Genomic DNA, 57,671 nt, shown 5'->3' with positions numbered 1-57,671 from the left:
GATAAAGCTTTTTCAGACAATATTTCAAAGAAAGACGAAAGATATTTTAACACTAAAATTGTTATTGCTTTATTAGTTGAACTTGGGGAGTTTGCTAATGAAGTTAAGGCATTTAAATATTGAAAAAAAGATAAAAGAATAAATTGAACTAAAATGTTAGAAGAATTTGCAGATGGAATACATTTTATTACTAGTATCTCTTATCCTTTAGGTGTAGAACCAAATTTAAACCCTTTTATTAAGCATAAAAATTTTAGCCTTCAATTAGCATATACATATAAACTATTTACTAGACTATTAACACAAAAGAATCAAACAAGTGCATTAAAAGCCTATGAAGCATATCTTGGTCTTGGAAAACTTGTTAATATTAATGAAGAAGATATTATTAATTCATATCGCGAAAAAAACAAGAAAAATTACGAAAGAATAGAAAATAAATATTAAAAAATTAACCCCAAATAAAAAGAGGTTAATTTTTATTTAAATTATTCTTATTTTGCCATTTGTTCAGCAACTTCAGCTGCGAAGTCAACAGTCTTTTTTTCGATTCCTTCGCCAACTTCAAATCTTTTAGCATTAATTAATTTTAATTTTGAATCTTCTAAGTATTGCGCTACAGTTTTGCTGTCATCCATTACAAATGGTTGGTATAGTAAAACACCTTTTTCGTTTAATTCTTTTCTTAATAAACCAGCTTTAATTGATTGTTGAATTTTTTCTGGTTTATTTGCTAATGCTGGAGAAGCATCTAATCTGTCGTGAATTTCTTTTAATTCAACTTCACATAAGCATGATTCAAATAAATGTGATGGGTTTAAAGCAGTAATATGCATTGAAATATTTCTTAATGCTTCTTGGTTTGAACCTTCACCAATGATAATTGTTGCTACTCTATTATTTGCGTGTGTATATGCCGCAACAATTTCGCCTTCTTTAGCAACATATTTTAATGCTCTTCTTAAAGTGATTTTTTCACCAATTTTTGCTGTTAATAAACTTGTATGATCTTCGATTGAAATACCATCAATTTTAATAGCTAATAATTCTTCATTTGTTGAAAAATCATTAGAAAATAAAGCTTCACCAATTTTATTTGCAAGTTCGATAAATAATTCGTTTTTTGAAACAAAGTCTGTTTCAGAATTAAGTTCGAAAATAACAGCTACGTTATCTTTAACTAATGCTCTTACAATACCTTCAGCAGCAATTCTTCCAGCTTTTTTAGCAGCCTTTAAAATTCCTTTTTCTTGTAATCAATCGATTGATTTTTCCACATCGTTATCATTAGCTTCTAAAGCTTTTTTAACATCTAGGAAGCCTAAGTTTGTTCTTTCTCTTAATTCTTTAATTTTATTTAAATCTACTGACATAATTTACCTCTTTTTTTTAGATAACTTTATTTATTTTCTTGTGTTTTTGATTCAACTGGTCTACTAAATTTTCTTTCTTTTGTTTCAGCTGATCTTGGGTCTTCTGGTAAAACAATTTCTTCGTTTGATTTATAAGCGAATAATTGTGCTTCACCTCTAGCGGCAGCAATAGCATCTGCTAAGATGGTAATAATTAAAGTTAATGATTTTGCTGAATCATCATTTGCTGGGATTACAAAATCAACTAAATCTGGATTTGAGTTTGTATCGTGAATAGCAAAAACTTTTAATCCTTTTCTTTTTGCTTCTCTAATAGCTATTTCATCTTCAATTGGAGATGCAACGATCATAACTTGAGGCATTTGAGCTTTGTTAGCTAATTTTCTAATACCACCTAAGTTCTTTTGTAGCTTAGCAATTTTCTTGTCATTTAAAAGACCTTCTTTTTTGGTGTAACCTTTGTAACCATTTTTTTGTAGTTCTTCTAATCTTTCCAATTCTTTAACACTTTTAAAAATTGTTTGTGAGTTTGTTAAAGTTCCACCTAATCAACGTTCTGAAACATAAACTGAGTTTGTTCTTGATGCTGCTGCTTCAATAGCTGATTTAGCTTGTTTTTTTGTACCTACTCAAATAAATGAAATTGGTTTTTGAGCCATTTTATTTAGTAGTTTGTAAGCATATTCTAATGTTTTTTGAGTTTTAGCAATATCAATAATATGAATACCAGCTCTTTTTCCATAAATGTATTGTTTCATTTTTGGGTTTCAACGGCTAACTCTGTGTCCAAAGTATGTTCCAGCTTCTAATAATTTTTCTCTTGAAACAATAACTGGTTCTGTTGAAACTGTTGTTTTTTGTTCAACTTGTTTTTGTTCTGACATATTTTTTCCTTTGTTATAAAATTGTTTGTTTTTTAGCTTCCTATTATTTCTAACAATTAACACCATTTTTTTTATTGGCACATGCAATTGAATCCATAATAGTGTTTGATAAATTAATTTTAATTGAATAATTTATCGATACTTTTTTATATATAAAAAGTACTCTAATATTTTAACATAATTTTATTTTTTAGAAGACTGTTCTTTAGAATTTTTTATATCATAAAAATAATCATTTATTAACTTTATTAATCCATATTCCATTTAAACAGGAAATATAATATATTTTATAATGAACCCCAAAATTTGGACCAAATAATTTGAAAAAACTTTTGATGTTCATTATATAATTTAACTTTTTTATTTTCCATACATTTTCCTTTTATTTATTATTTTACATACATTATTATTTTTTGAAATAATATTAAAAAATATCCCCAGCAAGTGCTGGAGATTTTTAATATATAAAATTAAATAATTTTATAGTAATTTACTATCACTTAACATCTTTACGTGATAAAGGCATTGACATACAACGAGCGTTACCCATACCTAATGATAATTGGTTACCGTGGAATGGAAGAACTTTAATGCCTGCAGCTTCTAGAGCAGCGTTTGTTTTTTCGTTACGTGAGTAACCAATTACAACACCTGGTCTAATTGCTAAGTAGTTTGTACCATCGAAGTGTGTTTCTCTTTCGATTTCCATTTGTGAAGCACCTTCACCTGCGATAGGAATTAAAACTGGTTTTTTGTTAATGATTGATTGTAATAATCCTTCTAGAGGTAATCCGTTTTCAACTGGTTGTGGTTCTGCTCCACCGTTTACTAAGTCATAATCTCAGAATTTAAATACGTCATTAGCGATTGGTGAGTATAGGAATTTGTCCTTGTCTAACATTGTTAGTCATGTGTCTAAGTGCATTAAGTTTGTTCATTTTGGAACGTTAATTGCAACAATACGTTTGAATTCACATTCTTTATTAGCAACAATGTTTTTAGCTAATAAAGTAACTGTTTGTAAGTCAGTTCTTTCAGAAACACCAACTACTAATGTGTCATTGTTGTAGATAAATACGTCCCCACCTTCGATTGATAATTTTAGTGAAGGGTCGTAGTATCATGGAGTGTTAATTAGTTTAGGGTGATTTGAGAATACAAATCTTGAGAATAATGTTTCACGTTGTCTAACTTTGTAACGCATGTAGTGGATTGTTACACCATTACCTACTGATGCAAATGGGTCACGTGTGAAGTATAGGTTTGGCATTGGGTCAACGATTAATTCGTGATCTGCTTCGATACCTAAATCGTATTTTGTGATCCCTGCCATCATGATTTCTACTAATTCTCTTGATGTTTTTTTAGCTTTTAAGAAGTTTCTTACAACTACTTTGTGTTCTTCTGATAGAACTGGTTCTGAGTCTTCTAAAAATTCTTCGATTAATTTGTCTTTAGCTTCTTGTGATGCTAAATCATATGTTTCAGCAACTAAATCAATTAATTCAACAACATTGATGTCGTTTGCTTTTAATTCTGCTACGAATTGTTTGTGTTCTTTTCTAGCATCGTGGCTTTCTAAGATAGCTGAGAATAATAATTCATCTAGTCTAGCTGGTGTAATATAGTCAATTTCGCGTCCTGGTTCGTGAACTAGAACTGATTCTAATTCACCAATTTCTGAATAAACGTGAATTCCTTTAAATTTACTGTCAAATACAGACATTGGGTTTTCCTTTCAAATAAATGATGTTATTTATGTATAAATAAGCTAGTTCCTTATTTAGATAAATCGCTTAATTTATACAGTTATATTATACTATTATATTATACTATTTTTTTATTTTTTCTACTTTTAGTCCTATTTTTAAAAGAAAAAATGTGTTTTTTGTTATTTTTAAAAATTATTATTTTTCTTTTTTTCTATTCTTAAATTATTTTTTACCTAATTATTAGTTGAAATTTATATTTTTCAAAAATTACAAACTATATTTTCGCTAATTTATTTTATAATTATTAAATATTAGTTTTTATAGTTATAATATACAGATATAATATAATAAATAAAAATCACTAATTCATTATATAAAGAGGGATTATGGCTGAAAAAGAACAATACAAAACATTACTTGATGTCGCTGAAGAAATTTTACAAGAAAAACAAAATTTAGACTTCTATACATTATTTAACTCAATTCAACAAGTATTATTTGAAAGATGAAGAAACGAAAATGATGAAAATGTTTCTGATGAACAAATATTATTAAGAAAACGTGGCGAGTTCTACCGTTTATTAACAGTCGACGGTAGATTCTTTCACAATATTGATGGTACTTGAACAACAATAAGACCTGATTTTAAAAACTAGTCTTTTTTTACTGACTAGTTTTTTTATTTTTTTATGTTAGTTAGTGCTAAAGAAATTTTAAAAAAGGCCTACGAAAATAAAAAAGTTGTTTTTCACATCAATATAAATAATTTAGAATGAACTAAACAAGTTTTACTTGCTGCAAATGATTCTAATAAACCTATCATTTTAGGAGTTAGCCCTTCAGCCGCTAAATATTTTGGCGGCTATAATGTTTGTTATGCAGTAGTTACTTCATTAATCAAAGATTTAAATATTACTACCGATGTCTGTTTACATTTAGATCACGGAAGTTATGAAGATTGTCTTAAAGCACTTGAAGCTAACTTCACTTCACTTATGTTTGACGGCAGCAAAATGCCTTTTGAAAAGAATCTAGAATTATCAAAAAAAGTGTTGCAATTATGTAAAGAAAAAAATGTATCTTTAGAATGTGAAACCGGAAGAATTGGTGGTATTGAAGATAAAATAGTTTGCGAAGTTGTTTACACTAAAATTAGTGAAGCTGTTGCTTTTAAGGAAATTGGTATTGATATGCTCGCAATTGGAATTGGCAATATCCATGGTGAATATCCGAGCGATTGAAAAGGAATTAATTTTAATTTGTTAAAAGAAATTAATGATGCCGTTAAAATGCCTCTAGTTTTGCATGGTGGATCAGGTATAAGTGAAGAAGATATAAGGAAATGTATATCTTGTGGCATTACTAAGATAAATATCAATACCGAACTTCAAATTGAAAATGCAAGAGCGATAAATGAATTTATTATTAATAATAATATTATGGAAGACAAAAATTATAATCCAAGAAAGCTATATAAAAAAGCAAATGAAGCTCTATATAACAAAGCAAAAGAGCTGTTAAATAAATTTTAATTACGAGGAAAAATTTATGAAGAAAAGAACTAAACTAATACTATCAGGATTGGCTACATCATTTGTTCCACTATCTGCTATTGCCTTAATTTCATGTAGCAATAAAGAAGAAAATGAAATAAAAGAAATTCAAGAAAAAATAAAAAGTTTGGATAAGGAAAATCCAAATATTATTGATAATGCGCTTTATTCTTATGCAAAAGCTGTAATCGAAAGTTCACCTAAGGATTTTTTAAACCAAAGATCTAAATACTATATTAAGAATCTTTTATCTTTATTGGAATTTACACAAAATTCGCCAGTTTTACTTGATAAATTGCCAGAAGGTCTTAAAAAGCCAGAAGAAAAATTAAAAGTAATTTATGAATTATTTCATTTTGTTGTTAATATGGAAGGCTTTTTGGAAAAAAGTGAAATACATAAAATAACACCTGATTTTTTAGACATACGTGATGTTTTAACTAAAAAACGAATTTTTAGCGTAGAAGAATTTGATAACGTTGTAAAAAGATTTATTGTTTTAAATAAAAAGGTTAGATCTTTAATTAATAAGAAGATTCCTAACTGAGATAATTGAAAAATTGCAATTCTTAAATTGAAATATGGTTTCTTATTTAACCCTGATAACACAATAAATAATGAAGATCTTGATCAAATATATAAAATAGAACCAAGTCCGCAACCACAACCAGAGCCAGAGCCTGAACCTCAACCAATACCTGAGCCAGAAGATAACAATAAAGAAATAAAAATTACAAATAAATCTATTGTTGTTAATGATAAAGAATATAATTTTTCAAATAGATTCCAAGAAGGTCTTGCTACTGAAGTTAAATTGGTAGATGTTAATGACGGAGATACAGCAAAATTCAATAGTATTTTAAGTAATGAAGAAAATAAATTTAGATTTTCAGGAATCGACACACCTGAAACATGATTTAAAGATAATAATGGGGACTTCCAGCCAACAAATGGTAAACAATATAAGTATGGTACGTTAGCAAAAAAATTCACTATATCTAATCTTGAAGAAGCGAAAAGAATTTGAGTTATTCCTCAAACTACAATTAGTGAAAAAAATACTGATGAAGGAAGATTTTTCTTTGATCCATACGGAAGAATCGTCGCAATAATTATTATTGAAAAATCAAATGGTAAATTTATTTGCCTTAATAATGAATTAATTAAAAATGGTCATAGTAAAGTAGAATATATTAACTTAAATTCAAAAAGCAAGTATTACACTAAAAATGAAAATTATTATCATTGAATTAAGAAAAGTGAAAGACAAGCTAGAGAAAAGAAAATAGGAATTTGAGGCGATAAGATTGAAGAAATATATCCTCCAAAAGGCAAAAGATAAGAAAATTTTAGGTTTCTTATCTTTTATTTCTTATTTTTTTCATGATATTAGTATATAATTTACATTGCTTAATTAAGGTATGGGTAAGTACTCAAGTGGTCGAAGAGGCGGTCCTGCTAAGACTGTAGGGGTGTATAAAGCACCCGCGGAGGTTCAAATCCTCTCTTACCCGCCATTTTTTTTATACATTTTTTTAAATTATAAAATTGAATTAAAAAACAGCTCCAAAAAATATTAGGGCTGTTTTTTTATTATTAAATTACATTTTTTCAGGAATATCTAAATCCATCAACTTCATTGCATCTGCTAAAACTGTTTTTACTGCCTTAACTAAAGCTACATAACTTTCTTCATTTGGTGAATCGATAACTTTAACATTTGAATAAAATGAATTAAATGCTCCGGCTAATTTTAGTAAATATGGAGGTAATAAATTAACTTTATATGTTTTAGCCATAGTTGCAATTAAATCTGGATATTCTTTCAATTCTGAAACTATTTTTTGTGAAAACTCATCATTTAATTCGAATGCTTTAGGATTTTCATAATTAAATTTTTGTAATAATTGAACACAACGAGCATGTGCATATTTGATAATGTACATTGAGTTTGTTTCGTCAGTGCTTGTAACTTTTTTAATATCAAAATCAATTTTTGAATTATATGATCTTTCAATTAGGAAAAATCTAATTGCATCTTTTCCAACTTCATCCATTAATTCTCTTAATGTTAAAGATGTTCCAAGACGTTTAGACATCTTGATTTCTTTGCCATCTTTCATAACTCTAATTAATTGGAATAAAATAATTTCTAATTGATCTCTACGATATCCTAAATCCTCAAAAGCAAATTTTACCCGTTCAACATAACCCGAGTGGTCAGCTCCTCAAATATCAATAATTTTACCTTTTTCAGGATCTTCTAATTGTCTAAATTTTTGTTCATGGTAAGCAATATCTGCACATAAATAAGTTGATTCACCATTTCTTTTAATAATAACTCTATCCTTATCGTCTTTTCCACCTTTTGTTGTTTGCAATCATGTTGCACCATCTTTAACATAAGTGGTTTTTAATCTTCTAATTGCTGGTCAAACTAAATCTTTTTCATATTGAACTTTTTCTGATGTATACAAATCAAATCAAACTCCAAAGTTTTTTAAATCTTCCTCAATATTTTTTAATGCAATTTCTCTACCAAATTCTCTAAAGATCAATTCGATTTCTTTTGTATATTCAACACCTTTATATTTATCTTTGTATTGTTCATAAAATGATTGCGCAAATATGATATTATCTCCACCACGGTATGCGTCTTCAGGTAATTCATATGAAGGATCAAAAATTTGTTGATATCTTGCAAAAATTGAAATTGCTAATTTATTCATTTGATTTCCGTAGTCGTTAACTAAATATTCCCTAACTACTTTATGGCCGGCTTTTTCTAAAATATTACATAATGTTGCTCCAATTGCTGCATTTCTTGCATGACCAATATGCAAATATCCTGTAGGGTTTGCTGAAACAAATTCTACATTTATTTTTCCTTTATTTTCTTTTGAAAAACTTCCATATTCAGAACCTAATTCATTAATTAAATTAACAGTATCAGCTAAAACTGAATTAGATACTCAAAAGTTAATAAATCCAGGTTCAGCAACTTGGATTTCACTAATTTGTTTATACTTATTTAAATCAATATTTTTTACAATTTCTTGAGCAATTTCAGTTGCTTTTTTTCTTAATTCTTTTTGCAATGTTAATGCAATGTTTGTAGAATAATCTCCGTAGTTTTTTGCCTCTGTCAATACTACTGTTTTGTTTATTTTTAATTTGTCTAAAGCTTCATTAATCGAGCTTATAATAATTTCTTTTGCCGTTTTCATATTTTATTATTATATAATAAATTTACCCTTTTTCTTATATAATGTTCTTTATGAAAAAATATTATTTATGCGGTCCAACTGTTTATAATTATCCACATATTGGCAATCTAAGACCTACAGTAACTTTTGATATTATGATTCGTGCTCAAAGATATTTAGGAGAGCAAATTTTTTATTTAAATAACATTACTGATATTGATGACAAAATTATCAATAAAGCAATTGAAGAGAATAAAACTGAAAATGAAATAGCAAAAAAATACGAAGAATATTATTTAAATTTATTTGAAATCTTTAACTTAGAAAAACCTAATAAGATAGTTAGAGTAACAGATTCTTTACAAGATATGTATGATTATATTCAAAAAATGATTGACAAAAAAGCAGCTTATCAAGTTGGCGGTAATGTCTTTTTTGATGTTTTAAAATTTAAAGAAATTTATGGTTCAGTAAGTAATCAAAAATTAGAAAACTTAATTAATGAAGAAAATAATGAACTTAACAAAAAGAATGTTCAAGATTTTGCCTTATGAAAAGAAACTGAAAGAGGAATTAAATACGATAGTCCTTTTGGTTTAGGGCGGCCAGGTTGACATACTGAATGTAGTTGTTTTATTGATAAATATTTCAATGGTGAAACAATTGATATTCATGGAGGTGGAATTGATTTAATTTTTCCACACCATGAAAATGAAAATATTCAACATTATTCTATTTATCAAAAACCAATTTCTAACGGTTGAATACACTTTGGAACACTTAACTACAAAAATCAAAAAATGTCAAAATCAATTGGTAATTTGATTTTTCCACATGACTTTATTAAAAAGTACGACCCAGATACATATAAACTTTTGATACTAACAACAAACTACACTAAACCAATTAATTTAACTGACGAAATTTTTGATTCTTTACAAAAAACTATTAATAAGTTTAAATTTATTAACAATACTGTTCAATTAAAAAACATTAATTTCGAACTATATGACATTAAAAGAGTTAATGAAGTAATTAAAGGAGCTGCTGATTTAAACTTTTCTTTTGTTTTTAAAGAAATAATGGAACTTTCAAAGAAAGAAGAAAATTTTACAACTTTAATTCAAATTATGAAATTATTAGGTTTTCAATTTCCTGATTTAAAAGTTTCACAAGAAATGAAAGATAAATATTTGGAATGAAAGAAATACGTTGAATCCAAAGAATATGAAAAAGCTGATGAAATTAGAAAAATATTAAAGGAACAAAATTTAATTTAATGAAAAATTTTATTTATGGTAAAAATTCTGTCTTAGAAGCTTTAGAAAATAATTTTCCAATTATAAGAATCTATTTGCTAAAAGGTTTAGAAAATAAGTCAATTAAATTTAAAAATATCACTTATCTTTCAATGAATGAAATGAATAAAATAACAAATGGAAACCATCAGGGCTATATTGCTGAAATCGCACCTTTTAATTATCATGATATTCATACAATTTTGAAAGATAAACCTGAAACTGTATTAATTTTAGATCATATACAAGATCCACAAAATTTTGGAGCAATTATAAGATCTTCTAATGTCTTTGGAATTAAACATATTATTATCCCAAAAGATCGAAGTGTTGATGTTACCCCAACTGTTTTAAAAACATCATCTGGCGGATTTAAAAATGTAAAAATTATTAAAGTAACAAGTTTATTTGAATTTATTGAATTTTTGAAAAAAAACGGTTTTTGAATTTATGCAACCGCTTTAAATGACAAGGCAAAAATTATTTCTAAAACTAATTTCAGTTTTCCTGTTGCCTTAATTATGGGTAATGAAGGATCAGGAGTTTCTAAAACTTTATTAAAACACGCTGATGAAATAATTTACATTAAACAAGATAGTGAAGCCGTTCAATCGCTAAATGTTTCAGTTGCAACAGCAGTATGCTTGTATGAAATTTTCAATCAAAAAAATAAATAATAAAATAGCCGGGATTAGAAATCCCGACTTTTTATATATATAAATTTAAAATTAATTTAAAGTAACTTTTGTACCTATTTTTTCGGCAATAATGTCTTCTAAATCTTTTAAATCTCCGATGAAAGCAGCTTTTCCGCCTTCTTCAACGAATTTAATAGCAGCTTGTACTTTTGGTAACATGCTTCCTGGAGCAAATTGTTTTTCTTCAATGTATTTTTCTAATTCAGCTTTTGTTGCGTGTTTTAGATCTTTTTGATCTGGTTTTCCAAAGTTTACTTTAACATAATCAACTGCTGTTAAAACGATGAAGTAATCAGCGTTTGTTAAAGCAGCCATTTTAGCTAAAGCAAAGTCTTTGTCGATAACACCATCAACACCATTGATGAATCCATTTTCATCTTTAACAGTAGGGATACCACCACCACCACCAACGATAACTGTAGCACCTGAGTTAATAGCATTTTTCATTTGGTTAATACCAACAAAGTTGATTGGTTTTGGAGAAGCAACAACTTTTCTAAATCCACGTCCAGCATCTTCAACAATAACACTATTTGGGTTAGCAACTTCTGCTTCTTCTCTTGAAGGGAAGAATGGACCAATAGGTTTAGTTGGGTTTAAGAAAGCAGGGTCTTTAGGATCTACTAAAGTTTGTGTTAAAAGATATAAAACTTCTTTTTCTTCAATTCCTTCCTCTTTGAATGAATTAGTAATAGCATTTACCATGTGGTAACCAATATATCCTTGTGACATAGCACCAGCTTCTGGTAAAGGAACTAATGGTGATTTAGGGTTAACTGAAGCAGCACTTACAAAGCCGTTAAAGATCATACCAACTTGTGGTCCGTTACCGTGGCCAACAATAACTTCGTGTCCAGCTTTAACTAGTTCTGCGATTTTTTTGGCAGGAATTTTAACTAGTTCTTTTTGTTCTGCTGGGTTGTTTCCTAAAGCGTTTCCGCCTAAAGCAATAACAATTCTACTCATAATTAGTATCCTATTGTAGCTAGAATAACTGCTTTAATTGTGTGCATACGGTTTCCAGCTTGTTGAATTGATTTGTTGTATTTTGATTGGAATACTTCGTCAGTAACTTCCATAGCACCTGTTGCAACAACTGGGTATTTTGCACCAAGTTTTTCTTTAATTTCAGCTGAGAATAAAGTTTTGTCATCGTGGAATGCTGGTAAGCAGTGTAAGAAAATAACGCTTTCTTTTGCTGCTTTCATCATAGCCATGTCAACTTGGAAAGCACCTAATTCTTGAATACGAGGTTCAAATAATTCAAATGGTTCACCTAATGATACTCAAACGTCTGTGTAGATAGCATCTGCATCTTTAGCAGCTTCTAATTTGTTGTCTGAGAATGAAACTGATCCACCATTACGTTCAAATAGTTTTTGAACTGCTTCGTAAACTGCTTTATGGTCTGGACCATTTTTAACAATTTCTCATTGTGCTTTTGGACCACACATAACAATGTGTACACCAAAGAATGCAGCACCGATCATTAATGAACGAGCAACGTTGTTTTTAATGTCACCTGCGAAAACAATTTTCTTTCCTCTTAGGTCACCAACAAATTCTTTAAATGTTAAGTAGTCAGCTAACATTTGTGTTGGGTGTTCAGCATCGGTTAAACCGTTTCATACTGGAACACCTGAGTATTTAGCTAAAGCTTCAACATCTGATTGTTTGAATCCACGGAATTCAATACCGTCGTACATTTGACCTAAAACCATAGCTGTATCTTCAACTGATTCTTTTTTACCAAAGTTTGATCCTGTAGGTCCGATGTATGTACAGCTTGCTCCTAAATCAGCAGCAGCAACTTCGAAAGCACAACGTGTTCTAGTTGAGTCTTTTTGGAACATAATAACAATATTTGATCCTGTTAGAGGACGGTTGTTAACATGTAATCCTTGCATTTTAGCTTTCTTTAATTCTCAAGAAAGATCTAAAAGATAGTTAATTTCTTCGGTTGTGAAGTTTAGAGCTGTATCTAAACTACGACCTTTTAAATTCATTGGCATATAATAAATCTCCTAGTATATTTGTTTATATGTTTTTTTATTTTTTTAGATAGACTTTTAATTTTTAGTGTTTTTAATTTATTAAATAAAACACGTTGAAATTATAACATTTTTTTATCTTTTTTAGTTTTTTGGCTACTTTATTTATTTTTATAAAATAAATTAATATTTTGACAAAAAAATATTATAAAAAAGTCAACAATTATAACTGTTAACTTTTCTTGAGTAATTAATGTTTTTTAATTTTTCTTTATTTTAAAAAAAATAATTTTTTTCCATTTGTTTTAGTTTTCTTGATTATTTTTAGATAATTCTTTATTGATTTTCTTAAGTTCTTCTAAAATAAGTTCTTCGGTTGTTAAAACAACTTTTTCTTCTTTTTCTTCTTCAATTGGCAATTTTTTAGCCTTGTGATACTCAATTGAATTTTTAATTAAATAGAATACAAATAAAGTTATAAAAATAAATGCTGATACGATAATAAATTGAATTAAAGCGGCTAAAAATTCTCCTAAAAGAATATTACCAACTTTAATTTGCTTAACTTCTTGAACATCAAATAAAGAAGTAATGGCTGCCATAATAATATCTTTTGCTAAAGAAGATACAACAGCACCAAAAGATGCCCCTAATAAAAGTCCAATAGCTAACATAAAAATGTTGCCACGTTTTAAAACAGAGTTTGCATCTTTAAATGATTTTTTAAAATATTTTCTTTTTTCTTCTAATTCTTTTTTAGTCATTTTTATAATCCTTTTGTACTAATTTTCTATTGTTCTTTTTTTAGCAATAATACCAATGTTTCCAATTCAAGAAATAACTCATAATATTGGGAAAATAGTGGTAATAAATAAAATAATCTTTCCAAATGTTTGTTGTTTTCAGCTAGCTATCGATAAAATAACAACGTCAATAACATAAGTTAAAAATCTTACTGCTGATCCTACTATTAAAAGTATTCCTCAAATAGAATTTTTTTCAAATGTTTTTTTAATGTCTTCTAATAAAACTTGAATTCCGTCATTTGCATAATCACGAGAATTATCTTGCATTATTTTTTCAAGTCCCCTATATAGAAAATAAAAACTAATTGCTAAAACAATTACTAAGAAGAATTTAATAATTAGATTAGCAAGTGATAATGATCTTTCTTTTGTCATTTAAAATCCTTTTCTTGTTTTTTGTTAATTTATATATAACTATAATTATAATATTTGTTAAAATATTTAAAATATAATCTTATTCTTTTTAAAAAAATAATAAATTATCGGAGGATTTTTATGAAACCAACAAAAATTTTTGGTTTAGGCGGGATGCAGGAAATAGGTAAAAGTACTTTAATCATTGAGTATGACCAACAAATTTTTATTATTGATACTGGAATTAAGTTTTGTGATAGCTTTGTTACCGGAATTAATGGATCTATTCCTGACTTTACATACTTAACCGAAAATCAGCATAAAATTGAAGGTCTTTTTATCACTCATGGCCATGAAGATCATATCGGGGGAGTTCCTTATTTAGTTCAACAAGTTGATATCAAGAAAATTTTTGCGCCAAGAATAGCAATTCAATATTTAAAATTAAAATTTTCAGATATGAAAATAAAAACTAATGTTGAATTTATTGAAATCAATAAAGATTTAGTTGTAAAGTTTGGCGAGTGTTCAGTTGATTGATGAACTGCACAACATTCAATTCCTGATGCCTTTGGTGTTAGAGTTAAAACACCGAATGGTAGTTTAATGATGACAGGAGATTTTAGATTTGATTACACTCCAATTGGAAACTTAACTGATTTTTCAAAATTAAAGAAAATTGGGGAAGAAGGTTTAGACGTATTATTTTCAGATTCAACTAACGCTATGCGTCCTAACCACTCTCCTTCAGAAAGTGATATTCTAAAAGACATCAAAAAATATATGTTAGAAGCTGAGAAAAAAATTATTGTCACAGCTTTTGCTTCTAACTTAACAAGAATTAAAGCAATAATTGAATTAGGCGCTTCTTTAGGAAAGAAGGTTATTGCTTTTGGTCGTTCAATGATTGACAATATTGACATTGGTAGAAGATTAGGTTATATAAATGCTCCTGATGAAGTATTTATAGATAAAAAACAACTTTCAAAATACAATGATAATGAGCTATTGATTTTAACTACTGGTTCACAAGGTGAAGAAATGGCCGGTTTAGCTAAAATGTCTTACGATAAACACCCTAATGTTTCAATAAAACCAAAAGATACTGTTATTTTTTCTTCTAGTCCTATTCCAGGAAACAGATCAAAATGTGAATTACTAGTTAATCGTTTATATAAATTAGGAGCAATTATTAGAGAAAATGGTGTTGATGGATATTTACATACATCAGGACACGCTTATAAAGACGAACATCGTAAAATTTTCGAATTAACTAAACCTAAATACTTTATGCCATATCATGGTGAATTTAGAATGAGTGTTGTTCATGGTTATACTGCTGTTGAAAGCGGGGTTAAACCAAACAATATCATTATTGCAAAATTAGGTGAAGTTTATTACTTAGAAAATCATAAGATTTCATTATCAGATGAGAAAGTATACTTTGGTCCAGTTTTTATTGATGGAAATATTCTTTCAAAAACTAACTCACAAATTATGAAAGAAAGAATGGAACTAGGACAAAATGGATTTGTTCATGTTATCATTGCTATAAATAAAGAAAAAAATTTAATTTTAGGTAAACCAAGAATAGTTTCTCGTGGAGCTTTCTTTGTTAAAAATTCTTTACAATTAATTGAAGAAGCAAAAAGACTTGTTCATGGTGCAATCCTATACACAATTAAAAATGAAAAAGACTGAACAATACCTAAAATTAAACAATTGATAATAGACCGTTTAGATCCTTTCTTTTATAAAAATAAGCGAAGAAACGTTGTTATTATTCCAACTATTTTACTAACAGATCAAGCTGAAGAAAAAAATACGAAAAATGAAGAGGAAAGTAAAAAAACTAAATCTGTCAAGCAAAAAATAAAGGTAGCCAAGGTTCAAAAAGAGGTTGCTGAGAAAAGAAAAGCAAAAATAAAGAAAAATAACAAAAAAGATAACGAAAAATCTGCTTAAAATTAGCAGATTTTTATATTAATGAACTTAGTCACTCAATTATTAATAAATTAATTTTAACGCTTTCTTCTTCACTTATATTATTCTTAAAATAATCAAAGTTTTTATTTAGTCAATATAAAGCTTGTAGAAAGTTAATTCCTTTTGTATTTTTGGAGTGTTCTAAACAAAGAAAGCCTCCTTTATAAAATTCAAAATCAATTATATTATCTTTATTTTTACATTCAACGCAATGTTCAAAATTTGGTTTAAATCCAAAAACTTCAAGTAAACATAATAATATAAAGCTAAAACTATGGTTTGGTTTTATTTCAACATTATTTAAAAAAATATTATACCTATTAATAAATATTTCAAGGTCTTTGTTATTAATTCTATTTAAAAAGAATAAAGTTTTTTCATAGATATTTTGTAAAGTAGGATTAATCGGAAAATAAGAAACTAAGGTTGCCCTTTTAAGTGTAGAAATATGATCAATAATTCTAGGTTTAATTATTTCTAAATTTACTAAACCTAAAATTGGTAGATTTCTTCTATTTTTAGATTCTACTTTTTGAATTCCTTTAGCAAATAAAAATTTAATTCCACTAGGCAATAAAACCTTTACTACGGCATCTTTTTCAGCAAAATTTTTAATATTTAGAATTATTCCAAGTGTTTCATATTCTCTTTCTTCCATAACCATAATAATTTTACTTTTTAAATCTCAAAAAGAAATAAAAAAAAGCAACGACCTATCTTCCCTTACGGTATTGTCGGCACAGAAGGTCTTAACTGCTGAGTTCGGAATGGAATCAGGTGGGCCCCTTCGTTATGGTTGCTACATGTAATATTATACAGAAAAAAATTTTTTTGTTTTATTTTTAAAAATTTTTTTATAAATAAAAATTAAAATATGGCGTTTCCAGTATACGTAAGTAATCTGGCGCCATATTTTTGTCCTTTGTATAAATACATATAATAACAAAGATCCATTACAAAAAGGACACATTAATTATAATATGAACAGTAAAATAATCGATAATTCTAAAAAAGTTTTTTGTATAAAGATATCAAAAATTAATTCAAAATGAAATTAAAGTTAAAATAAGAAAAATTAATTGATAATCTTAATAACCATCTAATTTTAGATTTCTATTGCGTTTTATTATCAGTTCAAGATTTTGTTCTGTATTTCATTATCCATAAAAACACACTTTCAATAAATACATCATTAATAAAGTAAAAAGATTTTCTTTAATTAATAATTATTATACTTTATTTACACTTTAAAATATAAGCATCTTTTGTTTTAATTTAATTATTATATTACTTAAAAAAATCAAAACAAAATATAGCTCTTTCGCTATATTTCTCAACTTTTTTTGTCATTTTTAGATAGTTTAGAACGATATTTTAAAACTTTATTCTTAAGTTTAATCAAAGCATGATTTAAAGAAGACCTAGATTTAAAAATTTGGTTTTCTGCTAACAATTTAACTAAATCACTTAAGCTACTATCTAAATTTGCTTTTTTAATTTTAAAAAATTTTAATTCTTCTTTTGTAAATAAGCTAGTCAATTTATTTTTAATAATATAGTCATAATTTTCTAAAAATAGTGTATTAGCATTAGCTATTCTTTGTTGATTATAAATATCAAAATTAGTTATTCTATTTATGTTATTGTAGTAGTCTCTTTCAATTTTATATTCTTCTAATTGATAATAAGAATTAATGGCCTCAATAGCTTTTAAGAAATCACATATATGATCAATTTTTTTAAGATAAATCAAAAATTTATTTTGTCTCTTAAGTAATTTAAATTCCAAATTATATTTATTTAATGTAGTCAAACATTCAATTGCTTTATCTAAATCATAAAACTTTAATTCTAAATGGTTTGATGGGCTTTCAAAGTTAGAAATAGAACCGGAGGCTAAAAATATTCCTGAAAAATAATCTCTTTCATATTTTGGTTTTAGATTGTTAAATGTGGTTATGTCAATTAATAAATCATTTTTATGTTCTTGAGTAAAAGAAATATTAAGTTGTTCTAATAAATTTTTAATAAAATCAAAAATGCTTTTATTATTGATTATTAATTTAAAATATGGATCTTCTTTTTTTGAAGTAGCAAAAATTCCACTTAACAAATTTAATTTATCTTGTTTTTTAAGTGGGCGACTAATTAACTCTTCTTTTATTTCTTGTGTAAATGTCTTATTTTCCATATTTTAGTTATATTATCTTAGCATAAATTAATAAATTGATAATAAAGAAAAAAATATGCCTTTTAGCAAAGCATATTTTAATTATTATTTAACGTCTTTTAGTTGTGGGAATAATAGAATATCTCTAATTGAGTCGTTTTGAGTTAAAAGCATTATTAAACGGTCAATACCGATACCACAACCACCTGTTGGAGGTAAACCGTATTCTAAAGCATTAACGAAATCTCAATCAATTTCGTTGGCTTCTTCATTACCGTTTTCTCTTTCATCTAATTGAGCTTTAAATCTTTCTAATTGATCAATAGGATCTGATAATTCAGTAAACATATTAGCAAATTCTTTTGTTCCGATAAATAACTCAGCTCTTTGGGTAAATCTTTCATCGTCTAATTCTTTAAAAGCAAGTGGGCTAATTTCAATTGGGTGACCATAAACAAATGTTGGTTGGATTAATGTTTCTTCAATGTATTTTTCGAATAAATCATTAATAACGTGACCTAGTTTATAGTATTTTTCCGTTTTAATTCCGTGTTTTTTAGCTAATTCAATTGCTTCTTGGTCATTTAATTTACGAACATCAATACCAATTTTTTTTGAAACTGCATCAACCATGTTGATTCTTGCAAATGGATATTTAAATTCAATATCATAACCATTAAATTTAACTTTATCTATGTTTAATTTCTTAGTTAAATGTTTAAATACACCTTCAGTTCTTTCCATCATACCCCACATATCTGAATATGCTTCATAGAATTCAATTGAGGTAAATTCTGGGTTATGTGTACTATCTACGCCTTCGTTTCTGAAAATACGTCCAATTTCGTAAACTCTTTCTAATCCACCAACGATACATTTTTTTAATGGTAATTCAGTAGCGATTCTTAAATAGAAATTACGATTTAAAGCATTATAAAATGTTATAAATGGTTTTGCAGCTGCACCACCTAAAATTGGTTGTAGAACTGGGGTATCAACTTCTAGATAGTCTAAATTATCAAAGAATTCTCTAACACCTTTAATAATTTTAGTTCTTAAAATAAAAGTATTTTTTGATTCTTCGTTAACAATAGTATCAACGTAACGGTGTCTTCTTCTTTCTTCAGGATCAACTAAACCATGATATTTATCTGGTAATGGTTTTAAGGCTTTAGTTAATAAAGTAATTTTTGATGCCTTAACCATTAAAGCCTCTGTGTGGGTTTTTGAAACAAGCCCTTCAATACTAATAATGTCACCTAAATCTAGTTGTTTTAAAACTTCTGATGAAACTTCATCTAAAGTTTTTTTATCAACATAAATTTGCATGCTTCCATCACGGTCTTGTAATACTAAAAATGGACCACGTTGAGCAATTACTCTTCCGTTAAAAATAACGAACTTATTATCAGCGTCAATTTCTTCTCTAGTTTTATCTGCATATAATTCTTGAATTCCAACTGAAGAAATTGTTGGTTTAATTGTCGAATTGAATGCTCTAATATTTTTTTCAGCTAAACTTGAAATTTTATTTCTTCTTATTTGTTCTTGTTCTGAATATTTTCTTTCCATATTATGTAAAATCCTTTTTTAAATCTTAATTTGAATTTTAGTCGTAGTAAGGAATAATATGAACATGAGTTCTAAAAATTGCTTGGCCGGCTGATTCATTATTATTTACAACTAATCTAAAACCTGAGGCATTCAATTTTTCAGTCTGTTCAATTGCTAATTCTCTTGCTTTTAAAATTAATTTTGTAAGATCTTCATCTTCAATATCATATAAGTTTTCTGAAAACTCTTTGGGAACCACTAAAAAATGCCCTTTTTCTTCTGGGTCGATATCTAAAAAAGCGATAACATCAGCATCTTCATAAATGATTGAAGCTGGTATTTCACGGTCAATAATTCTCTGGAATGTATCTTTTTCCATGATTTCTATTAAATTAATCCTTCCACTTTAAATAATTCTAAAACAATTGAGTTTAGGTCAGTTAGTTTAAACCCTAAATTGTCTAATATGTATTTGTTTGCTTCTCTAAATAATGTATTTCCTTTTGAAGTTGCAAGATAGTTTGCAAGAATATTTTGTTGATCATTTTCTTTTCAAGGAGTATTTTCAAAAGTTAATACTTTCTTTTCTTCATTTCCATTTTTTAAGTTTTTAACTTGTTTGTTCATAAATAATGGTGAAATTTTTACAACATAAGAAGCATCAATTGTATTGTTTTTAACCATATCAATGAATGTTGGGTATTTGTCTAAATTATATGCATTACCTTCAGTTTCATCTACAAAGGCATTATTGGTGTATTGAAGTTCGCTACTAAAGTCATAGAAGTGTCTTGCTCCTAATTCTTTAACACTTAGTCTCATGGGGGCTCTTAAAATTTGGCCACTAAATGTTATTTCTGATTTAAGTTCAAATTGTAATGTGTATTTTTTAGAATCTAATGTAACTATTTTAGTAAATAATTTTTCATTTGTATTATCTCTTGTTAAACCTTCAAATTCAATATCTCTTGCATTAAGTGATTTTAATTTAGTTTCATCACCTTGTTTAGCTTTAAGCTCTGCTGTGGCCTTCATTTTTGGTAATTTTTTTTCTTGGGCTAAGATTTTAGCTAACTTAAAGTAGTCTTGATCTAAAACTTTTTTAGTTGCTGGATCAACAAATCCAAAAATTGGTGATTCTAATTTTTTAAGAGCATAAAATGAGTTTGTTAAATCTCCTGTACTTTCAGAGTTAGCACTAATTCCTTTAAAAGCACGTAAATCTTCAAGTTTAAAGTCTTCTGAAGTTCCGGTTTTTAATAAATATTCTTTATTTTTAGCTACTGGGTTATATTCATATTGTTGTGCATTAGTTGGGTTATATGAAGCTAGGTTATTAAAGTCTGCAAAAGTTGAAACGTTTGCTTTTCCAATTCTTAGATTCATATCTCTGTTATCAGTAAATGATCATTTTTGAATTAATGGATTTTCTACTAAATATTTAATTAAATATAAGTTATCAGCAGAAAAATCTAATGATGCATAAATATCTTTTTTAAGTTTAGTAGTTGAATCTTTTTTCATATCTTCAGCTAAACTTACTTGGTATTTATCTAATCCGTTTTCATTATTTGCTAAAGTTTTAAATTCTTGTCTTGATTTTAATAAGTAAATTTTTGAAACTAATAATTTTTCTAATTCTAATCTATAGTTTAAAGATAAGAATTTTGAGTGTTCCATTAAGAAAATAAACTCATCTTCGCTTGGTAAATTTTCTGGAGCTGGATTATAGTTTGTTGTATCAATATTTAACTTAATAAATTCGTGCTTGATATTTCAAAAGACTTGAGCATCACCTTCTAATTTTAAAGTTGCATAGTATTTAAAAATATCATACAAATCTTTATGTAATTGATTTCCTTTGTCTTTAATTGCTGACAATATTTTATTTTCGCCTTGAATGTTTGTTAAATCATTAGCATAAAATTTTTCTAAGTAAGTATCAACCACTGATAAAATGATTTGATTTTTTGTTGTTTGTTGTTTTAAGAATCCTGATTGATATCCTGGAGTTTCACTATTTCCGTTATTGCTTGAATTATTACATGAAACTAGAATAGGAGTTAATGCTACAGTAGCGGGTGATAAACTTAATGTTATTTTTGTTAATTTATTCATCTTATTCTCCTTGTGTTCCTTGAATTTCAGTATCTAAAACATATTTAACAATAATATTAAAGATATAACCAACAATGTTATCAGTTGTATGTGGTTCAATCTTAAATTTATTTTTATCATCAACAGAAAAATCTTTAACTAAATTATCAGTAATTTGTTTTTTAATAAATTCTTTAATTTGACTGTATTTTTTACTTACGATAGAAGCCTTGTTTGTTTGTTCTAGTGTTTTAATATAACTTAGTGCACCATTAATATCATTATCATCAAAATTCTTTTCTTTATCAGAATCTACTGGTGTAAATTTTTGTTCTTTTAAATAGTTTTTGAATGTTTCTTGTGATAATAAATCATCAATTTGATATGAAGAGTTTAAAATATCAGAAAAAATTGATCCTAAATCAAATAATTCACTTGTAAAAGTATTTTTGTAATTTGCTTTTGATTTAATTGCTAAATCTTTAACAATTAGTTTTTGAACCTCTTCAACAGTTTCAAATTTGTGAAGGTTTTGAATTAAAATTCCTTTAGGTGTTACAGAAACAAAGTTTTCTCCAACTTTGTAAATTGCATCAACTTTACTGTTTTGATTTCCGTTTGTAAATACTTCTTTAAATACATCACCAAATACTTTATTAAATGTCTTTTCTTCTAAATTATTAATTAATTTTTCTACTTCACTATTATATTTGGCAAATTCTTCAACGTAATTTTCAGTTTTTTCTTTTGTAACTGGTTCTACTGACAAAGCGTTTTCTAATTTTGTTTTAAAACTATCTTCTAATTTTGCAAAATCATCAAGACGTTTTAGAGCATTTATTAGTTTAGTTTTTAATAATGTAAATAAATCATTTTTTTCTTTATATTTATAAATTCCTTTATTATTCGCAGTGGCATCACCTAATAAAATTGATAATAATGTAAAGTATGAAGAAGGCTCTGAAGAAGAAATAGCTTGTTTTAAGTTAACAAAACCTTTCGACCCAAATTTAGATGCATTTGATTTATCTGTTGATAAATATTCAATTAATCTTTGATCATTTTTAGCAGTTCTTTCATCTTCGTTAGAAATTTGTCCATTCTTAATTAATGTGCTAAAACCTTTAAAACCATTTAATCCATCAATTGCTAATTTAATTTTTACTTGTTTATCATTTTCAACATATGATGAGAATTTTAGTAAATTAATAATTTCCGCTTTTGTAACGATTCATGGTTTTTCAGCACCAGTTTGATCTTGGTGAGCTGATAAAGAAAATTCTGATAAAATTGCTTGTTTTTTATCAATTCATGGTTTTATAAATCTTTCTGGATTTTTAAATTCCTTAACAAATGATTTAGTTACAAACATAGGAATTTTAATTGATGCTTGTGAGTTTGTTTGTGATTCGATTGAATCTTCTGATGGTAAAACATAGTTTTTGTTTTCAACAGCAAAATCTAAGCGAATAGTTTCGCCTTTTTTAGCAATTTCCACTTTTTTACCATTGTATTCATAGTAAACATCTTTATTAGCAACTATTCCGTTTTTTAAATCGTTATAAGTTCAATCTGTATTAACTTCAGTTCTATATCTACGGTAAGCATGTTTGTTAATTTCAATATTAACTTTATGTTCTAAAGCTTGACTTTCATTTTTAGATGAACCTCATTCTGGTCTAGAAAGTGCTTCTAAGAATTTTTCTTCTCATTTCTTTTCCAGTCCATATTGTTTTTGATATTGTTTCTTTAGATCATTTAATTCTTTTTGAATTTTTTCTTTAACCTTATCAATTGAATCTAATGCAAATGTCTTTTCATCTGCTTTTGCTTTGTTTGCATTATAAACAGCTTGATATCATAATGAAGCTTCATATTCTTTTTCATATAAGTATTTAGCTATATTTTTTTCAATAGAATCGAAAATATTTTTATTCTTGTTTGTTAAAGATGGTGCTTTATCAAGTTCTTTATATTTAATTTCTTGCTTAGTTCCGTCTGGTAAGGTAATAGTTAAGATTAAACTTTCTGGTTTTAAAATTGGAGTTGGTAATGGAAGCGCTTTTGATGCTTGTACTAATGGAATTGATATACCAGCTGCTAAAGCGGCTGAAATAGCAGTTGCTCAAAAAGTACCTCAAAGAACTTTTCTTCTTTTAGCTTTTTGTTCAGTTGTTTTAGTTTTTTTAATTTTCTCTGACATGTTTGCCTTTCATAAAATTATTTCTAACATTCAAAAAATTGTTAATTATTCATATTTAATTTTATTAAATAAGAATACAAAAATTTTACCACTTTTTAACTTTATTTTCTTTAACAAAAAATTTAGTAAAAATATTGCTTAAATTAAGTTGAAAAATAAATTATTTTCTTATAGTTTTAGATAAATAAGAAAAAATTATTGGATTCTATATAATTTAATATATGACTAAAATTTTTAAAAATAAACTGGCAATTTTAAAGGAATTTATTGATATTTGTAATAAACATAGCTTATGATATAGTCTTGATAATGAAAGTTTATTGGCTTTAGTTAATGACCTTGATTTTTGAGAAAAAACTGATCATTATGAAGTTATTATGACATTTGAATCATATGAAAAATTAAGAGAATTATATCCAAATAAGATTCTAGACTCAGTAAAACATTCTGATTATTATTCATTACAAAATAAATTTGTTGAGAATATTAATAACATATATGAAGATTGTCCGTTTATTGATATTAACCTTATTATTCCCACATCAATTGAAAAAATTAGAAAATTTTATAAACATAAGAATAAAAGCATTTCCTACCACCAATTTTTTGCATCTATTAATTACACAAATATCCCTAAAATTAAAAACAAAATCTTTCTTTCTAAAATTATAAAAAACTTTAAAAGTTCTTTAAATTATAAGGATTTTATCAATCAATTACATGACGATAATTATGAAGGTTTTATTGTAACTTCACCTTTAATTAATAAGGTTTTTTTAACAAAATGACTTACAAATACAAACTATAATTTAAGAATTTTTGAAAAAGATGGTTTAAAAATTAATGTTATAAATGAATATCAAAGTTACTTAAAAAATATTTTTGGTAGTGAATGAAAAAAAATTAGAAACCTAGATTTAAAATATGACTTTGTTTCATGTACCGGAATAATTAAACATGAAGAATTTAAAGAAATGGAATAAATGTATAAAAAAACATTATAAAAACCAGAGTTATTCACTCTGGTTCTTTTTTTATTTTTTATCTTTTTGATTTATTTTCAGCACTTCTTTTTCAGTCAAGAATTCTTGCTATTAGGAAAATAATTCCAGATACCATTATAGTAAATATTGCTAAAATGCAAAATACTAATAAAACCTTAGTAAAGTATGAAACTAAAACTAATAGGAAAATTAGAATTGGTAATAATGCTGATAATGAACAATATGAAGTAATAATTAAATCTTTTTTAATTGTTTTTTTGAACAGGAAAGCAGAAATAGTAATTACTAATGCTGAAAGTCCAAAAGATAGAATTAAAAATACTATTGTTATTATATCCATTTACATCTCCTTTTTATTTTTCTCAATTAATCATTTACGATCTTGTAATATTATATCTTTAATATGACCTAATTCTAAATAAATAACTTTATCGGCCATTTGAGCTACATCAGGGTCATGAGAAACAATGATTATTGTTGTCCCATAATCGCGATTAATTTCTTGTAAAATTTTTAAAACAATTTGACCAGTTTTTTCATCAAGTGCCCCAGTTGGCTCATCAGCTACTAAGATATCGGCATTTTTAGCAATAGCCCTTAAAATTGATACTCGTTGTTGTTGCCCACCAGACATTTGTGAAGGATACTTAAACATACATTGTTCTAAATCAAAATCTTTAAATAATTTTTTAATATCTAAATGCTTTGCTTTGTCTTTTTGTAAGTATGCACCTGTTTCGACATTGTCATAACTATTTAAATTTTGCAATAAATTATAGTTTTGAAAAATAAATGAAATGTTGTTCCTTCTAAAAAGTGTTTGTTTTGAATTGCTTAAATAAGGTAGGTTAACATCATTAACAATAACCTTACCACTGGTAGGACGATCTAAAGCACTAATAATATTTAAAAGTGTTGATTTTCCTGAACCAGATTTACCATATAAAATTGCAATTTCACCTTTTTTGATTGAGAAAGAAATACCTTTTAAAACATCAGTTGCAACATTACCCGATAAATAGGTTTTTTTAACATCGCTAACTTCAACAATGTTACCTTCAGTGTTTTTTTCTTTTTCTAATCCGTCTTTTTTACGTGGTTTGTCATTAGCTAATTTATATTGTTTCAAAGTATTCTTGTCCAACACTTTAACAGTTAAACCCTCATCTTGAATTTCAAAAGGTTTATCATGTTTATAAATTTCAATTGGGCTTAATTCATTTAAATTATTATGTAAATCTTTCTTATTTTTTCTTGGCATTATTTTCCTTTCAGAGCATCAACAGCTTTAACCTTATTTAAACTCTTTCATGTTGCCATAGATGTTAAAATAAATACTGTTAAGCAAATTGTTGCTGAAATAATAATTGTTGAGTAATGTAAAACTAGTGGAAGAATAATTTGTGATGTTGCCATCATAAATGCATTAAAGACTGATATTAATAATAATGTAACAGGAATCATTAATAAGCAGGCAAAGATAATTGTTGGAACAAAGTTAGCAAAGAATAATGAAATTTTTTCACTGTTTGTATAACCTAATACTGAGAATGTTGCTATTGCTCTTTGGTTAGATGCGATCATAATGTTTGTAATAACAATTAAAATGATAATTGATATTAATAATGACATAACAATAAATGCAATTAAAATAATATTAACTGTTTCTGAAATTCCAGAAATAAATCCTGCTTCAATGTCTTTACTATTAACATCAAATGAAGCACCAAACATTATATTTTTACCATAAATTGTATCTGGTTGTGTTCCATAGAACTTAGTTAGAATAGAACGTGCCATATTCTTAAATTCTTCATTTGAATTAGATTCCTTAACAATTTTTTGGAACTGTATTTCATTAATATTTAATAATTTAAATAAAACATCTTTGTAATTTAATTTCGCTTCAGGATGAGCTTGATTATAAGCATTAACATTATGCTCATATACTGAAACATAGTTAATACTTTCATCAGAAATAAATATTCTCTTAAAGAATTCTCAAACGCTTTGATCACTAGCGCCGTCTACTTCAAATGTTGCTGCAGCTCCTCAGAATCCTGTTGATGAATATGTTGTTAATGTATCAATGGTTTGAACAGGAGTAATATCATTTGATAGGATACCATTAAATGCTTCGTATTTTCTATTAAATAGTTTGGTTAATTCTTCTTTTTTATCTGGGTTTAAATAAATTGCATTATCTAATTCTTGTTTACGTGCATCTTTTAGACGTTTAGTTAAAGTATCATAACCTAAAATCTTATCTAAGATATCTTTTCTTGTAATCATTTCGGTGTTGATATATGTTTCAGAAATATCAATAACCTCAAATGTATATTTAGTTTTTGGAGCCTTTTGGAATAAAGCACGGTGGCTAAATCTATCAACGTGGTTCAATAATTCTACTTCAATTCTTGATCCGATTGATAAACGGTATTTTTTCTCAGCTACAGTGTTGATAATTAACGGAATCGGTTTATTTTCTTGATATTTATATTTAGCTAGTTTTTCTTGTAAATTTTCATTTTTATTATTATGCATTGAAATAAACTTACTATCTTCATAATATCCATAAATCTTCATTTCTTTATTGTCATACAATGTTTTGGCATAAGTGTATTTTTCATTTGTTGTATTATTTCAATAAATACCACCAAATGATACAAAGAAATCTAACTGATCAATTTTACGGTATGCATTAACTAAGAAGTTTCTATATTCTTGACGGTATCTTGAAGTTGAAACCGCTTTTGGTTTGTAGTATGTTTCATTTACTGGATCTCATTCAACAAATTTAAATTGTTCACTAATACGTCCAGTATTTTGTTCATTTTTATATCTTCCTGAGTGAATAAAGTAGAAGAAACTTGTTCTATTACTCATATCTTCAGGTTTATTTTCGGATAAATCTTTTTGGAATTTTTCTAAATTATTCACAGCAATAATATCATCTATTGAAGAACCATTAACATCTAAATAATTTTCTTTATTCTTTAATTTTTTAATATCAATTAAATATTGAGTATTTTGCATTTGTTTTGAAACACGTTTGAAAATTTGTGCCACTCTAGCTCTTTGTGTTTCTGGCATATTTGCATATGTAATATCTCAAGGACTTAATTCAACAGATAAATCCATTAAAATATCCAGTGATGATTTTGTTAAAACCGTTGGTGCGTAAGGACGTTGAATAACGTCGGTATTAAATGAGCTACCCGGTCTTAAAAAGTTAGGGTTAGAATAATCTAATTGGCTTCCATTTGATGATGAGTTTCCCGCTAAATCATTTGGAACATAAAGTAAAGAGTTAATATCATCTTTATTATATGTTACATATGGTCCGCCTTCAGTTGTCGGACTTTCTAGGTCTAACTTAAATTTATATAGACGATCTTTATATGTTTTAGTAATTGCCTTGTTAAAAATATTATTTGAAGATAAGAAGAACATTGAAATTAATGATGTTGTTGAAAAGGCTAAGAATAGTGAAAACATTTTTCAGAAATTATTTAATGCCATTGAAGCTATAAATCTTGCTTTGATTGGTAATTTTCTAAACATTGCTGAGACTCTTTGTGCAAAGTTTCCAACACTAACTTCAGTTAATCCACTCATTAATTCAATTGGCTTTTTACGAACCGAAATAGCAGTTATAATAAAGATTAATAAGCTGACAAAAATGAATGGAATAATCATTGTTCCTAAAATTGCCAGTGCATGAACCGGAATAATATTATTTTCCAATGTTCAGTAAGAAGATAAAACATTCATTGCTGGTTTTTGAAGAGCAAAACCTAAAATATATCCACCTAAAGATCCAACTATTGCTGGTATTCAACCAAAAGCACAAAAGGCTAACGCAATTTTTGAAGTTTTATAACCTTGTGCTCTTAAAATACCGACAACCTTATTTCTTGCTTCAATATATCTCTTCATAATAAAGTAAATAATGAATGCTACTAAGATTGTTAAAACAGTAATTAGATATAAAGTTGCGTTTTTAATTGAGTTAACAATTGATCTAATTGTAACAATTCTAATCATTCTCTCAGGGTTAATATTATCTAACTCATCTCTTAAATAGACTCCCTTAAATGAATTTGGATTTATTTTATTTATATCTTCACTAAATTGTTTTTGAAGTTGTTGAGGGTTTTTGTTTTCTAAAAATCTTCCTCTCGCATCAGTTGGTGCTTTAACAAGTACATATGTTTTAATAGCAAATGTTGGATAAGCTGAATAAATACGGTCAAATCCTTTTGAGTTAACATAAACAACTGCTTGGGAATTAGTATCAACTTGAATATTTTCTTCATTAATTACAGGGTATAAATAATCGACGCTTGAGTCAATACCAATAATTAAATATTCTTGTGTATTAACCTTAACTTTATATTTATTATCTAATGAAGCAATAAATAATTGCATTGCATATGGGTTTGATAAATATTTACTAATGTCGCCAGTATATACTTCTTTTCCATTTTTTGAAGCATAACCATAATTAATTTTAGCTACATATGAACCAGAATCAGAATAAGAAATTAAGTTTGATATTTGAATTGGTTCAATAATTTTGTAAAGTGACTTTTTAATAGATGAAGTAACATTAATTCCAAAAATTTCTAGCTCATTACCATTTTCATCTGTTAATAATCTATTAAATAAATAATTAAAGTTTGATAAATCTAGATCAACAGCAGTATCACTTTTTGATTCAATGTATTGCACAGAACTATCGAATTTTTGAGTTAATCCTTCAATTTGATATAGGATATCTTGAATATTTGAAGATTTTAAATTGTTTAGCATCTTCTTGACAATATAAGCAAGGTTTCCTTCGTTAGGATTTGGGCTTAAAGCATAGTATAAAGGAATTTGAGGAAAACTTAAAAGTGTTAAAGGATTTAATAAGTTCTTAGGAATGTTTAATAAAGATAAATGATTACTTAAGTTTGCATTTTGTGTAGCCATTTTAAATGCTAAATCAAATTCGTAATCATTATTAATTAGTGGTTTTATTGCTGGATTTTCTTCATTTGTAGCAAGAAATGAATCCAAGAAAGTGACTAAACTTCTGTTATAGAAAGTTGCCATTTGTGAAGCAGACGCAATATAACCAAAGTTGTAGGTTAACTCATTTGAATTTTTTACTAATAAATCTAAAATTTTATTAATAATATCTTCTTTAATTTGAGCATTGGCTAAATTAGATTTGAAAGTGTCAATTGCTGTTGAGTTTTTTAATAATTCAACCAATTCTTTATTTGCTAAGTTTGTATGTGCGTGTGCATAAGGGATTTTTAATAAAGTGGCCTTATACTCGCTATCACTCCCTAAAACACCCATACTTGGAATTGGATTTACAACTTTATCATAATTAGTCATCTTAGCTGATATTTCTGGGTTAAGTGCTAAATTATAAATTTCTTTTAAAACTAATTTAATTTGAGCAAAAGATAATGTTTTATTAAATCTTTTTTCAATAATTCTTTTACCAGTTTTCTCATCAATTGTTATTTTATCTTCTAGTCTTTCTATTTTATTTAAGAAATAAGCTAATTTAATTCAAAGACTATATAAAATAAAATTATTCTTAATAATTGAATTTTCACCTTCACTCATAAATGATGAAGCAAAGTATTTTGCTAATAAATTATGTAATGTTTTTAATATTTCAATATTATCTTGTTTTTCTTTATTATTAACATCTATTATTGCTGATAAATAAGCTAAATCACCATATGAACCTGGTTGTAAGTTATTATCTTCTAAAACAAAATTAAAATTGTTATTTTTTGGTTTTAGATTCTTTAGTTTTAATAATTCAACAAATTTATAATATTGTTCTAGCTTACTTAATAATGTTTCTAAATTATTTAATTCAATTTCATTAATAAGTGCTTCGTTTTTAACAAAATCAAACTCAGATTTTGTTAATTTTAATAATTCATTATTTGAAATTGCCTTTTTTACTTTAAAAATAACTTTTTGAATATCTACTAAATCGTATTTATTTATTTGAACATTATATGAAGAAGGAATAGTTGCTTCACTAACGTCATTTGGAAATGCTAATTTAGGTAAGATCGCTAAATCAAGTAATGAAACCTTACCTTCTTCGGAAGTAGGAATAGCAATATTTAATTCCTTAATAAAGTTGTCTGTTTTATTTGAAAAGTTAAATATTTTAATCAAAGCATTTTGAATCTGAATAATTTTGCTTGAAGAAATTTCGTTTTCCCTAGCTAAATTTAATGAAGACATAAATGCAGCTAGATAATCAGATTGATTTAAATATTCTGTATTATAGTCATTATAAATTTTATTATTTGCTGTAATTGGATATTTATTAATCTTAATTAATTTATTTAATGAATTAGTAAATTGTTCAACACTAATATTTGAAAAAATGCTAAATAAACCTTCATTAATATTTGCATATGAACCATTTTTGTTAGCGTCTAAAGCTTTAAAGAATTTCTTAGCTTGTTCTTTAGTTTCGTTGCTTAATTCTTGGTTTGCATTCTTATATGCATTAACTCATTTCGAATAATAACTGCTTGTTTGATCTGGATCTAAAATTTTTCCAAAATCAACTAAGTTAATTAAATTCTTAATTGCATTTTTAAATTGACTTTCTTTAACGGAACTTAATAAAGAAATAATCATTCTTTCATGCGACATAGTTCAATATGTATCATTTAACGCTGTAAAAGGTTTGTAAGGATGACGATCATATCAATCATTAATAATTGCGGAAAACTTAACAAAATCAATTGAAGAAATAATATTACTTAAAATATCAAAAATTCTTTCTTTATCTTTTACATAAATAAATAAATCTTTTAATGATATTTTTAATTGAGGAATAATATAAACTTTTGAAAAGTTAAATATCCCACTTAAATTATTTATTTGTGAAACTAAATAATTATCTCTTTCTTCTGGTGTTGAACCTGAAGCAAGATATTGTTTCTTAAAGTATTGGAAAATCTTGTTAAAGAAATTATGAATAAAGGCATTAGCATTAATGTTAATGTATTCTAAGTTTTGATTATTCTTTTGATATAAAGGTTTAACTAAAAACTTAATAACATCTAACAGTGTTTTTTCTAAAATAAATTTGTTTGTCTTTCCAATTGCTAGCAATGTATGAAGACCATTTTCTTCAACAGAATCTGAAATTGCTTTAAATAAACGATAAATATCTTTACGATCAAATAATTTAGCCAAATCTGTGTCAACAAAAACAGATCTTAAACGTTCAACCAATGTTTTAATTGTATTCTTTTGAGTAATTTCTGTTGTTAAATCATTTGAGATAGATCCAAAGGCAATTGGTAGACTAATTGAGTTTTTAAATTGATTATTAACTACTGCTCACCCATTTGGACCTATTTCGCCACGAACGGTATAATCTTGTTCAACTAAGTAGTTATAGACTTCATCAATTGTTAAATAATCTTTATTATTAATTAAAACTTTATTTCAAACAATTTCATCAGTAAATCCATCAATGTTGCTTTGTGTTAAGAAAATATATTTATTAGGGCGAGGCATAGCAATGGCTCCAACAATTGTTGAACCCGATTTTATTTTTAGTTCTGGTGTAGCTGTTGTTAGAGTTAAAATTTTTCCGTTTAATAAAGTAGGTATTTTTGTTTTTTCTAAAAAGTCATAATAATTTTCAAATCTTATATCAGCATTAAAATAATTAATGTTAGGAGTAAAGTTTTTAAAAATTGCTTCAACTAATGATCTTGTGTAAACTGAAGGTATTTTTTGAATCTTATTACTATTCTTGTCTGGTTTTAATAAAAATTTATCCACGTTTTCATTTGAAATACTTGAATTTAATATTGAAGGATTTAAAGTTTCATTATATAATTTGCCAACATTATTTTTAAAACCAAGAATTTTTTTATCTTTATCACCCATATCAACAAAGTGGAACACATTTTTCTTTGCATTCTCTTCATTTACAGTTTCAACAGTAACTGTTTTTCTAATACCTAAATTTTCTGCACCAACAGTGCTCTCGATATCTTTTAGAATAGAAGATCTGGCAAAATTTAAAGCCCCATTTCTAATGAAGTTTTGGTGTTCATTTAATTTTTCAACATTTGAAGCATATAAAAATTGTTCTTCGCTTGGTTCAGCATCTGAAAGCTCATTAAATTCAATTTGTTTAATGTTTCATAGATTTATTTTTTCTTGATTTTGTTTTTCAAGAGGAATGTTTTTATTATTCCCCCCACCTTTCCAGGCTTCTTTAAAAGTTATATTTAAATCATTTTTGTCAATTGGAGTGGTTTGAACAAATGTTTGTTTGTATTTATTACCGATTGAATATTTAATTGTCGTAGTTTTATCTCAATATGAGAAATATAATTTAGTCTTATATTCTTTAGGATTATTTTTACTAAATTGTTCAATAAATTTGAAGTATGAACCTTTTCAGTTTGATTTTTCTTCATCTTTTAATTCATTTCAATTTAAAACATAACGATATCAATTATAAGAAACTAATTTTTCTGTTCTTTTGATTCAATCTTCTGGAATTTTGTAAATTTGATTAGATTGTAATTCTTGTAATAAGGGCGCATCTGATTCAACTTTATTTGTATCGATAAAATTACCTAATTTAAATGTGTTAATTAACTTATCTTCATTAATAATGTTTCATTCATTTGTTTTTTTATCATTTTGAAGTTTAATTTTTGCATTTTGATAAGCATTATCTTTGAAGTATCATTTTTGATTTGTTTGGTCTTTTTCAAAGCCCATAAGTTCTAATACCTTTTCTGAGGAAATGACATATAGTACTCCTTCAGCTTTTCAATTATCATAATCTTCGGTTAAAAATGATGCTTGTTTTGTTTTGGTATTTAAAAATAGCGGAGAAGCTTCGATAACAGAATCTTTTACTGTTTGTTGAGCAAAAGGGCCCTTAGGACCATAAGCAATAGTTAAAATATCAGCCAACTTGACATTATTTTTTAAAGTAATAGTATCATCTTTATTTATTGTAGTTTTATTGGTTACTAAAACATATTTATTTCCCTCTTTGCGAAATACTCTAAATTTACGGTTTTCTCCTGAAAAAGTAAATTCTCTAATTTTATTTGGGTCAGGGTTTTCTTTATTGATTTCAAAATTAACGCTAGTAACTCCGCCTGATAATTGTTCGTAATAAATTTTTAAAAAATCTTCAGTTAATAAATAATAGTTATCATCAACGTTTCAACCTTCTATAGTATCTTTAATTTTTATATAGTTTTGATCTTCACTTGGAAAATTAATTGTATATGAAACATCTGAACCATTTTTTGATGATTCAAATTGTATTGGAGAATTGACTAATGTATTGTTATCCTTATCCACTTGATTATAACCTTGATGAGGAATGATTCCTGATGGATTAATATCCAAATCCACCGTTAGATCATGTAATTTAGATACCTTATCATAGGCATTAATCGTTCTTGAATATGAGGTTTTAACATCATTTAATAATGTAAATAAAAATGTTGTTAAAAATATTAGTATTGTTAAACAAACTAATGTAACTTTGTTTTTAGCTAAGGATCTAAAAACTTCTTTAAATAGTCTTTTCATAATTTACCTTTCCTTGTTTGGATAGTACAATTATATAGTTTATTAAATAAATTATTTAATAAATTATTTAATAAAGAAGAAAAAAGAAATAAAAAATAAAACCTACTTTATTTAAAAAAGTAAGTTTTTTTATTATTTTTTAAGATTATCTTTAATGATTATAGATCATTTTCTTGGAATAAAATCTGGTGTCTTTGAAGTTTTCTGATAATAAACTAAGACATTATTAATACTGAAAAAAGTTTTTAAATCTAAAGCCTTATATTTAATTTTTAAAGCGTTTTGAATAAAGCTTGAATTATAAATTTCCTTCTGAAAACTAGTTGATTTTAAAAAGCAAAATGTAGAATTTAATTTGCCTAAATGGTGAGATATTTCTACCAAGTTTTTTAATTCAGAAACCGCTCTAGCACTAATGAAATCAAAGGTTTCATATTCTTTCGAATCTTCGGCTCTTAATTTAAGAACTCTAATATTTTTTAAATTACATTTTGAAATAACCAAATTTAAAAAGTTAACACGTTTTTGCATTGGCTCATAAATAGTTAAATCAAAATTTGGATTATAAATAAAATAAGGAATAATAGGAAAACCTGCGCCTGAACCTATGTCTAAAACTTTTTTTTGATTTAAATCTAAAACCTGATCATTAATGTTTTTAAAAATTAATATTGATTCAATAATTCCCTCTTTTATAAGTTTTTCGCCATAAAAACCAGTTAAATTATATTTTTGATTTTCTTCTTCTATTAAAGAATAATAGATTCAAAGTTTAGAAACTATTTCCTTGTTAGTTTCTCCTAAATATTCATTAATTAAATTATTAAACTCTTCCGTTGCTATAGTCTTCATAAATTTCACTAATTGAAGTATTATTGATATTTGCTTCGATAACTAATCCTAAAAATTCAGCCATTGATAACTCTTTTAATTTTTTAAAATGCGAAAGGTGTGAGTGATCAGTTGAATTTGTAATAATTACTTCATCTATAATTGGGTTATTTTCAAACATTTCAAAACCTCTCGAAAATAATCCATGAGTTGCAGCAATAATAATTTTTTTTGCCCCTTGTGCTTTTAAAGTTTCTGCTGCATGAATAATTGTTCCACCAGTGTCAATAATGTCATCAAAAATAATTACATTTTTATTCTTAACATTACCTAACACGCCCATAATTTCAGAAACATTAGGTCCAGTTCTTCTTTTATCGATAATTGCAATTTGTTCATCACTATCTAGTAGTTCTGATAATTGTCTTGCTCTTACAGCTCCACCGTGGTCAGGTGAAACAATAACAAATTTATCTTTTCTTCCTCTTAGTTCTTTTGAAAAAATAAATTGACCTCTTAAATCATCAACAGGAATATTAAAGAAACCTTGTATTGAAGCATTATGTAGATCTAAAGTAATAAGTTTGTCTGCTCCAGCTGTTTCTAATAAATCTGCAACTAATTTCGCAGTAATTGGATGTCTACCACTTGTTTTACGATCTTGTCTTGCATATCCGTAATATGTAGTTACACAAATAATTCTTTTAGCACTTGCTCTTTTTAACGAGTCAATAAAAATTAATAAACTCATTAAATTGTCATTAACTGGTTTACCGGTATTATTGATAATAAAAACTGTTTTGTTTCTTACTGTTTCTTCAGGATAAATAAGTTGTTCGCCATCAGCAAAAACTATTTTATTAATTGATTTAATTTCCTTATTTAAATACTTTCCGATTTCGTTAGCTAATTTTTGGGAATTATCCATTCCAAAAATAATTACATTGTCTTCTGCTTTATTCATTTTATCTTTTTTTCATTATTCCTTTTTTAATTTTTACATATAAATTTTAATATATTAAATATTAAAGTTAATGTTTTTGCTACTTTTGTTTTTAAAATTAGAATAATTTAAAAATAAGCCCTATTAAAAGCTTATTTAATAATTATAGAAATTGTTTGTATATTCTTTTATATATTTTCTTTGTTATTAAAACTAAAATAGTATATGTAGATAATAAAAGCGCTAATCAAGCAAAAAATTCTGCAGGTAATGGTGTTAATTGTAACGAATCATTTACTTTTGGAATATAAGGAAGAGCAGTAACAACACCAACACCAACTAAAGTAGAAATAATAACTGGTGTCGAAGCGTTTGATTTAAACATTGGAACTTTATCTGTTCTTAATAAATGAATTACAAACGTTTGAGTTCACATTGAAACTACTAATCAACCAGATCAGAACATTAGTTTAAATGCTTTTTGTTCTTCGGGTGTCAATTTAGCATAATCACTAATACTACTAAATGTTGAACCTTTAATTGCATTAGGTATAACTACAAAGAATAATAAACAAAATGCCATAATGTCAACAATTGAACTTGCTGGTCCAAACCATAACATAAAGCGCCAGATTGACTTATGACCCCATTGCCGTGGTGATTGAATAAATTCTTTATCAACATTATCTCATGGTATTGTTCCACAACAAAAGTCGTAAATTAAATTTAAGAAAATAATTTGTACTGGTGCCATCGGAATAAAAGGTAGCATTGCTGAAGCAATAACAACACTAAAAATATTTCCAAAGTTTGAAGAAACTGTCATTTTAATATATTTATTAATATTAGCGTGAGTTTTTCTTCCTTCAATTATTCCAGTTGCTAAAACATTTAAATCTTTTTCTAAAAGAATTATATTTGCTGATTCTTTAGCAATATCAACAGCTGTATCTACAGAAATAGAAACGTCTGCAACCTTCATTGCTTGTGCATCATTAATACCATCACCCATATAACCAACAACATGACCGTTTTTTCTTAAAATGGTAATAATTCTTGCTTTTTGATCTGGACTTAATTTTGCAAATATTTGTGTTTTTTCAACCTCGATTGCTAATTCGGTGTCTGATAATTTTGAAATATCTTTACCTAATAAAATTCTTTCATAAGGAATTCCTACTTTAGAACAAACAGCTTTAGTTACTAATGGATTATCTCCAGTTAAAATCTTAACCTCAACACCTAAATTATGTAACTTTTTAATTGCATCTTCTGCTGAATCTTTTGGTGGGTCAAGGAAAGTTAAATAACCAATTAATGTCATATCTTTTTCATCGGCCACACTTAATTTACCAACAGCATCAATATGAGATTTCTTTGAAGCAACAGCAACAACTCTCATACCTTCTTCACTGAATTCTTCTACTTTATTTAAAACTTTACGTACAACCTTTTTATCTAAAGGAACTACTTTTCCATCTAAATAAATTTTGTTACATACGTTAATAATTTCTTCTACTGCTCCTTTGGTAATTAAAGTTACCTTATCATTTTTTAATGATTTAACAAGAACAGACATTCTTTTTCTATTAAAATCAAAAGGAACCTCGTCAATTTTTAAATAATGAAGTTCAAGATTATCTAAAGATTTTTCTTCATCAGCTAAATCTAAAGTACGGTTAATAATTGATTTATCTAGTAAATTTTTCAAACCTGTTTGATAATATGAATTTAAAAAAGCATATTTTAAAACATGGGCGTCTTCTTTACCATTAACATCTAGATGGCGTTCTAAAATAATTTCATCTTGAGTTATAGTACCAGTTTTATCAGTACATAAGATATCCATTGCTCCAAAGTTTTGGATAGAATTAATATTTTTAACGATTGTTTTTGCTTTCCCCATGGCCATCGAACCTTTTGATAAACAAGCGGTTACAATCATCGGGAGCATTTCTGGTGTCAAACCAACGGCAATAGAAATTCCAAACAATAAAGCATTTATTCAGGCGGCATTACCTTCTAATTTTTGGTGCATTAATCCAACAATTAGAAATACTACAGGAATAACTGATGCAATAATAATTGTTAGCATTACTGAAATTTTCTTAATTCCTTTTTCAAAATTAGTAGGAACTTGTTTTTCATTTAATTTAGTTGCAACTTTACCAATAAAAGTATCATTTCCGACAACTAAAACAATTGCTTTTGCAGAACCTGAGATAATATTAGAACCCATAAAAGCAAGGTTAGGACGGTCGGTAATATTATCATAACTTTTACTTTTATCAATATCTCCATATTTTTCTATTGCATCACTTTCTCCTGTTAGTGAAGATTGTGAAACAAATAAGTCTTTTGCAGTTAAAATACGAACATCACCAGGGATTATATCTCCAGCAGCTAAGTGGACAATATCGCCCACAACAATTTCGTCCATTGGAATTTCCTTTAAAACTCCATTTCTTTCAACAAGACACGTTGTTTCAATAATTTCAATTAATTTATTAGCACTCGAAGCAGATTTTTGTTCCTGGATAAAATGAATAATACTGCTTGCAAAAACAATAATTAAAATAATAACAACAGTTATGTAATTAACTTCATCTTTCTTTGATTGTGTAATTGGCAAAATGATATCAACAACAGCCGAAACAATAGCTAATACAAAAAGAATAATATTAAATAAGTTAAAGAAAGATCTAACTAATCTCTTGCCTACAGTGTCAGATCCTTTTTTAGCAATCTTATTCACACCATATTCATCTCTATTTTCTTCAACTAGGTCTTCATTTGAAATACCATATTTAGAAGTGTTGTATTTGGAATATAAAAAATCTAAATCAGCTTCTGAAGCTTCTAATAATCTTTGGTTAACCAAGTTTCTTTTTAAATCTTGTTTACTTAACTTTGAATTTCTATTTTCTAAAAGTTGAATATTAGTTTTTTTACTCATGTTACCTCCTTTTTTATTATTGACAAAGAGGTGCTTTTAAACGATTAACAAAATGTGCTTAGTGAAAACACATTTTGTTTACTAGTTCGATCGCTACTTTGCACTTCCATTAAGTCACCTTTCATTTTATGTATAAATTTTACCCCAAAGAGTTAATTAAAAATTAAAAAAGTTATAAACGTGTTGTTTATAACTATGATTCGTATAATTTTTCCATCTCTTTTTTTGTTAAGTCTTTAGGATTTCCTATTTGTACTAATTCACCGTTTTTAATAAAAATATATTTTGTAAAAAATCTTTGAATGATATTTAAGTCATGGATATTAACTAATATTGTTGTTTCATAATTTTTATTAATGCTTTTTAAAATATTCATAATATCTTTTGAAGTTTTAATATCTAAAGATGCAGTTGGTTCGTCAGCTAAAATAATTTCTACTTTTTTTAATAACAGTTTAGCAATTTCAACACGGTGTTTTTGGCCACCTGAAAGATCAGACACCTTAGTGAAAACCTTGTCTAATATGTTTAAACTTTCTAAGACTTCAAAAATTTCTGTTTTTTGTTTCTTAGTTAATATTTTAAAAAAAGCAAAAAGTTTGTTTTTATATGAAGGATAAAAATGAAGAATATTTTCATAAATATTTAAATCTTCAATTAAATTAGTTTCTTGCGAAAGATAACCAATTTTTTTAACAATGTTTTTTCATTGTTTGTTAGTTAATTTATCAATATCAGATTCTTTAATAAAAATATTTCCGGATTTTGTTTGTAGCTGTTTCAAAATCGCATTAAAAATTGTTGTCTTGCCAGCTCCGGACTTACCAATAATTGCGATCATCTCACCTTTTTTAATTGATAAATTCAACTCTTTTAAAACAAGTTTTTTATCTTTTTGGTAAGAACCTGAGTAATTAACAAAATCTATATTTTTCATATCAAATATTATAATTAAAATAAAAAAAATAAATATAGCAAATTTCAATTTTGCCAATTTTAAGTTGGATTATTCAAATTAAAATTTACTATATATTTTTTATTCAAAATCTGGTTCAATACCTAAATTATTCAAAATTTGTAAAACAGTTTCTTTCATTTCTTTTGAATAAGCATCAAACATAATTTGTTCATCAATTTCTAATCTTATTTTTGGCAAATGACGATAACCATTTTTTCCTAAAATAACAGGTAGACCAAAATAAATTCCACTATTTGTGTACTCTTTTGGTAACTTAACACCTAATGAATATACTGATTGACGGTCAGTTAAAATTGATTGAGTTATTTCTGCTAAGTTTTCACCGATACCAAAGTTAGTTATTCCTTTTCCAGTAATAATTTCAAAAGCCTCGTCCTTAACTTTTTGGTTCAAACTATCTAATCATTCTCTTGTAATAGTTCCATTTGCTAATCAGTCTTTTAAAGACCCTAGTCCAATTCTCATTTTTGAAAAAGGAATTAAACATCTTGCTCCATGTTCGCCAATAACAAAGCCGGTAATTGAACCCGCTTTAACATTTATTTTTTCTGATAAGAATTTTTTCATTCTTGCTGTTTCAAGGATTGTACCAGATGAAATAACCTTACATGCTTCAAATTTAGTAACTTGTTGGTAAACAGAAGCCATAATATCGACTGGATTAGAAGCAATAATAGTTATTCCCTTAAAACCTGAGTCTTTAATTTTTGTAGCAATATCAGCAATTAATTTAGCATTATCTGTTAATAATTCTAATCTATCTTTAAGAACACCATCTTTTGGTTTTACAGAAGCTGTAATTACAACAATTTCGGCATCTTTTAAATCTTCATAGTTACCCGCTTTGAATGTTGAACCATTATTTGCCATTGAACAAGCAGCATCGTTTAAATCTTTTGCTTGTGCCTTAGCATATTCAACAAAAGCATCAACCAAAACATAGTCAGCTTCAATTCATTTATTTAAAGAAGCATATAGGAATGAAGATCCTACTGCTCCTACACCAATAATTCCTATTTTAGTCATTTTTATTTCCTCCAATTAAATCTGTAATTTTTTTATTCATCTCAATATTATAAGTCTTTAATCCAAAATCTTCAAAAGGATTTAACTTCATTAAATAAGAACTCATAATTGCCGCCCGGTGGATAAATGCTATTAATCAACCAAGAGTTTTATCTTCCAAGTCCTCGATAACAATTTCAAGAAATGGAATCTGGTTAATTAAATGATAATCTTTTACAACTTGATTTAATAATTTATTTATTTTATTATATGTCTGTTTCATTAAGAAACTTAAATCATCACCTTCAATGTCACTTGTTATAGCAATATTAAAATCATATAAAGGGTTTTTAATAATTAAATGTGTATCAAACATCTTTCTTTGTTTGTTAAAAAAAAGATTAGCATTTGCTTTTGTCTCGGAAGGTTGAATATATGAATTAACACAAATTCCCCGATAACTTCGGTATGAAGTAGAATTTAAATACATTGAAAAAAGATCAGCAAAGGCTTTATAAGTTTTTGATCCAACAACAATATTTTCCAATGAAAAAATATCTTTTTCATCACGGTTTTTTGTTTGTTTATTAAATATATATCTAACAAGAGCATATTTATAAGCTGGATTATTTTCTAGAGAAGTATTACTATAGAATTCATTAGCTTCTTTTGCGCCTTCTATATACTCGTCAATATCAATATTAGCGCAAGCCATTGGTAATAAAACTGCAGCTGAATAATTTAAAAATCTTTCAGTAGTATTATCTAATAAAACTAGATGATGATATTTTCTCATTTGCACTAAGTTAAATAATTTTCCATAATTATTATTAGTTGTTACAAAAATATATTTTATGGCATTATTTCTTCCAACTTGATTATTAAGTAAAGAAATTAATTCTCTAAAAATAATTAGACTTTCAAAATCTTCACCATTTTGAGAAATAATATTAATAGCAAATGAGCGATTTTCTAAATATTGAATTAATTTAGCCACGTCAATTCCATCATAGCTTTCATCAACAAAAATAATTTCAATTTTTTTGTTTTTCTTTGCACTTGAATTTGCTAAATTAATGATTCCTTCAGATTGCATACAAATATGTTTAGGAGCGATAACAACTAAAGCATCAATTTTTTCATTTCAAAAAAACTTAACAATGTTCTTAATTTTTAGATAGTCGTTTTTTTGAATACATTTATCAGCTTCAAAAAAACCTAAGTTTTTCTGACCGACAACTTCTTTAAGTGCTATTTTTTGATTCAAATTATTAATAATTTCTTTATACTTGCCTTCAAACACCTCGGGTAGAATTACTTTATCGAAAATAAAATTAATTTTACTTTTAATCGCCATAATTAATTCCTTTATTTGTAAAATCTAATAATGAATCAAATTTTGCTTCCTTCTTATCTAATTTAAATTTAAAGGGATTGCGTAATTCTTTTGGGTGAATTTGTTTAAAAGACAATAACAATTCTGAATTTGGTAAAATTTCAATAATCTTAAGTTCCTTTATTTCATTCAACTTAAACATTAAATTTAAATCATTAACAAAATAATCACTAACTTCCGAAATATTTAAATAGCCAATTTCTGCTTCTTTAGTAATAAAAGTAACAACTTTTTTTGAAACTTTTATTACTTTAGCCTTTATTATTTGATTAATTGAATAATTCATTACACCTCCTTATTAATATATTAAATTATATATTTTAAAATTTAAAATTTACTATATCTTTATAAAAGAAGATAAGATTAAAAAACTTTTAAGATTTAATATAAAATTTTTTACAGAACAGGGGTGCTTTAGGCTGAGAAATACCCTCATTAGCTGATCCAGGTTATGCTGGCGTAGTGAGTTTCCTTTTTTAGCATCTCTTTGTATCTAAAAAATATGAAGGGATTTTTTATAAACATATGAAACACAAAAAAATTAGTTTACTTTTAACATCAGGTGCCTTATTATTATCTGCACCTTTAATTGCTGCATCATGCAATCAAAATGATGATAGTAATAAAAAAACAGTATTGAAATTTGCGGTTAATGCTCCATGGTTCGGAAACAATAATCATAATTTTTTTAAAGAAATTATTAAAGAATTCGAAAAACAAACAGAAAGAAAAACAGAAAGTGAAGTTAAGTATATTTCTGAAAATAATGATTTAGTTTCTTTAATTAAAAAGGGAACAAGTAATATTGCTGTTTTAACTACACCACTTTTTGTTTTGCAAAGTAAAAATATTAAGAATAACAATATGGTTCCAATTATTCAAACAATGACTAGAGCATTTAAATTTGAGAAAAATTATGATGATAAATATAGTGATGGCTCTGAAAATGACAAGCTAAGAAAGATTGCAAAAAAATTACAAGATTTATTTGATGCAAAACCATATGCAGAGTGAACAAATGAAGAATATCAATGAGATGGAAATATATATAAATATTTCTATGGCGCCGAAGATGAATTAGTTGAACATTATCGTGGTTTAGTAATGATTCAAGGAACTAAGGAAGAAAGAGAAGCAATTAAAAATGCTTGAAATTCAAAAGACTGAAATGCTTTTAGAAACTTTGGAATAATAACAGGGAAACAAACCAGTGGTTCAAAGTACATTTTACAAGAAGCATTATTTAAAAAACATTTTAATTTAGAAGGGAATAAGTTTATTTCCTTTGCTGAAGATAAATTACATAATTCAGATAAATATACTGAAGACAAAGCAAAAAATATTGCTAAAGGAGCTCTTAAAAAATATCATATTGTTTTTGATGAACTTGCTTCTTTCGCATATACTAACAACAAAAAAGGCGCTTACTATACACCTGAAGATGCAAATGTTAAAATAGAATTTTTAACAGCAACAGATCCATTAAAATACAACGTAATTGTTGTTGATAAGAACGTTTTTTCAAGAATAGAAATAAACACCTTAAAAAATATTATAATTAACATATGAAGGGATGGAAAGGATGATTATGGACCTACTGTTGGATTCAATGGTTATAAAATAATTGAAGACCCGGAAGCAGAGGTTATTTCGCCTTATAATAGTATTTTTAACTAAAATGACATTAAAAAATGGTTTCTTTAGAGAACATCTACAATTAAACAAAACTATTTTGAAAAACGGACCTTTTCGTCTTTTTTGAAAAATAGGTTTTTTTGTTTTATTTACTTTTTTAATCAGTATTTCAATTTACGTTATAAATTTTAGTTTTTCAAATAATGGTTTAAATCTTTTTTTTGAAAGTTTAAAAGATTTTTTTAGCCCTAGTTCATTTAGCTCCACTTATAATCACAATCTTTTTTATATTTCATTTACGTTTTTATGAAATAGTATTAAATTAGTCTTTTTAAGTACGTTTTTTGGTTTTATATTTGCTTTTTTAACGGCCTATTTATCTAATATGAAAACAAATTCAAAATATATAGCAATTCCCGTGAAAGTTTTTGTAATTTTTTTAAGAATATTTCCTGAACTATTTTTTATATATTTATTTAAAATTTCTTTTGATAAAAATTTAGCAATAAGTTTAATTTATTGTTGATTTACTTGACTTTGATTACATGAATATTTTTCTCAAACAATAGAAAATGCTAACTTTAATATTTTTTATCATATTTCAAAAGCGAAAAATTCGAAATTTAAAGCTTTTTGAATTGAAATTTGACCACAAATAAGAAAAAAATTTATAAGTTATTATTTTTATGCGTTTGAAACTAATTTAAGATGATCTGCAATTTTAGCTAATTTAGGTTATTTAGGAATGGGGATACTTATCAATCCACAAGAAAACCCGGTAAACTACTCACAACTTTTAGTCCCTTTATTTGTTTTAGTGAGTTTTTTATTTTTACTTGAAATTATTAGTGAATATTTTAATAAGTTTTTCTTTGTTTCAAAAAGTACTAATGATATTAATTTTAAAAAATATAATAGCAAGAAGATAATTAAAAGAATATTAGCATTATTTTTTATTATTGTCGGAATTGTAATAGCGGCAATAACAATTCAAAATTTAACTAATCAACATTTTCACAAAACCGAAACCATACACTTTTTCAAAAAAATGTTTCAAGGAGATTGGGGACAGATAACCTGAAATTTTAGTAATGATGGGATTTTTTGAATATTATTACAATTATCATCATTAGTTTTCTTAACATTTATTTTAGTTTATATTATCTCTTATTTTAGAATGATGTTGATGACTAAAAAATTAGTAGGAAAACCGGTAGAAATGTTTTACAAATATTTTAATATTTTTATAAGATCAATTCCTGCAGTCATTTTATTTTTATTAATTTCAAATTTATTTAATGAATTTTCGGCGGCTTTTGTTTTTGCTTTTGCCATTCATAGTTCTGCCTCATTATCGAGAAATTTATATCAAACAATTAATAACGTTAGCGAAACTAAAATTTCAGAGCTTAAAAAATTAAAATATAGTAATTTTTGGATATATCGAAATTATATTAGACCTAAAATTAAGTTGGATTTTATTACATTTTCTAGTTTTGAATTAGAAAAAATAACACGTAATTTTATTACTTATGGGTCGCTTTCTTCTTCCTTATTAGGTCAAAAAGCTAACTTATCTCGAGCTAAAGATATTGGTGATATATCTCCTTATTTATGAATTGGTTTTATAATAATTGCTTTTATTAACTTATTTACTTATTTACTTAGAGTTAAATTAACAAAACAAAAATGAATATAAAAAACAGGATTCGCTCCTGTTTTTTAAGTCAGTCACCTGAAATGGTACGCCCTAGAGGATTCGAACCTCTGACCCAATGGTTAAAAGCCATTTGCTCTACCTTCTGAGCTAAGGGCGCTTCTGGTGCCCAGAACTGGACTTGAACCAGCACGGCCATTACAGCCAACGGATTTTAAGTCCGTAGCGTCTACCATTCCGCCACCTGGGCATTAATAAATTTAATGCTTTATTATTATAATACTTTTTTATAAATTTGTAAAAAATTTTTTTTATTTTTAAATTACTAAAAAAATACTAAAAACCAGCGTCTTTTTTGCTGGTTTTTAGTATTTATAAATTATAAGTTGTAATGTTTTTCAACGATTTCTTTTAATGTGTCAAGTGGTAAAGCACCTGTTTCTAGTAATAAGTTTAAGAATTCTTTAATGTTTTCTTTATTTGAAACGAAGTCTTTTCTTGATAAACCTTTTGATCTACGTACTCTATCATATAGTTTTAACATTGCTTCTTTACCTGAGTTATATGATGTTGCTTGACCAGGTAGGTTTAAGTAACGTTTTGATTCTGAAGTAATGTCACCAATACCTAAGGCTGAATTAGCTTTTAAGAATTCTCTTACATCTTTAATTGATGCACCAGCAGGTAAGTCTTCTCTTCCAGCTGATAAATCGCCATGGTAAGCTGTATCAACTGCACGTCTCATGTTACGTAATTGAGCTTCATTTAAAGCGCCAAAGTATTGTAACATGTTAGCTAGTTCAACTGCTTTTAGAGCATGTTCTTTATCATCAGAAATAGCATTAACAGAAGAAACTAAATTTCAGTAAACTCCACCATGTAAGTCCTTAATTTTAGTAATTTGGTCTTGTGTAACTTTTTCTTTTGATGTAGTTGTTAAAAAGTTTGTAATACCTTTTGCTAATCTAAAGTCTTTTGGTAATGCATAGTAATCTTCGTTTTCAAAGTCTGGTGTTCCATATAATCCAGCTTCAATTCCGAATCATTCCATAAATAGAGCTCATCCTTCTACATATGAAGTGTAACTAAAAATGTCACCAATTGTTAAGCCATCAATTTTCTTTAGGAATTCTTTTGCGTAGTAAATTTGGTTGTGGTGCCCCATAACACTTTCGTGGTTAGCAAATGATGTTACTGATCATTTTGGTAAGCTGTAGTATGGGTCAGCATTAAACATAAATGCTCCAAATCCATCTTGTTCTACTTTTGCATTGTCATTATACGCTCCAACACCTTCGTCTGCACGTCTTGAGTATTGGTATGTTGTGATACCATATCTTGGAACTTGGTTAGGGAAGTATGAGAATCCTTCTTGCATTGTAGCATCTCTAAATTGGTTGTACCCTTTAAATGCTTCTAATGCTCCGTAGTAGAACTGATCATTTGTAATTGAACCGTATTTAGTTTGTGAATTTTTTAATGGTGTATATCCTAATTTGTCTAGGTTTTTGATTGCATCTGCTAGGGCAGGATCTTTTTCTAATTCTTCTTTCTTTTGTTGAGTATAGTATGTTGAGTCTTCACGACCAAAGAAGAATTGTTCTTGGTTCATTCATTTATTAAATTCAGGTAAATTAATATTTCCTTCAGCATCTCTAATATTTAAAACAGTGTCAACAGCTTCTTGTTTTCCTAAACCATCAGCGTCATATTTAACGGTTGGATTTCAAACACCTTTATCTGTTCCAGTAATTAATTTTGCAACAGCTTTTGCTGTTAAAATCATGTTTTCTGAAGCTTTTTTAGATGTTTGGTATCCTGATTCAAATACTTCTTGAGCTGAGTCATTTGATGTTGTAGAGAATTTTAGAATTGAGTCGTAAATTTTCTTACCAGTTGTTGTATTTTCTGAACCTTTAATAGAGTTTAACCCAACATTTTTAGCTGTTAAGTCTTTTTCTGTTAAACCTAAACCATAAACTTTGTATGTTTTGTTATCTGTTTCATCAAATACTTCAATTGTATTTTCAACTTCATTGTAAGTATTTTCTTTTAAAACTTTTAGATCTGCTAAATCTTCGCCTTTTCCATGATCTGAACCTTTGTAGTATTCATTTACATAGAATAAGTGGAAGTCTTTTGTTTCTTTATCTAATGTAGTATTTGAATTAATAATATCAGATACTAATTTTTCAGTTTCAGTTCCTTTAGCAAATGCTAATAATTGTTCACTGTAATATGCTGATAAAAATGCTTTAACGTTGTTTTTAATAACAACTTTTGATAAAACAACATTAGATTCTAAACCTTCTTTTAAGTTCTTTAGAACTTTAGTTGCTTTAGGTCCTTTAATTGAACTAATTGTGTCATAGAAAGCATTAATAGGATATGCATATGATAGTCCTCATTCTAAGTATGAACCAACTAAACGGCTTTCTGAAGCATAAATTGATTTAGCAATTTCTCAGTCATATTTTAGACCGCTTACTCAAGCTGTTGATGTAACATTTAAGTTGTTTTTATTGATTTTGTCAAATTTATCAATTCAGCTTTGGTAAAATTCACTAATTTTTTCAACATCTTCTTTATTTGGATAGTTAACATCAACTGTTTCTCCAAGTTTTTCTAAAGATGCTTTAAAATCTGCATAAGCTAGAACTACGTATTGTGCAGTATATTTTTCGTTTTCTTTGTTAATTGTTGCATCACCTAGTTGAGCTAACACTTCTGTTGCCTTATAGGTTGCTTCGGTTTTAACTTTTTCTAATTCTGCTTTAGTCTTTTCTAGTTCTTCTTTTTTAGTGTCAAGTTCAGCCTTTTTTGCTTGTGCTTCTGGTGTTGTTTTGTCTTCTAAAGCGTTATAATCTGCTTCTAAAGCTTTAATTGCTTCTCCAAGGTCAGCAACTTTTGTATCTAATCCACTGTCAGCAATAGCATTTTCTACACGTCTGTCAAAAAATGCTTTTGGATTGTTTTTAATTTCTTTATTTACTAGTGTGTGTTGCACAGCATATGGAATTAATGGTAATAATATTGGAGCAGCAACTGCACCGCCAATAATTCCACTAAGAATTAAAGATTTTTTTGCTTTTGGACTCATAATAAATTTATTTACTCCTCTAAATTTCTTGGTTTGATTTATAGTTTGATTTATATTAAAATTAAATAATAAAATAAATATAGAGAAAATGTAACGATTGTATAATGAATCCAAGAGTTTTTCCAAATTACTTGGTCCAACTTTTGGATTCATTATATTGTTTATTTCAATGAATATATTGAAATTTGTTTGAAAGTGAGGTTGATTTAAAAATAAAAAATATAAAGTTTATACCTGTTATTTACTAACATATTTGATAAAAAAGATATAAAAATTTAATATATAACAGGTACCTTAAATTATATAACTTTATTAATCCAAACCTTAAAAAATGGCACTTAAGCCTTCTTTTTACCGTTTTTTGTATTTAATTAATATTTGATAATATGATTTTAAATATTTTTTGTATTAGAATTTTTATAGTTTAGTGTTAAATATAAACCTAAAAATTAAAATAAAATTTCTATTTTAAATAAGTCAAATTTACAATAAATTAAAGGGGTAATAAATGAATAATAAAAAGAAAATAATTTTAACAATAATTGATGGGCTTGGTTTAAGAAAAGAAACACAAGGTAATGCCTTTGCACAAGCTTTTCATCCAATTTTTGATTATTTATTTGCAATGTGTCCTAATTCGGTTTTACAAGCCTCAGGAGAATTTGTTGGACTTCCTAAAAATCAAATCGGGAACTCAGAAGTTGGTCATTTAAATATTGGAGCTGGAAGAATTGTTTACACGGGACTTTCTTTAATTAACAATGAGATTAAAACGGGTAATTTTAAGAAAAATGAAGTGTTAAACGAATTAATTGATGATTCAATTAAAAATAATACAACACTACATTTAATGGGTCTTTTAAGTAATGGTGGTGTTCATTCATTAGATAATCATTTATTTGAAATAATGAAATTAGCAAATGAAAAAGGGCTTAAGAAAGTTTCTATTCATATCTTTGGTGATGGTAGGGATGTTAAACCTCAATCAATTAAGGATTCTATAATAACATTAAATCAGTTGTCTAAAGATTTTAATTATCCAGTTTCAAGTATTTCAGGTCGTTTTTATGCAATGGATCGTGATCAAATTTTTGAAAGAAATGAGCTTGCTTTTGAAGCTATCTTAGGTAAAAGTCAAAATGTTTTCAAAGATGTTAATACTTATATAGAAGAACAGTACAAAAAAGAAATATATGATGAATTTTTTGTTCCTGCTCAAGGTGAAAAGGGCTTATTTTTAAAAGACAATGACAACGTTATATTTTTTAACTTTAGACCAGATCGAGCAAGACAACTAAGCCACTTAATTTTAAATAGCAATTTATATAAATACAAAGGCAAAAATAATATAAAGGTTAATTTATTTGCTTCATTAATGAAATATGAGGGAATAGATTCAAAAATTGCTTTTAAAGAAATGGAAGTAAATAACCCGCTAGGTGAAGTTATTGCTAATAATAATTTAAAACAATTAAGATTAGCTGAAACACAAAAATATGCACATGTAACTTTCTTTATGGACGGCGGAAAAGAAATAATTTATAAAAATGAAGATCGAATTTTGGTTGATAGCATCAAAGCTGAATCTTTTGCAGATTATCCACATATGTCTGCAAAAGAAATTACTGATGAGTTATTAAATAAAATTGAGGATTATGACTTTGTAATTATGAATTATGCTAATCCGGATATGGTTGGACATACCGGAAATTTAAAAGCCACAATTAAGGCAATTGAATTTTTAGATGAGCAATTTGAACGCATACTAAAATATGTTTCCGAAAATAAAGATAAAGTTACCTGATTTATAACTGCAGATCATGGTAATGCCGAAGTAACGGAAGACGAAAATAATAAACCAGCAACAAAACATACTAATAATCCGGTGATGTTTATAACTACCGATAAAACAATTGAACTTAACAATGGTTCTTTATGTGATGTTGCTCCTTCAATTTTAGATTATTTAGGAATTCAAAAACCTAACGAAATGACAGGAATTAGTTTAATTAAAAAATTTAAATAAAAAAAGTTAACAAAAATACGACAAAGTTTTTAGGCTTTGTCGTATTTTTAGGCTTTTAATTAATCTAATTAAAATCTTAATGATAAACAGCTTAGTCCACCGTCTAATTTTTTATATTCAGATGTATCACAGGTTATCACTCTGTAGATCCCTAAGTCTTGAACTGCTTTTAAAACATTTGGATATCCTTCAGGAACAATAACTGTTTCGTTTACTCAAATACAGTTTGCTGCATATCCTTCACTTTTATCTACAACGATTTGGTTGAAGCCTTTAAATGTTGGATAGTGTAAGAATTCACCTGAAATTAATAGGTTGTTGTGTTCTAAGTAGTTAACACCTGTTTTTAAGTGAAGCATTTCAGTCATTGGAACTGGGATACATTTTTTACCTGCACTTGCTAAAATGTTGTGGAATTGACGAATTCCTTCTCTATTGGTTCTTTCAGACATACCTACATAGTATGTATCGCCAACCATCATAACATCGCCACCGTCTAATGTTCCTGGTGCTTCAATTTTGAATAGATGGTCTTTATCAAAGAATTTTTCTAGATATGGTAACATTTCGTGCTTTTCACCATTACGTGAAGCTGCGCCGGGGTTAGATAAAATTGCAATTTCACCGGTTACAATTACAGCTGTATCCTCAACAAAGCATGAGTCTGGGAATTGTTCATTTTTTGGACAAACTGTAACATTAACACCACAGCTTTTTAAAGCTTCGATATATTTATTATGTTGAAGCAATGCTAAATCGTAAATTGGTTCCCCTAGTTCTGGGGCTGATGTAATTCCATCCACCATTGATGATGCCGGAACTTTAACAATAACGTTTTTAAATTTGTTTTTCATTTGTGTCATAATTTATAAATGCTCCTTAAACAATTTTGTGAGTAAAACTTTTAAAAAAGGTTTCCCCACATAATTATTTTATTATTTTTAATTAAACCTATAAAATAAAAGGCGAAAAATAAAAAACGCGTTTGCGTTTTTTTCGGTCATTTTTATTGATTTGGCGCGCCCGGCAGGAGTCGAACCCGCAACCTCTTGGGCCGTAACCAAACACTCTGTCCAATTGAGCTACGGGCGCATTTATTGGAGCCACCAACCGGATTCGAACCGGTAATCAAGGTGTTGCAGACCTATGCCTTGGCCGTTTGGCTATGGTGGCAACACTTATTTTTTTATTGCTTAAATATTATAAGCCTTTTTCTAAAAAATTTTAATTTTATTTTTTAGAAAAAAGTAAATAAAAACACACTTGTGGGTTGTGTGTTAATATATTTTTTGAGAAATATATTAAATATTATAATATATATAAAAATTTATTTTTTATTTTATGAATTTTTAATGATTTTTGAAAACTCTAAAAACAATTGTTTATATTCCGCTATACTGATGTTTTCTGGTCTTACTAATAAATTGATATTTAAATCATTAAAAATTTTAATAATTGTATCTTTATCATAATCAGATAATAAGTTATTAATTAGTTTTTTTCTTTTAAATTGAAAGCACTTTTTAATGAATAAAAGAAAATTGTCTAAGTTAAAATCAAGGTTTTCAAAAAACTCTATTTTAACAACCATTGAATCAACTTTAGGAGCAGGGCTAAAATCGCTTGCTTTTGCGACTAAAACTTTAGAAACTTTTGCAACACTTTGAATTGAAACTGATAATTTGCTATAACTTTTAGTTCCAATTATGGCTATTAATCTTTCACCAACTTCTTTTTGAACCATTATAGTAGCCCTTTTGATAAAGTGATGATTTTCTATTAATTTAAAAATGATTGGTGAAGTAATATTATATGGAATATTCCCAACGACCACTCTTTTAGAATCAAAAGCTAAATTAGATTCTAAAAAATCTTGATTAATAAAATTAATGTTTTTTGGTAATTTTTTTTCTATTCAAAGACTAAAAATTTCCTTATCTAATTCATAAGCATCTAATGTTTTAACCTCATTTATTATCAAATTAGTTATTGCTCCTAGTCCTGGACCTATTTCAATAACGTCCTCATCTTTTACTTCAGCAGCTTCAACTATACGCTTTTGAATCTTTTTATTAATTAAAAAGTTTTGCCCAAAACTCTTTTTTGCAATTACTTCCATATTAAATACCAAATACCTTTTTAATGTTTTTTCTTATTTGAGTTACAAATTCTACCTCGCTAAGATTTTTTAGATTAGCAATATATTGATATGTGTATTTTACATATGGACTAATATTTGGTTTGCCTCGCATAGGAGTTGGTGCTAAATAAGGAGTATCTGTTTCACAAAACATTCTTTCGATTGGAATATTTAAAACGGCTTCTTGTAAAGGTTTGGCGTTTTTAAAAGTTACAACTCCAGAAATTGAAAAGTAAATATTTTCAAAAGGTAAAACTCTTTTAACAAAATTTAAATCACCACTAAATGAATGCATAACAATCTTTAAGTCTTTGTATTCTGGTCTTGTAATTATTTCAAAAGCATCATCTAATGCATCACGAATATGTAACATTGCGACGATATTATGTTTTTTAGCCACTTCAAGCTGAGATATAAAACTTTCGTATTGAATTTCTTTAGACGGAGAATCATCATAATGATAATCAAGTCCAATTTCACCAATTCCAATAACTTCTTCATTGATAATTGATTCTAAAAAATCACCATCTTTCTTACCGGTTGCTAAAGTTGGATGAATTCCAATAATGGGATGCAAAAAATCCTTATCTTTATTACATAATTCCAAAAGTTCAACTGAATCCTCTTTTGATGTTCCAACAATAAATAATTTTTCCATATCTTGAGTTTTTCAATGGGAAACTATTTGATAAGGATCATCATAATATTCTTTAAAAGGATGTGTGTGGATATCGATATATTTTAATTCCATATTATAAACCTCTGATAAGTAATTCTAAAATTTCTGTAACTTTTGATTTTCAAACTTCTTTCTTAGTTAAGTAAAAATTTTCTTTTTGGTTTAATAAATCAGACACAATTTTTAAGCTAGAAATTTCTATTCCTAAATTATTTGCACAATGAATTAAAGAAGTGCTTTCCATATCCAGTAATGAAATATTATTAAAATTTGTTTCAATGTTATTAATATCTTTTTGATTAAAAAAACGATCAGCACTTAAAATATTTTTACTTTTTATATTTAAACCTAAAGAATTATTAATTTGGTTATTTAAAGTTAATGAAGTTTGAAACTCATATTGGTTATTTGGCAATTGTCCAATTTTATAATTAGGAATTGCTGTTAAGTTTACATCAAAATAATAAGCTTTATCAATTAAATAAGTTTCACCAATTTTATCTAATTTTAAAGAACCAGCAGGCCCTAAATTAATAATCTTTGAAACAATAAAATTATTGTCTTTTAGAATTGCAAACGAATTAGTTAATGAAAAAGCAGCATTAACTTTGCCAACACCTGATATTAAAATAGCAAACCTTTTATTTATTTTTTTGTTTAAATATAAAGATAAAACTATTGAGTTTTTCTCAAACAGTTTTTTTTCTAATAAATTATTATCTACATCTAAATCAAATTCTTCAGATTCAGCTAAAACAAATAATGTTAATTCTTCCATTAAAAAATCCTTATTCTATTTTATTAATAATAAAAAATTCTTGGCAATCCAAGAACTTATTATATATATGAATTAAGCTACTAAACCGTATTTTTTTAAAGTTCTAGCATTTTTGGCTGTAACTCTAACAGTTTTTTTAGCGCCGTTTTCGGTTTTAACAGTTACTTTTTGCAAGTTAAGGTCAAATGTTCTTTTAGATGTGTTTAAAGCGTGTGATCTTTTGTTTCCACTTAATGCTTTTTGACCTGTTAATTGATCTCTTCCTGGCATGTTGTCTCCTTAATTATGTAAATAGTATGTTAATATTTTATATTAATTTAATTTTTTTTTATTTTTTTATTGTTTTTGTTCAGGTGCTTGTTTGATTAAATAAATTTGGTCATCTACTCAAACAGTGTCGCCAACATGGATTGTAGCATTTCTACCATTAGCAATTCTATCATTAATTTTAACTGTGTGGATGGTTAAAAAATACTTTGCCATTCCTCCAGTTCTACATAAATTAAGTTTTTTTAAAAATTGACTTAATTTAATTTCTTTTCCATATATTTCAACTTTCATTAGAATCCTCTTTGTGGTGTAATTAAATGAAATAATTTAGGATTAGAATCAGAAGTAATTACAATTCTCATTTTGTCAGATGTGAAAGATAATTTTATATCTTCATCAAAGCTTTGAATTGCATCTTTTAAAAATCTTGAGTTTAAAGCAAGTTTTAATTCACTATCAGTGTAATTAAATTTTTGTGTCTTTATTTCAGCATTTGCAATTTCTTCTCTTGTTGATGAAATTGTTAAAACATCTTGAGCAATGTGCAATCTAATTTTATTGTAGTTTTCAGAAATAATAACTGATGCTTTATTTAGCAAATTATTTAATTCTTTTTTAGTAATAATTAACTCATTAGCAAAACTCTTAGGAATAATTTTTGATACGTCTAAATATACTTGGTCAACAACTTTTGATTCAATGGTTGTCCCATCTAGAACAAATAATATTTTTTGATCCGAAACGTTTAGAATAACATCGCCGTTAAAATCAAAGTTTAGAACATCCTTTAAGTTTTTAGCTAATATTGAAATATTAAAGTTAACATTTGAATCAATTTCTATAATTTCTTCTGCATATCTATATTTATCGGTTGCAACTAGTTTTAATTGATTATTTTGAGCTGATATATTGATACAACATAAAATAATGTTTGTTTCTAAAACTGAGGCAGCCACAGCAACATTTCTAACCATGTTTTTTAATTTTTGTCAGTTAATTTTAACTTGTTCACCATAAATTGAAAAATCTGGCATTGGGTATTCAAAAACATTATATAAATTTAAACTAAAGTGATCATTTTCGGTTATTAATTCTAAAGTGCTTTCTTTTGATTTTAAGATAATATCGTTATCCAATTTTTTAACTATGTTTCTAAATAAAGATAAATCAACTAATATTCTTCCTGGCAATATAATTTCTGCATCTAATGATGTTTCAATATCGTGTTTGATATTAATTGAACCATTTGAACCAATTAAGGTAATTTTATTTCCTTCAGCTATCAACAAAATTCCTTTTAATTCCGGAATAAAGGGATTAGGTTCAATCGCTTTAGCAACTCTCTCAATTGCATTATCTAATAATAATTTATTAATTTTTAATTCCATATTTTTTTCCTTTTTATATTACTTTCTTTAATGTATTTTGAATTTTTTCGATAGCTATTTTTAAAGCAGAATTACTTTGTAAATTAGCGTCAACTCAATTTAGTGAGGCGATAACTGTTGAGTGTGCTTGATCGCCAACAAGTTTTCCAATTTCTTTAAGTGTAAAATTAAAATTATTCTTTAATAAGTAAATAACAATTTTTCTTGGTATAACAATTTCTTTTACTCTTGTGTTGGATGAAATTTTCTTCTTATCAATTCCATAATATTTACTTACTGTTTCAATTATTCTTTCCGGGGTGATAGATTCAGTTGCTTTTGTTACATTTTTAAAAATTCCTTGTATTGTTCGAAGATCATAAGTAAAGAAATCATCACCCTCAGCAAATAATTTTATTCTGCTTATTGCTCCTTCCAATGCTCTAATCGAAGAAGAAAAGTTTCTTGCAATATATCGTAATGACTCTTCTTCTCATAAATCAGGATTAATATTATTTTCTTTAAGTTTAAATTTTAATATTGTAATTACATCATCTAATTGAAGGTCGTTAATTTCCATTATTAAACCGCCTTCAAATCTTGTTAAAAATCTCTGTTCAAATCCGCCTAATTCGTTTGGTTTTTTATCAGCACAAAAGATAATCTGTTTTTCATTTGTTTTCATTGTATTAATAATATTGAATAATACATTTAAAGTACTTTCTTTATTTCCATATTGTTGAACATCATCAAACATTAAACAATCATATGACGTAAGTTCATCAACAATCTTATTTATTTCTTCTTGATTTCTTAATTTTAATTGTTCTACTAGCTTTCTTGTCAAACTGTCAGGATTTATATATAAACAAGTTTTATTTCCTTTTGTAAACTCATTACCAATAGCATGTAATAAATGTGTTTTACCTAAGCCACTACCTGAATAAATAAATAAAGGATTATAATTATCGTTATATTGAATACAAATTTGTTTTGCAGCTTTTAATGTAATCTTATTAAAATTACCAATAACATAATTATCAAAAGTTAAATTATTTTTTACATTACTTACCTTTTGATTGTTAATTATCTTCTCTGCTTCTTCAGTATCAACAATTTTTTGGATTTCAGTGATTGAAGAAATTAATACTAAAACAACTTTTTTATCCAAAACATTATTAACTGCACGCTGAATACTTTGATAGAAAATAGTTTTTAAATTCTCAATTAAATATACTGGTGCTAACACATAAGCATGTCCTTCAACAACACAAACTAATTTAAGTTTTGAAAAAAATGTTTCGTATTCCATGTTGTAATTAGCTGTATTCTTTAACTCAGTTTGTAACATTTGATTACTTACATTTAAATCTAATTCTTTTTCTTGATATTTCAT

45 protein-coding genes, 5 tRNA genes, 1 rRNA gene and 1 riboswitch (1 of these 52 running past the window's edge) are annotated in these 57,671 nt (G+C 26.7%); of the genes, 13 read left to right on the top strand and 38 right to left on the bottom strand.

What is annotated here, in order from left to right:
• Window positions 1–447, top strand: the 3' portion of a protein-coding gene (locus tag EXC38_RS00250) for a dUTP diphosphatase (protein WP_004416140.1). It extends 39 nt beyond the left edge of the window; 447 of the gene's 486 nt are visible here — the last part of the coding sequence; its start codon lies beyond the left edge, outside the window; the stop codon is at window positions 445–447.
• Window positions 448–494: 47 nt separating this feature from the next.
• On the opposite strand, the gene tsf is transcribed toward EXC38_RS00250, so the two are convergent.
• The 3 genes from tsf to arcA form a co-directional block, all read right to left on the bottom strand.
• Window positions 495–1,373 carry a translation elongation factor Ts gene (gene tsf, locus EXC38_RS00245; RefSeq protein WP_060823465.1) on the bottom strand — a complete coding sequence of 293 codons (879 nt, stop codon included), beginning with the start codon at window positions 1,371–1,373 and terminating at the stop codon, window positions 495–497.
• Between the two features lie 26 nt (window positions 1,374–1,399).
• The gene (gene rpsB, locus EXC38_RS00240) at window positions 1,400–2,257 is read right to left on the bottom strand and encodes a 30S ribosomal protein S2 (RefSeq protein ID WP_004416211.1); all 858 of its coding nucleotides are present in this window, start codon (window positions 2,255–2,257) and stop codon (window positions 1,400–1,402) included.
• 493 nt (window positions 2,258–2,750) lie between these two features.
• On the bottom strand, window positions 2,751–3,983 hold the full coding sequence (arcA, locus tag EXC38_RS00235; protein ID WP_004416214.1) for an arginine deiminase: 1,233 nt from the start codon (window positions 3,981–3,983) through the stop codon (window positions 2,751–2,753).
• 372 nt (window positions 3,984–4,355) lie between these two features.
• Between arcA and rpoE the strand changes: the two genes are divergently transcribed.
• From rpoE to EXC38_RS00215, 4 genes are all read left to right on the top strand, one after another.
• The gene (gene rpoE, locus EXC38_RS00230) at window positions 4,356–4,625 is read left to right on the top strand and encodes a DNA-directed RNA polymerase subunit delta (protein WP_129694411.1); all 270 of its coding nucleotides are present in this window, start codon (window positions 4,356–4,358) and stop codon (window positions 4,623–4,625) included.
• A gap of 33 nt (window positions 4,626–4,658) precedes the next feature.
• Complete coding sequence (locus EXC38_RS00225; protein ID WP_129694410.1) at window positions 4,659–5,501, top strand: class II fructose-bisphosphate aldolase; 843 nt, start codon at window positions 4,659–4,661, stop codon at window positions 5,499–5,501.
• 16 nt (window positions 5,502–5,517) lie between these two features.
• Window positions 5,518–6,864 (top strand): thermonuclease family protein, encoded by a 1,347-nt coding sequence (locus EXC38_RS00220; RefSeq protein WP_129694409.1) that lies wholly within the window; start codon window positions 5,518–5,520, stop codon window positions 6,862–6,864.
• Between the two features lie 81 nt (window positions 6,865–6,945).
• A tRNA-Ser gene (locus tag EXC38_RS00215) sits at window positions 6,946–7,039 on the top strand.
• 84 nt (window positions 7,040–7,123) lie between these two features.
• Here the strand turns inward: EXC38_RS00215 and argS are convergent.
• Complete coding sequence (gene argS, locus EXC38_RS00210; RefSeq protein WP_129694408.1) at window positions 7,124–8,749, bottom strand: arginine--tRNA ligase; 1,626 nt, start codon at window positions 8,747–8,749, stop codon at window positions 7,124–7,126.
• Window positions 8,750–8,799: 50 nt separating this feature from the next.
• On the opposite strand from argS, the gene cysS reads away from it, so the two are divergent.
• Window positions 8,800–10,008: a cysteine--tRNA ligase gene (gene cysS / locus EXC38_RS00205; protein WP_129694407.1), complete on the top strand. Its 1,209-nt coding sequence runs from the start codon at window positions 8,800–8,802 to the stop codon at window positions 10,006–10,008.
• Entirely contained in the window at window positions 10,008–10,703 is a 696-nt protein-coding gene (gene rlmB / locus EXC38_RS00200) for a 23S rRNA (guanosine(2251)-2'-O)-methyltransferase RlmB (RefSeq protein ID WP_129694406.1), read from the top strand. The genes cysS and rlmB overlap by 1 nt, the downstream gene beginning before the upstream one ends.
• A gap of 51 nt (window positions 10,704–10,754) precedes the next feature.
• Here the strand turns inward: rlmB and arcC are convergent, their stop codons facing one another.
• The 4 genes from arcC to EXC38_RS00180 form a co-directional block, all read right to left on the bottom strand.
• The gene (gene arcC / locus EXC38_RS00195) at window positions 10,755–11,690 is read right to left on the bottom strand and encodes a carbamate kinase (RefSeq protein WP_129694405.1); all 936 of its coding nucleotides are present in this window, start codon (window positions 11,688–11,690) and stop codon (window positions 10,755–10,757) included.
• Between the two features lie 2 nt (window positions 11,691–11,692).
• On the bottom strand, window positions 11,693–12,736 hold the full coding sequence (gene argF, locus EXC38_RS00190; RefSeq protein WP_060823450.1) for an ornithine carbamoyltransferase: 1,044 nt from the start codon (window positions 12,734–12,736) through the stop codon (window positions 11,693–11,695).
• A 284-nt stretch (window positions 12,737–13,020) separates the two neighbouring features.
• Window positions 13,021–13,479 carry an MscL family protein gene (locus EXC38_RS00185; protein WP_004416229.1) on the bottom strand — a complete coding sequence of 153 codons (459 nt, stop codon included), beginning with the start codon at window positions 13,477–13,479 and terminating at the stop codon, window positions 13,021–13,023.
• A gap of 18 nt (window positions 13,480–13,497) precedes the next feature.
• Window positions 13,498–13,896 carry a hypothetical protein gene (locus tag EXC38_RS00180; RefSeq protein WP_129694404.1) on the bottom strand — a complete coding sequence of 133 codons (399 nt, stop codon included), beginning with the start codon at window positions 13,894–13,896 and terminating at the stop codon, window positions 13,498–13,500.
• Between the two features lie 120 nt (window positions 13,897–14,016).
• On the opposite strand from EXC38_RS00180, the gene EXC38_RS00175 reads away from it, so the two are divergent.
• On the top strand, window positions 14,017–15,840 hold the full coding sequence (locus EXC38_RS00175) for a ribonuclease J (RefSeq protein ID WP_129694403.1): 1,824 nt from the start codon (window positions 14,017–14,019) through the stop codon (window positions 15,838–15,840).
• Window positions 15,841–15,853: 13 nt separating this feature from the next.
• On the opposite strand, the gene recO is transcribed toward EXC38_RS00175, so the two are convergent.
• The 7 genes from recO to EXC38_RS00140 all read right to left on the bottom strand — a co-directional run bounded on the left by recO (window position 15,854) and on the right by EXC38_RS00140 (window position 23,885).
• On the bottom strand, window positions 15,854–16,519 hold the full coding sequence (gene recO / locus EXC38_RS00170; RefSeq protein WP_223213789.1) for a DNA repair protein RecO: 666 nt from the start codon (window positions 16,517–16,519) through the stop codon (window positions 15,854–15,856).
• Window positions 16,520–16,561: 42 nt separating this feature from the next.
• Window positions 16,562–16,665: ribosomal RNA gene (rrf, locus tag EXC38_RS00165) — 5S ribosomal RNA — on the bottom strand.
• Window positions 16,666–17,185: 520 nt separating this feature from the next.
• Window positions 17,186–18,052, bottom strand: a complete 867-nt coding sequence (gene whiA, locus EXC38_RS00160) for a DNA-binding protein WhiA (RefSeq protein ID WP_129694401.1) — start codon at window positions 18,050–18,052, stop codon at window positions 17,186–17,188.
• 84 nt (window positions 18,053–18,136) lie between these two features.
• Window positions 18,137–19,603: a lysine--tRNA ligase gene (lysS, locus tag EXC38_RS00155; protein ID WP_129694400.1), complete on the bottom strand. Its 1,467-nt coding sequence runs from the start codon at window positions 19,601–19,603 to the stop codon at window positions 18,137–18,139.
• 37 nt (window positions 19,604–19,640) lie between these two features.
• A complete protein-coding gene (gene hinT / locus EXC38_RS00150; protein ID WP_004416250.1) occupies window positions 19,641–19,964 on the bottom strand; it encodes a histidine triad protein HinT in 324 nt (107 codons plus the stop codon).
• Window positions 19,965–19,972: 8 nt separating this feature from the next.
• Window positions 19,973–21,703: a HinT-interacting membrane complex lipoprotein P60 gene (locus tag EXC38_RS00145; RefSeq protein ID WP_129694399.1), complete on the bottom strand. Its 1,731-nt coding sequence runs from the start codon at window positions 21,701–21,703 to the stop codon at window positions 19,973–19,975.
• A 1-nt stretch (window position 21,704) separates the two neighbouring features.
• Window positions 21,705–23,885, bottom strand: a complete 2,181-nt coding sequence (locus tag EXC38_RS00140; RefSeq protein WP_129694398.1) for a HinT-interacting membrane complex protein P80 — start codon at window positions 23,883–23,885, stop codon at window positions 21,705–21,707.
• On the opposite strand from EXC38_RS00140, the gene EXC38_RS03445 reads away from it, so the two are divergent.
• Both EXC38_RS03445 and EXC38_RS00135 read left to right on the top strand, forming a co-directional pair.
• Window positions 23,884–24,027 carry a hypothetical protein gene (locus EXC38_RS03445; protein ID WP_165056838.1) on the top strand — a complete coding sequence of 48 codons (144 nt, stop codon included), beginning with the start codon at window positions 23,884–23,886 and terminating at the stop codon, window positions 24,025–24,027. The genes EXC38_RS00140 and EXC38_RS03445 overlap by 2 nt on opposite strands.
• A gap of 79 nt (window positions 24,028–24,106) precedes the next feature.
• The gene (locus EXC38_RS00135) at window positions 24,107–24,868 is read left to right on the top strand and encodes a hypothetical protein (RefSeq protein WP_129694397.1); all 762 of its coding nucleotides are present in this window, start codon (window positions 24,107–24,109) and stop codon (window positions 24,866–24,868) included.
• A gap of 58 nt (window positions 24,869–24,926) precedes the next feature.
• On the opposite strand, the gene EXC38_RS00130 is transcribed toward EXC38_RS00135, so the two are convergent.
• The 10 genes from EXC38_RS00130 to EXC38_RS00085 form a co-directional block, all read right to left on the bottom strand.
• A complete protein-coding gene (locus EXC38_RS00130) occupies window positions 24,927–25,229 on the bottom strand; it encodes a hypothetical protein (protein WP_129694396.1) in 303 nt (100 codons plus the stop codon).
• Window positions 25,230–26,150 (bottom strand): ABC transporter ATP-binding protein, encoded by a 921-nt coding sequence (locus EXC38_RS00125; protein ID WP_129694395.1) that lies wholly within the window; start codon window positions 26,148–26,150, stop codon window positions 25,230–25,232. It abuts the gene before it with no gap.
• Window positions 26,150–34,513, bottom strand: coding sequence for an ABC transporter permease (locus EXC38_RS00120; RefSeq protein WP_129694394.1), 8,364 nt, complete (start codon window positions 34,511–34,513; stop codon window positions 26,150–26,152). The genes EXC38_RS00125 and EXC38_RS00120 overlap by 1 nt, the downstream gene beginning before the upstream one ends.
• A gap of 132 nt (window positions 34,514–34,645) precedes the next feature.
• The gene (rsmG, locus tag EXC38_RS00115) at window positions 34,646–35,365 is read right to left on the bottom strand and encodes a 16S rRNA (guanine(527)-N(7))-methyltransferase RsmG (RefSeq protein ID WP_129694393.1); all 720 of its coding nucleotides are present in this window, start codon (window positions 35,363–35,365) and stop codon (window positions 34,646–34,648) included.
• Window positions 35,337–36,308: a ribose-phosphate pyrophosphokinase gene (locus EXC38_RS00110; protein ID WP_129694392.1), complete on the bottom strand. Its 972-nt coding sequence runs from the start codon at window positions 36,306–36,308 to the stop codon at window positions 35,337–35,339. The genes rsmG and EXC38_RS00110 overlap by 29 nt, the downstream gene beginning before the upstream one ends.
• 142 nt (window positions 36,309–36,450) lie before the next feature.
• Window positions 36,451–39,243 carry a magnesium-translocating P-type ATPase gene (gene mgtA / locus EXC38_RS00105; RefSeq protein ID WP_129694391.1) on the bottom strand — a complete coding sequence of 931 codons (2,793 nt, stop codon included), beginning with the start codon at window positions 39,241–39,243 and terminating at the stop codon, window positions 36,451–36,453.
• Between the two features lie 193 nt (window positions 39,244–39,436).
• Complete coding sequence (locus EXC38_RS00100) at window positions 39,437–40,180, bottom strand: ATP-binding cassette domain-containing protein (protein WP_004416272.1); 744 nt, start codon at window positions 40,178–40,180, stop codon at window positions 39,437–39,439.
• 99 nt (window positions 40,181–40,279) lie between these two features.
• Window positions 40,280–41,248: a lactate/malate family dehydrogenase gene (locus EXC38_RS00095; RefSeq protein WP_129694390.1), complete on the bottom strand. Its 969-nt coding sequence runs from the start codon at window positions 41,246–41,248 to the stop codon at window positions 40,280–40,282.
• Window positions 41,241–42,584 carry a glucose-6-phosphate isomerase gene (locus tag EXC38_RS00090; protein ID WP_004416276.1) on the bottom strand — a complete coding sequence of 448 codons (1,344 nt, stop codon included), beginning with the start codon at window positions 42,582–42,584 and terminating at the stop codon, window positions 41,241–41,243. Before EXC38_RS00090 ends, EXC38_RS00095 begins: the two co-directional genes overlap by 8 nt.
• The gene (locus EXC38_RS00085) at window positions 42,574–42,909 is read right to left on the bottom strand and encodes a hypothetical protein (RefSeq protein ID WP_004416278.1); all 336 of its coding nucleotides are present in this window, start codon (window positions 42,907–42,909) and stop codon (window positions 42,574–42,576) included. The genes EXC38_RS00090 and EXC38_RS00085 overlap by 11 nt, the downstream gene beginning before the upstream one ends.
• A 109-nt stretch (window positions 42,910–43,018) precedes the next feature.
• A riboswitch (TPP riboswitch) is annotated at window positions 43,019–43,106 on the top strand.
• 42 nt (window positions 43,107–43,148) lie between these two features.
• Here EXC38_RS00085 and cypl point away from each other — a divergent pair.
• The gene (gene cypl / locus EXC38_RS00080; protein ID WP_129694389.1) at window positions 43,149–44,300 is read left to right on the top strand and encodes an ABC transporter thiamine pyrophosphate-binding lipoprotein p37/Cypl; all 1,152 of its coding nucleotides are present in this window, start codon (window positions 43,149–43,151) and stop codon (window positions 44,298–44,300) included.
• A gap of 343 nt (window positions 44,301–44,643) precedes the next feature.
• Window positions 44,644–45,957: an ABC transporter permease family protein gene (locus EXC38_RS00075; RefSeq protein ID WP_223213788.1), complete on the top strand. Its 1,314-nt coding sequence runs from the start codon at window positions 44,644–44,646 to the stop codon at window positions 45,955–45,957.
• 42 nt (window positions 45,958–45,999) lie between these two features.
• Here the strand turns inward: EXC38_RS00075 and EXC38_RS00070 are convergent.
• The 3 genes from EXC38_RS00070 to EXC38_RS00060 all read right to left on the bottom strand — a co-directional run bounded on the left by EXC38_RS00070 (window position 46,000) and on the right by EXC38_RS00060 (window position 49,015).
• A tRNA-Lys gene (locus EXC38_RS00070) sits at window positions 46,000–46,075 on the bottom strand.
• A 3-nt stretch (window positions 46,076–46,078) separates the two neighbouring features.
• Window positions 46,079–46,165 (bottom strand) — tRNA-Leu (locus EXC38_RS00065).
• A gap of 129 nt (window positions 46,166–46,294) precedes the next feature.
• On the bottom strand, window positions 46,295–49,015 hold the full coding sequence (locus EXC38_RS00060; RefSeq protein ID WP_129694387.1) for a DUF885 family protein: 2,721 nt from the start codon (window positions 49,013–49,015) through the stop codon (window positions 46,295–46,297).
• Window positions 49,016–49,523: 508 nt separating this feature from the next.
• Between EXC38_RS00060 and gpmI the strand changes: the two genes are divergently transcribed.
• A complete protein-coding gene (gene gpmI / locus EXC38_RS00055; RefSeq protein ID WP_129694386.1) occupies window positions 49,524–51,041 on the top strand; it encodes a 2,3-bisphosphoglycerate-independent phosphoglycerate mutase in 1,518 nt (505 codons plus the stop codon).
• Between the two features lie 68 nt (window positions 51,042–51,109).
• On the opposite strand, the gene EXC38_RS00050 is transcribed toward gpmI, so the two are convergent.
• From EXC38_RS00050 to dnaA, 10 genes are all read right to left on the bottom strand, one after another.
• Window positions 51,110–51,904: a dimethylarginine dimethylaminohydrolase family protein gene (locus EXC38_RS00050; protein WP_129694385.1), complete on the bottom strand. Its 795-nt coding sequence runs from the start codon at window positions 51,902–51,904 to the stop codon at window positions 51,110–51,112.
• A 152-nt stretch (window positions 51,905–52,056) separates the two neighbouring features.
• Window positions 52,057–52,133 (bottom strand) — tRNA-Arg (locus tag EXC38_RS00045).
• Window positions 52,134–52,139: 6 nt separating this feature from the next.
• Window positions 52,140–52,214, bottom strand: a tRNA-Cys gene (locus EXC38_RS00040).
• A gap of 166 nt (window positions 52,215–52,380) precedes the next feature.
• On the bottom strand, window positions 52,381–53,160 hold the full coding sequence (gene rsmA, locus EXC38_RS00035; protein ID WP_129694384.1) for a 16S rRNA (adenine(1518)-N(6)/adenine(1519)-N(6))-dimethyltransferase RsmA: 780 nt from the start codon (window positions 53,158–53,160) through the stop codon (window positions 52,381–52,383).
• 1 nt (window position 53,161) lies between these two features.
• Entirely contained in the window at window positions 53,162–53,932 is a 771-nt protein-coding gene (locus EXC38_RS00030; RefSeq protein WP_197723422.1) for a TatD family hydrolase, read from the bottom strand.
• Window position 53,933: 1 nt separating this feature from the next.
• Entirely contained in the window at window positions 53,934–54,638 is a 705-nt protein-coding gene (locus tag EXC38_RS00025) for a 5'-methylthioadenosine/S-adenosylhomocysteine nucleosidase (RefSeq protein ID WP_129694383.1), read from the bottom strand.
• 72 nt (window positions 54,639–54,710) lie between these two features.
• The gene (gene rpmB, locus EXC38_RS00020) at window positions 54,711–54,908 is read right to left on the bottom strand and encodes a 50S ribosomal protein L28 (RefSeq protein ID WP_004416298.1); all 198 of its coding nucleotides are present in this window, start codon (window positions 54,906–54,908) and stop codon (window positions 54,711–54,713) included.
• A gap of 66 nt (window positions 54,909–54,974) precedes the next feature.
• Window positions 54,975–55,199: an RNA-binding S4 domain-containing protein gene (locus tag EXC38_RS00015; RefSeq protein WP_129694382.1), complete on the bottom strand. Its 225-nt coding sequence runs from the start codon at window positions 55,197–55,199 to the stop codon at window positions 54,975–54,977.
• The gene (gene dnaN, locus EXC38_RS00010) at window positions 55,199–56,296 is read right to left on the bottom strand and encodes a DNA polymerase III subunit beta (RefSeq protein ID WP_129694381.1); all 1,098 of its coding nucleotides are present in this window, start codon (window positions 56,294–56,296) and stop codon (window positions 55,199–55,201) included. Before dnaN ends, EXC38_RS00015 begins: the two co-directional genes overlap by 1 nt.
• Window positions 56,297–56,309: 13 nt before the next feature.
• On the bottom strand, window positions 56,310–57,671 hold a 1,362-nt coding region (dnaA, locus tag EXC38_RS00005), incomplete at its 5' end, for a chromosomal replication initiator protein DnaA (protein WP_004416305.1).

The sequence above is a fragment of the Mycoplasmopsis arginini genome (assembly GCF_900660725.1).
GTDB lineage: Bacteria > Bacillota_I > Bacilli_A > Mycoplasmatales > Metamycoplasmataceae > Metamycoplasma > Metamycoplasma arginini.
This window is presented reverse-complemented; position numbering and strand designations above follow the sequence as displayed.